Raw genomic sequence first — 54,290 nt, forward strand, 5'->3', positions numbered from 1 at the left:
GCCCGGCGTGACCTCGTACTCCAGGTCCACACCACCAGGCAGCACATCGTCGTACTTGGCCCTGGCGCCCTTGCGACCCAGTGACTTCCCGCTGGCCCCGACCAGACCGATGCTCACCTCGGCACCATTGCGCGAGACCTGCAGCAGATCAGCCGAGTTACCCTCAGCCGCGAACCGCGGCGAGAGCGGGTGCCGATTCACCTTCCCACCACCACCCCCGTCCGGCACGACCTCCGTCGAGATCGGCTGCCACGAACCATCCGCAACCTGCACATTCGCCGGCTCGGTCGTCATCATCGTGGTGAACGTGCCATCCGGATTCGCATACACCGTCGACTTCTCACCCCGGCTCGCGACCGTCGAGCGCACCTCGTCGAAACCCTTCGGCGTCCTCGTCTTCAACGCCACCGGTTCAGGAGCAGCCACCGGAACATCGAACTGGTTCGCCGGCACCGGCGCAGACAGCCTCGCCGGCGCCTTCGACGTCAACGGCGGAACCTTCACGGGAGAAACCGCGACCGGATCCGCAGGCTTAGCCGCCGATGCCACCGGGGCCTCAACCACCACAAGCCCCGCCACCACCAAGGAAAGGCACGCGACCCAGGCAACAAACCCACCCCGGAAACCAAGATCCCAGCGCCGACGCAGACTCATGCCACTACCCCCTGATAAACGGGCGTCCAAGGACGCACCCGTGTGACGTGTCATCAAGCCGAGCATCCGTGCCCCGCGAGACGGATCGAACGCTAGTGGGTGCGACGACACCCGCGCGGGGCTTTCGGCCCATTTGCCCGTTTGGGTTGGATCCGCCCACTTTCGGTGGCGTTGACCGCGCCTGTGCTAACAGGGGCGAGTTCTGCCGCCGGCTGTCGCCGGACGCCTCAGTGGCGCGGCTGCCCGGGGCCGCGGAGACCGCGCTGGTAGTCCTTGGTGACGCGCTTCCAGCGGTCGCGTTCCTCGGCGGCGAGGCGGGCGTCCGAACGGCGCGCCTGGTAGGCGGCCTCCTTGGCGAGTCGGCGCCAGCTGTCGAAGCGGCGCTCACTCAGCTCACCGCTGTCCAGGGCCGCCGCGATCGCGCAGCCGGCGTCGCCCGTGTGGTGGCAGTCGGCGAAGCGACAGCGGTCCGCCAGTGCGGCGACGTCGGAGAACGTCGTGTCGAGTGCGTCGACGTCGGCGACCACACCGACCCCGCGGATGCCGGGGGTGTCGATGAGCATCGCACCGCCGGTGAGCGGGACGAGCTGACGGAACGTCGTGGTGTGCCGGCCGCGACCGTCGTTGCGCTGCCCGCCCGTGTCCATGACCTCGCGGCCGGCGAGCGCGTTGACCAGGCTGGACTTGCCCGCACCCGACGGTCCTACGACGACCAGGGTGACGCCCGGCGCCAGGAGCGCGCGGACGGCATCGAGACCCCGGTCCTCCCACACGCTCACGGTGTGCACGTCGACCGCGAGCGCGACCCCCGCGACGTCCGCCGCCATGCCCTCGGGATCCGGGACGAGGTCCGCCTTGGTGAGCACGACGACCGGCCGCGCGCCCGAGCGCCACGCCAGGGTCAGCATGCGCTCGATCCGGCCGAGGTCGGGGTCGGGGTCCAGGTGCTCGACGATCACGACGACGTCGACGTTCGCTGCGAGCGCCTGGACGTGGCTCGTCGCGCCGGCCGTGTCGCGGACCAGGGCGGTCCGGCGCTCGTGGATCAGCACCGCGTGGTCGTCGACGACGTCGAGCCAGTCCCCCACCGTCGGCGCGAGCCGCTCCTCGCCGGTCGTCGCGACGAGTCCGTCGCGGTCGAGGACGACGCGCACCGCCTCGGTCGGGTCGGCGGCGCCGGGGGTCTGGTGACCGGGCAGCACGAGGACCGCACCCTTGTCGGCGCGCACCACACGAGCTGCCTCGGACGTGACCACGCCTCGACGCTAGGAGCGGACCTCGTCGGCGAGCGACCGATTAACCGACGACCCCGAGAACAACCTGAACGACGTCATGCATCGGATTGGCGTTCACGACGTTGTTCTCGTCGGCCCTGGCTCAGCCGAAGTAGCGCGGAAGCGTTGCCTCGTGGGCCTCGCGGACCTCCTGGAGCGGGAGTGTGAACAGGCCCTCGACCTCGACCGCGGGGCCGTGGACGTGGTCGACCTCGTCAACCGGGGTGCCAGCTCCCGGGGAGCACGACTCCGCCGTCTCGCCCAGGCGCAGGGCCGGGACGCCGCGCGCGGTGCAGAGGTCGACCAGGCGGACCTCCTCCGTGCGAGGGACCGCGACGAGCACACGGGCGGTGGACTCGGAGAACAGGGCCTCGAACGGGGTGATCCCGTCGCGCGCGCAGAGCCCGTCCAGCGAGACCTGCACGCCGACGCCGTAGCGCAGGCTCGACTCGACGAGGGCCTGCGCCAGACCGCCCTCCGACAGGTCGTGCGCGGAGTCGACCAGGTCGTCGCGGCTGGCGTGGGTGAGCACGAACGCCAGCCGCTTCTCGGCCGCGAGGTCGACGGCCGGCGGGAGGCCGCCGAGGTGGCCGTGCACGACGTCGGCCCAGGCCGAGCCGTCCAGCTCGGGCTTCGTCGTGCCCAGCAGGTAGACGGCCTGGCCGGGCTGGGTCCAGCCGGAGGAGGTCGCGTCCGCGACGTCGTCGAGCACGCCGAGCACGCCGACGACCGGGGTGGGGTGGATGGCCGAGTCGATCAGGCCGGGCTCGCCTGTGCCGTTGTAGAGCGACACGTTGCCGCCCGTGACGGGCACCTCGAGCGTCTGGCAGGCGTCCGCCAGACCGCGGATGGCCTCGACGAGCTGCCACATGGAGTCGGGGTGCTCGGGCGAGCCGAAGTTGAGGCAGTCGGTCACGGCCAGCGGGCGGGCGCCCGTCGTCGCGACGTTGCGGTACGCCTCCGCCAGAGCCAGCTGTGCGCCGGTGTACGGGTCCAGCTTGGCGTAGCGGCCGTTCGCGTCGGTGGCCAGCGCGACCCCGAGGCCGGTCGTCTCGTCGACGCGGATGACGCCCGAGTCGTCGGGCTGCGCGAGCGCGGTGTTGCCCTGCACGAAGCGGTCGTACTGGCTGGTCACCCACGCCTTGGACGCGAGGTTCGGGCTGGCGAGCAGCTGGAGAACGGTCGCGCGGAGCTCGTCAGGGGCGGACGGCTTTGCCAGGGCGGCCGTCGTGTCGGCGTTCAGACCGTCCTGCCAGGCCGGGCGGGCGTACGGGCGGTCGTAGACCGGTCCGTCGTGGGCGACCGAACGCGGCTCGACGTCGACGATGCGCTCGCCGTGGTGGTCGATGGTCAGGCGGCCCGTGCCGGTGACCTCGCCGATCACGGCCGTCTCGACGTCCCACTTGGCGGTGATGGCCAGGAACTCGTCGAGCTGGTCGGGCCGGACGACGGCCATCATGCGCTCCTGCGACTCCGACATGAGGATCTCGCCGGCGGTCAGCGTGGGGTCGCGCAGCAGCACGTTCTCGAGGTCGACGTGCATGCCGCCGTCGCCGTTCGAGGCGAGCTCGCTCGTCGCGCAGGAGATGCCGGCAGCGCCGAGGTCCTGGATGCCCTCGACGACGCGCGCCGCGTAGAGCTCGAGGCAGCACTCGATGAGCACCTTCTCCATGAACGGGTCGCCCACCTGCACCGACGGACGCTTCGAGGGCTTGGTGTCGTCGAAGGTCTCGGACGCCAGGATCGACGCGCCGCCGATGCCGTCGCCGCCCGTGCGCGCGCCGAACAGGACGATCTTGTTGCCCGTGCCCGAGGCGTTGGCCAGGTGGATGTCCTCGTGCCGCAGGACGCCCAGGCACAGCGCGTTGACCAGCGGGTTGCCCTGGTAGGAGGCGTCGAAGACGAGCTCCCCGCCGATGTTGGGCAAGCCGAGCGAGTTGCCGTAGCCGCCGACACCGGCCACCACGCCGTGCACCACGCGGGCGGTGTCGGGGTGGTCGACGGCGCCGAACCGCAGCTGGTCCATGACCGCGACCGGCCGGGCGCCCATCGAGATGATGTCGCGCACGATGCCGCCCACGCCAGTGGCCGCACCCTGGTACGGCTCGACGTAGGACGGGTGGTTGTGCGACTCGACCTTGAACGTCACAGCCCAACCGTCGCCGATGTCCACGACGCCCGCGTTCTCACCGATCCCGACGAGCAGGTGCTCCTTCATGGCGTCGGTGGTCTTGTCGCCGAACTGGCGCAGGTGGTTCTTGCTCGACTTGTACGAGCAGTGCTCCGACCACATCACGGAGTACATGGCCAGCTCAGCGGCCGTGGGACGGCGGCCCAGCAGGTCGCGGATGCGCTGGTACTCGTCCGGCTTGAGGCCGAGCTCGGCGAACGGCTGCGCCAGGTCCGGGGTCGCGGCGGCGTTCTCGACGGTGTCGGACACGTGGGCATGGGTCGTGCTGGAGGCCATCTGATCCCTCGATCGGGGGCCGCGCGCGGGGCGGCGGCAGGGGGTCGGCAGACGTCGCACAGCCTACCGGCGCCGGGCCGGGCTCCGACGCGACGACGCCCGGCCTGGACACGGGGTCCGGGCCGGGCGCCATGAGCGTGGGCTCAGCCGATCCGCTTCCAGCTGCAGTTCTGCGTGTAGAACCGCTGGCCGTCGGCGAGCGTGATCGTCGACGTCCCTGAGGGCTCGCCGTAGATCACGGGGTCCTGCGGGCCGAAGTTGAAGCTGCTGAGCTTGATCCACAAGCAGGTGTGCGCGGGGTCGGCCGGGCCGGTCGTCGTGTAGACGCCCGGCTTCAGGTGAACACCGACGACGAAGACACCGTCGACGGGGCTCGACGAGGACAGCGAGCCGATGCCCACGTACTTGGTCCACCTCCCGCAGCCGTCGGTGTAGAAGTACGTGTCCGTGGACAGGATTGTCACCATGCGCTGGCCGTAGCCCGCGTCCCGGCCGAGTATGTCGGTCGCGCTGTCGCGCTCCCAGTAGCAGATGGACCCACCCGACGACACGTACGTGCCGGGCTTGATCTGGCTGCCGACGGCGAACAGACCGTCGGTCGTCAACGCCGGCACGGGTGCCGCGACCTTCGCCGTCGACGCGCTCAGCCGGGTCGTCGTCACGTAGTTCGTCTTCGAGCCGACCACGGAGACCGAGATGGTCTTGCCGTAGTCCTTCGCGGTGAGCTTGTACGTGGACGAGGTGGCCCCGGAGATCGCCGACCCGTTCGCCTGCCACTGGTAGCTGAACGCCGGCGCGGGCGTCCAGGTGCCGAGCGTGATGCCGAGCGTGTATCCGACTCTCAGGGTCCCGGTGACGGTCGGCACGGGCGCCGAGGCGAAGTTCGAGACCACCGTGGCGGTCGCCGCGCTCGTGCGAGCCAGGCTCGTGTAGCCGGTCTTGCGACCGGTGGTGACCACCGTGATCTTGGTGCCGAGGTCGGCAGCGACCAGCGTGTACGTCGAGAGCGTGGCGCCGGAGATCGCCACCCCGTTGCGGTACCAGCGGTACGAGATCGTCGTGCCGGCGGGTGCCCACGTGCCCGGGACGGCCGTCAGCTTCTGCCCGACGCGGACGGTGCCGGTGATGGTCGGGACGGGCGCGGTGGAGAGGTGACCGGCGGCGACCGTGACGCCGGCACTGGTGGCCGACCTTGCGGTGAACCCGGAGCGCGTCCCCTTGACGGTGACCGTCACGACCTTGCTCAGGTCACTGGCCGTGAGCACGTAGGTCGACGACGTCGCACCCGTGATCGCGACGCCGGCCCGGTACCACTGGTACGCGAGGGTCGCGGTCGGCGCCCAGGTGCCCGGGACGGCGGTGAGCCGCACGCCGACCCGGGGCGTGCCGGTGAGGGTCGGAACGGGGACCGTCGTGAACCTGCCGCTGGCCACGGCGGCGTTGGCGGTGGCCGTCCTGGTCGCCGAGGTGTAGCCGTCCCGGGCCCCGGTGACCGAGACGGTGATCGTCTTGGCCAGCTCGGCGCTCGTCGGCGTGAACGTCGATGCCGTGCCGACCACCGTCGTGCCGGACTTCCACGCGTAGGTGAAGGTCGCGGCCGGCAACCACGTCCCGGTGACCGCGGTGAGCTCCGACCCGACGCGCGGCGTGCCGGAGACGGTCGGCGCAGGAGCCGAGATGAACGCGCCGCGGGCGACTGCCGCGGTCGGCAGGCTCGATGTCTCGAGCAGGTTGTAGCCGTCCCGCGTGCCCTGGACCCGGACGGTCACGACGGCGCCGACGTCCGCAGCGCGCGGCACGAAGGTGCTGCCGGTCGCATCGGCGACGGGGTCCGCGCCGACGTACCACTGCAGCGAGGTCGCGGCGTCGGCCGGCGTCCAGGCACCCGCGCTCGCGGTGAGGGTGCTGCCCACCCGCGCGGTGCCGGTGATCCCGGGGGCGGTGGCCTGCAGCGTGCCCGGGACCACGACCTCGGTCGGCTCGGACGTCGAGACCCGCTCGTCGTAGCCGGTGCCGTTGCCGGTCACCGTGACCGTGAGCGTGGCGCCGATCAGCGCCGGCACGACGTCGAGGTCGGCGTCCGTCTCGTCCTCGACGGGGACACCGTCGGCGTCCCACTCGTACGTGAGGGTCAGACCTTCGGGCCAGTCGAGGCCGGCTGTCAGGACCTGCCCCACTGCTGGCGTGCCGACCACGACGGCCTCGGACCCGGGGATCGAGATGGTCGTGGGCGCGGCGTCCACGGCGCTGGCGGGCTGGGCGAGGACGGGAACGCTGAGCACGGCGAACGCCGCGCTGACGGCGACGGAGCGCCGTACAGATCTCCCGACGGAACGTGTGGCGGTCGTGACGGACATCGGGCGAAACCCCCTGGTCGACGGGCGGCCAGGTCGACCGCGCGTCAGCACCCTAAGGGCTTGCTGTGTGCTCCATGAGCGGTTCTCCGCGGCCTTCGGGTGAACTTCCGGAGCCCAGGGACCTTTTGCGCAGATTCGGCCTAGCGCGCCCTCCTGCGCGGCTCCGGGAGGCGCCCGCCCACCCGGTGGGTCGATGTTCAGCGGTCCGGCGCGCGCCTGGCGTTGCTACCGTCGGCGCATGCCGAGGTCACCCCTGGTCGTCGCGCTCGTCGTCCTGGCCGGGCTCGTCGCCTCGTGCACCGGGCCCTCGCTCCAGTCGGGTCCGACGACGACGGTCGTCGCGGCCGCGCCGACGCCCACACCGACCCCCACGCCCGTCCTGCCCGCGCCGTCGGCCGTCACCACGGGCGCGGTGACCCTCACGGTCCAGCCCCTCGACGCGACCGCCGCTGCGACGACCACGCCGGTCGACGACGGTTCGGTCCGGCTGAGCGTGTCGGCGGGCGAGGCGATCCTGACGGCCCCGCCGGGTTCGACCTTCCGAGCGCTCGACGACGGTTCGGCCGTCGTCGAGGACGGTGCGGCAGCGTTCGTCGCCGGTGTCAGCCCCGACGGGCCGGGCGTCCGCCTCGAGCAGGCGGACCCCACCTCGGTCCGGCTCATCGGGACGGCGCCCGGCAGCGTCTGGGTGGCGAGCGTCGCGGTTCAGGACGCGGTGTGGCGGACGGCCGAGGGCGGCAAGTCGCTCGCGGTGACGCCGAGCGCGTGGGCGCGGGCCTGGTCCAAGGCGGCGACCGTCGGCCTCTGGTCGCAGCTGGTCGCCCGTGAGCCCGACGCCGACAGCCCGGGCATGCAGGCGCAGCTCGAGTGCCACCAGCTCGGCGCGGCGGACAAGGAGACCTGGAACCTCGAGCCGTGGCGCCCGGACGTCAGCGCCGTGGACATGATCGCGGCACGCTGCAACCCGACATGACCCCGCAACGTCCGCACTCGTCGGGCCCATAGCCCCCACATCCGCGGACACCGACGAACTCCCCCCGACAACGTCCGCACTCGTGTGGGCGATAGCACCCACGAGTGCGGACGTTGGCGGGTGGTCAGCGGTGGTGCTTCTCCGGGATCGGGGCGTCGCCGGCTGCGCGCTGCGCCTTGTAGTAGGCGCGAGCCTCGTCCTGCCGCTCCGCTTCCGCTCCCGAGGCGATCGGAGCGCGGAGGTGGGCCTGCTCGTAGCCGAACGCATCGACGAGGTCCTGGGCGTGGGGCCGGAGGCGGGCCAGCAGCCGGTCGATGTAGGACGTCACGGTGCGGGCACGGCCGGTCGAGAGCCGACCGTTGAGCAGGTACCAGGTCAGGTGCCGCTCGATGAGCGTCAGCCCGAACAGGTCCCGGACCCACGTGAGGATCTGCCGCGTGCTCGGGTCGGTGACCCGCTCCAGCGCCGCCGTGAACGACTCCCACTGGACCAGCTCCGCGTGTGCGCGCGCTGCCTCGACGAGCTCATGCTGGTGCGCGTTGAACAGGGCGGCGGCCTCCTGGGCCGAAGCCTTCTGCGACGGCCGCAGCGCCTGCGCGATGTCGGCGACCATCGTCTCGACCCGGTCCACCAGCAGCTCGCGCTGTGTTGTCGTCTCGCGCAGCTGACCGGCTGAGCGGCGGGGGTCGCCCACGTCCGAGATGGTCTGGATCGCGCGGACCAGCGGGGTCCGGTAGCGCGCGGCATCGGCGGCCCGCTCGGCCACGACGCGGGCGACCTTGGTGGCGTCGAGGTGCTTGAGCGAGTGGCCGTAGTCCGCCAGCAGCCGCTTTCCGACGAGCTGCAGCAGGACGGTGTTGTCGCCCTCGAACGTGGCGTAGACGTCCATGTCCGCGCGCAGCCCGGTCAACCGGTTCTCCGCGAGGAACCCGGCGCCGCCGCACGCCTCCCGGGACACCTGCAGCGTGGTCAGGGCGTGCCAGGTCGACGTCGGCTTGAGCGCCGCGGCCAGCGTCTCGAGGTCCTCGCGCGACTCCGGTGTGTCGTTGCGGCCCGAGAACACGTCGTCGAACGCGGCCAGCAGGTCCTCGTGCGCGAACCCGGCGGCATAGGTCTCGGCGAGCAGTGGCAGCAGCCGGCGCTGGTGCTCGGCGTAGTCGAGGATCACGACCTCCTCGCCCGGCGCCCCGGACGCGAACTGCCGGCGCTGGTTGCCGTAGGTGATCGCGATGGTCAGGCCGAGACGCGCGGCGACGACCGCCGCACCGTCCAGCGAGACCCGGCCCTGGACCAGGGTGCCGAGCATCGTGAAGAACCGGCGACCGGGGCTGTCGATCGGTGACTCGTAGACGCCGGCAGGCGTGACGTCGCCGTACCGGTTGAGCAGGTTGGTCCGTGGGATCCGCACGTTGTCGAACCAGAGCCGGCCGTTGTCGATGCCGTTCAGGCCGCCCTTGAGCCCGTCGTCCTCGCCGCCGACGCCGGGCAGGAAGGCCATGGTCGACTCGTCGCGGATCGGCACGTAGAACGCGTGCACACCATGGTCGACGCCCTGGGTGACCAGCCGCGCGAACACGACGGCGGCGGTACCGTGCACAGCCGCGTTGCCGAGGTAGTCCTTCCAGGCCGCGCGGAACGGCGTGTGGATGACGAACTCCTCGGAGTCCTCGTCGTACGTCGCCGTGGTGCCGATCGCCGCGACGTCGGAGCCGTGGCCGGTCTCGGTCATCGCGAACACACCCGGCACCGCGACGCTCAGGGCGCCGGGCAGGAAGTCGTCATGGTTGCGCTCGGTGCCCAGGTGGTAGATCGCCGACGCGAACAGGCCCCACTGCACACCGGACTTGATCTGCAGCGACGGGTCGGCGTGCCCGAGCTCCTCGAACCTCGCCAGGAAGCCGCCGTGGTCGCCGGCGCCGCCGAACCGCTCCGGGAACGAGCGGTGCACGTCCCCCTCCGCGGCCAGCAGCCGCAGCTGCCCGAGCACCCGCTCCCGGTGCTCGGGGACGGGCTGGCCCTCGATCCGGTGGAACCGCTCGTCCGCCATCAGCCTGCGGGCGGCCAGGCGGAGCTCCGGGTAGTGCCCGAGCAGCACCTCGCTCAGGTGGGCGATGTCGACGGCGACGTCGGCGTCGAGACGGGGGTCGCCCGCATCGTCGACCGAGGTCACGGGGCGCTGCGTGGTGGTGCTCATGCTTCCTCCGTGTGTGCGGTGCTCATGCTGACGGGCCTGTGTTCCCGAGCGAGCAGGCCGACGGGTCCCGCCCAGAGCCAGGCGGCGATCTGCGCGGTGATCTCCTCGCGGTCGGGCGTGCCGGGCTCGTCGCGGTGGGCCAGCCACCACTCGCCCGCACCGCGGACGAAGCCGACGGCACCGGCCGCCCAGGACTCGGCGAGCGCGGCACCGGGCGCGCCGGGCTCCGAGGGCCGGCGCGCGCGCCCCTCCGACGACGTCAGCCCGCGCGCGAACGGCGCTGCGACCAGGGCGGTCACCGAGTCGAGGAAGTGCCCGAGCGGGCCGCCGGACTCGACCGACCCGTCGCGGGTCACGAACGCGTAGACGTTGGGTGAGGACTCGATCATCTCGAGGTAGACGGCGACCATGGCGCGCAGGCCTTCACGCGGCGTCGGTGCGATGCGCAGGACGCCCTCGAGGGCACCTTGGATCTGCAGGACGACGGCTTCGGCGACGGCGATCTGCAGGCCGGTCTTGTCGGTGAAGTAGCGGTAGACGATCGACTTGGAGGTGCCGGCGTCGGCCGCGATCTCCTCCATCGAGACGTCTGGCCCGCGGTGGTGGACGGTGCGACGGGCAGTACGCACCAGCTCGGCACGACGGGCCTCGCGGTGGTCGGCCCAACGGGTCGAGCGGCCGTCGGTCTCCGGCGGCTGCTCGATGATGGGGGTGAGGGCCGTCGTCGTCGACGTACCCGGGGGGCTCGGGCTCACGAGACCGAAGGTATCAGGTACTGTGGGTTTCGGACACACTGTCAACTCCCCAGCCGGTCAGATCGCTTCATCGTCGAATGCGAGAGGAACGAGCCTCATGGCCCGTCGCACGTCCACGCCCACCCCGTCGCCCCGCGCCGCCTACGTCCTGGGGGGCAACCGCATCCCCTTCGCCCGCGCCGGCGGCCCGTACGCGCACGCGAGCAACCAGGACATGCTCACGGCCACGCTCGACGGGCTGGTGGCGCGGTACGGGCTCCAGGGTGAGCGGATCGGCGAGGTGGCCGCCGGGGCGGTGCTCAAGCACAGCCGCGACTTCAACCTCACGCGCGAGTCGGTGCTCGGCTCGGCGCTCTCCCCCGAGACGCCCGCCTACGACGTGCAGATGGCGTGCGCGACCGGGCTGGAGACCGTCGTGTCGCTGAGCAACAAGATCCGGCTCGGGCAGCTCGAGTCGGCGATCGCGGCCGGTGTGGACACGACGTCCGACGCGCCGATCGCCGTCAGCGACCGGCTGCGTCGGGCATTGCTGGACCTCTCCCACGCGCGGTCCACGTCTCAGAAGCTCGCTGCGCTGGCCCGCATCCGGCCCAAGGACCTGGCGCCGTCGGCGCCCCGGACCGACGAGCCGCGCACCCAGCTGTCGATGGGTGAGCACCAGGCGCTGACCACCGCGCAGTGGGGCATCACGCAGGAGGCGCAGGACGAGCTCGCGCTCGCCAGCCACCAGCGGCTCGCCGCCGCGTACGACGACGGGTTCTTCGACGACCTCGTCACCCCGTTCCGCGGGCTGACGCGCGACGCGAACCTGCGCGCCGACTCGTCCCTGGAGAAGCTGGCGTCGTTGCGGCCCGTGTTCGGTCTGGGACTCGACACCCCCGCGACGATGACCGCCGGCAACTCGACCCCGTTGTCCGACGGGGCGTCGGCGGTGCTGCTCGGGTCCGCCGACTGGGCTTCGTCGCATGGCCTGACTCCGCTCGCCTCGGTCGTCGACGCCGAGGCCGCGGCCGTCGACTTCGTGCACGGCGTGGACGGGCTGCTGATGGCCCCGACCTTCGCCGTGCCGAGGTTGCTGGCCCGCAACGGCCTGACGCTCGCCGACTTCGACCTGGTCGAGATCCACGAGGCGTTCGCCTCGACGGTGCTGACGATCCTGGCGGCCTGGGAGTCCGAGGAGTTCGGGCGTTCCCGATTGGGCCTCGACGGGGCGTTCGGGTCCGTGGACCGCGCGAAGCTGAACGTCCACGGCTCCTCGCTCGCCGCCGGACACCCGTTCGCCGCGACCGGCGGACGCATCGTCGCGAGCGTCAGCAAGGAGCTGCACCGGCGCGGACCGGGGACACGCGCCCTCGTCTCCGTGTGCGCGGCCGGTGGGCTGGGCCTCACCGCGATCCTCGAGGCGGCCTGATGTCCTCCGACGACACCTACCTGAACCTCGTGAACGGCGGGTTCACCGGCAAGGTCGCCAAGCAGTTCGGGCTCCCGCAGCCCGCGCCGCTGAGGCGGTTCGCCCCGGGACAACCGCTGCTCGACGGTCCCGTCCTGGTGCTGGGGGACGACGAGCTCGCGGACCTCCTGGCGACCGACTGGGCCCTCGACGTGCACCGGCGCCCGACACCCGATCTGCGGTACTCGGCGGTGGTCCTCGGGCTGACCGACCTGATCCACCCGTCCGCCTTGAGCGCGCCGGTCATGGAGCTGGCCGGCGTCCTGAAGAAGCTCGCCCGGGGCGGCCGGGTGGTCACCGTCTCCCGAGCGGCGTCGCCCGAGGACGCCCCCTCCGTCGCCGCGGCCCGGCAGGGGGTCGACGGGTTCGTCCGCTCGATCGCCAAGGAGCTGCGCGGCGGTGCGACCGCGAACGGTCTGGTGCTCGCCGCCGACGTGCCGGTCACCGCGCCGTCCGTCGTGGGTGCGCTCCGGTTCTTCCTCTCCACGCGATCGGCGTTCGTGGACGGGCAGCTGCTCGCGATCGACTCGTCGGCGGGCTCCCTGCCGTCGGACTGGGAGCGGCCGCTGGAGGGTCGGGTCGCCGTCGTCACGGGAGCCGCCCGCGGTATCGGGGAGTCGATCGCCGAGACGCTCGCGCGGGACGGCGCCGTCGTCGTGGCCGTCGACGTGCCCGCCGCGGGAGAGCAGCTCGTCGCCGTCGCCAACCGCGTCCGTGGGACAGCGCTGCAGCTCGACGTGACCGCGCCCGACGCAGGTGCACGCCTGCTCGAGCACACGCTGCAGCGGCACGGACGGATCGACATCGTCGTGCACAACGCCGGCATCACCCGGGACAAGCTGCTGGCCAACATGACCCCCGAGAAGTGGGACGCCGTCCTGGCGGTCAACATCGCCTCGCAGCTCGCGATCAACGAGGCGCTGCTGACGTCCGGCGACTTCACCGACGCGCCACGGATCGTCTCGCTCGCGTCCACGTCGGGCATCGCCGGCAACCGCGGACAGGCGAACTACGCGGCCTCGAAGGGCGGTGTCATCGGCATGGTCCGCGCGACGGCACCCCTGCTGGCGGCCTTCGGCGGCACCGCCAACGCGGTCGCGCCCGGGTTCATCGAGACCGAGATGACCGCGCGGATCCCCGTCGTCATGCGCCAGGTGGCTCGGCGCCTGAACTCGCTGCAGCAGGGCGGTCAGCCCGTCGACGTGGCCGAGACCGTCGCCTTCCTCGCGTCGCCCGCCGCCGGTGGGATCGTCGGTCGCGTGCTGCGGGTGTGCGGGCAGAACCTGGTCGGCCAGTGACCGTCGTCGTCCTGCCCGGCGTACCCGGAGCCGGCGGGCTCTACCTCCGCGGGGCAGTCTCGTCGGGAGGACTGGCGATCCGCCGCCGAGTGGACCGCGCTCCCCGGGACCTGCCCGATGTGGCCTACGTGGTCCGGGGCGTCCGTGCCGATCCCGACCGCCTCACGGAGTTCCAGCACCTGCTGGGCGAGTCCGCCAGCGATGCCCTGCCGGCCGGCTTCGTGCACGCGCTCGCGTTCCCCGTCACGATCGCGCTCATGGCACGTCCCGACTTCCCGCTCCCGGTCGCGGGGATGGTCCACCTGTCCAACCAGGTGACGCAGACGCGGCCCCTCACGCTCGGGGAGCCCTTCGACGTCCGGGCGACGGCGGCCGACCTGCGCGCGCACCGCACCGGAACACAGGTCGACCTCGTGACCACCGTCTCGACGGGCGACGACATCGCGTGGCGGGGTGTCTCGACGTACCTCGCACGCGGCCTGTTCCTGCGGGGCCAGGGTCCCGACGACCGGTCGACCTTCGACCCACCGACGCCGACCGGACAGTGGGTGCTCGGCGCCGACACGGGCCGGCGGTACGCCGCCGTCTCCGGAGACCACAACCCGATACACGTCTCGTCGCTGGCCGCCAAGGCGTTCGGCTTCCCCCGCGCGATCGCCCATGGGATGTACACGGCGTCCCGTGCCCTCGCGTCCGTGGGGCCCGCCCGTGGCGACGCGTTCGACTGGTCGGTCAGCTTTGCCAAGCCGGTCCTGCTTCCCTCCACCGTGAACGTGCGGATCGCCCCGTCGGAGACCGGGTTCTCGGTGGCGGCCTGGAGCAGCGTCCCTCACCTGACGGGTTCCGTCACGCCGCTGGCCTGAGCTTGACTGGTGGGGTGCGCGCACCGGGTCCCTCCAGCTGGACGATCAGCGCTCGTGACGGCAGCCCGTTCACGACCGCGCTGTACGTGCGTGAGGCGTTCGGGCTGGGCGTCGCACCCGACATCCCGCGTCTGACTCCTCCGGTCCCCTTCCTCGAGGAGCTCGCCGCCGACCCCGTCGACTGGGACGCGTGGTGGGACGCGATCTGCGCCGCGGGTCCGGAGATCGCCTTCGTCGCGCCGCCGACCGGTCCGGACCTGTTCCTTGCCTACGAGCAGGTGCTCCGCAACGTGTCGGTGTGGGCCAACCGTGAGCGCCGGCATCCGGACCCCCGTTCCCCCGACGCCCTCGACCCGACCCGCATGGTGCGGGCCCTGGAGCAGTCGCTCGGTCGGCGCGCGTCGTTCTCGTTCTTCGTCGACGCGCTGCCGGTCACCGGCGACTGGCACCGCGACGTGTCACCGACGTGGGTGCTGGTCAGCACCGACGTCTGGCTGGACGCCCGCCGCCTGATCCCCCTGCTCGAGGAGCGCGTCCGGCCGCTGATCTGACGGCCGGCGTCCGCGACTTCGTGCGTTCGAACCGAGGTCGTCTGTTGGAACGCACGAACTCGGTTCGAACGCACGAAGTCGGCGCTCCCGGGAGCGGGCTTCAGGCGTTGCGGGTGGCGACGAAGACCGTGGCGCCGAGCACTGCGAACGGGAGTGTGACGAACGCCGAGACGCCGGCGAGCAGCGCGACGACCGCCGTCGTCGCGAACAACCCCGTGGCGAGGACCGCCCGGGCGGTGCCCGGGAGCCGGTGCGCGGACCGGGGGGCCATCCAGCGACCCCAGAGGGTGACCGCCACCACGACGAACGCGACCGCAAGCCCGACGTACGTCACCGTGCTGCTCCCCAGGCGCCAGCCGGCGACCGCCAGCAGCACGACCATGGTCAGCTCGAGCAGGAACGCGAGCACGTCGAGCGCCCCGATCTGCTGCGTCGGCGCAGGCTCGGTCACGCTGCTCGTCCTGCCGCGCGGGGTCAGTCGTCCAGGGCGGGGCCGCAGGCTGCGGCGGCGGTGGCGGCCAGGTGGTCCAGGCCGTGCACCGCGACCAGCGGACGGGTGTCCTCGACGACCACCCAGCAGCCGTCGACGATCTCGTAGCCCGACGCCGGACCGACGGACAGGTACGTCGTCAGCGCCGTGACCAGGCGGTCGACGGCCTCGCTCGTCGTGCCGACGCCGACCGACGCGCGGATCGCCCCGTCGGAGGCGTCGAGGTGCGCGAGGAGCGGGTGCGCGCAGAAGCGGCCGTCGCGGACGCCGATCCCGTGCTCGGCCGAGAGGTACGCAGCGACCAGGCCGGGATTGTGGCCAGGGACGGTGAAGGTCAGGACACCGACGGGCGGCGCGGAGTCGGGCCAGATGCGGGCGATCTCGACGCCGTCGATCGCGGACAGTCCGGCGACGAGGCGCGCGCGCAGCGCCTCCTCGTGGGCGTGCAGCGCGCCGGCGGGCAGGGCGGCGAGCTGGTCACAGGCCTCCGCGAGCGCGATGGCGCCGATGACGTTCGGCGAGCCTGCCTCGTGCCGGGCGGGCGCCGGCTGCCAGACCGTGCGATCGGCGCGCACGTCGCGCACCGCACCTCCCCCTGCGAGGTACGGCGAGCCCGTGTCGAGCCAGTCGCGCCGACCGACGAGGGCGCCCGCCCCGAACGGCGCGTAGGTCTTGTGCCCCGAGAACGCGACGTAGTCGGCGCCCGACGCGGCCAGCGAGAACCCGCGGTGCGGGACCAGCTGGGCACCGTCGACGGCGACCCTGGTGCCCTCGGCGTGCGCGAGGGCGACGACCTCGTCGACGGGCAGCGCCTCACCGGTCACGTTGGAGGCGCCGGTGACGGTCAGGAGGGCGTAGTGCTGGCGTGCGAGCTCGTCGCGAAGCCTGGCCAACGTCTCCGCGACCGTGTCCGCGATGGGCAGGATCGTGGTCTGGTGGCCGTGACCGTCGGCGGAGTGCACCCAGGGCAGCAGGTTGGCGTGGTGCTCGATGTCGAGCACGAGCACGCGGGAGCCGGTCGGGACGACCCCGGCCAGCAGGTTCAGCGAGTCCGTGGTGTTGCGCGTGATGATCGCGACGTCGTCCGGGCGGGCATCGACGAACCGCGCGATCGTCTGGCGCGCGGACTCGTAGAGGGCGGTGGACACCTGCGACAGGTACCCAGCGCCCCGGTGCACGGACGCGTAGAGCGGCAGCACCTCCGTGACGCGGGCCGCGACGGCCTCGAGGGCGGGCGCGGAGGCGGCGTAGTCGAGGTTCGCGTAGACCCGCTGGGTGCCGTCCACGAGGGGCACGGTGGTGTTGCCGCCGACGACGGGGAGCAGCGCGCTCACCGCATCGACGTCCGCACACGAGAGGCGCTCGGTCGTCGTGGTCATGATGGTCCTCCGACACAGAGGGGCACCGCCGTGGTGGAACCCCGCGCTTGCCGAACCCCGGACGGGGAACGGCCAGGTCGTCACCCGGGGCACCCCACCGCGGAGGAGGGTTGCCGGCCAGCGAGCCGGGGCTTGACGCTGGCGCTCATGACCTGAGAAGAGGGTCCCCGGAGCCGTGCGGGGCTGTCAACGCACGAAACAGATCGTCTCGGATAGCAAGACTTCGATTCCACCAGTTGGATTCCCGCGACCGCGCCACTAGCATCACCGACACCATCCAGAGCGGCTGAGAGATCTGGCTCGACGACGCCGCAGCAACCCGCGCGCACCTCGGTGCGCGGTCGTGGGTGCTACCGCCAGGACCGATGGAGGCTGTGGACATGACACACGAGACGAGACCCGCATGAGCTACGCAGGCGACCTGACCCCCCAGCAGGCCTGGGACCTGCTCACGTCCCACGAGAACGCGCTTCTCGTCGACGTGCGCACCGATGCCGAGTGGGCCTACGTCGGCATTCCCGACGCGACCGCGATCGACGGCCGGGCGGCGCTCGTCGAGTGGGTGTCGTACCCGTCGGGCCGACCGAACCCGCAGTTCCTCAAGCAGCTCGGCGAGAGCGGCCTGGAGCCCGGCGACGGTCGGCCGATCGTGTTCCTGTGCCGGTCGGGGGTGCGCTCGGTCGCCGCGGCGAACGCGGCCACCGCCGCCGGCCTCGGCCCGGCCTACAACGTGCTCGAGGGGTTCGAGGGTGACGTCGGCGCCGACGGGCACCGCGGGCACTCCGGCTGGCGTGCCGCCGGCCTGCCCTGGCGGCAGCGGTGAACGCGCGCGTGCCCGGTCCCTTGGACTGGGACGACAAGAAGGTGCCGCGGGGCACCCTCCGTCCCGACACGCTCGCCGTGCGCGGCGGGCTGGTGCGGTCGCAGTTCCAGGAGATGTCCGAGGCGCTCTTCCTGACCCAGGGCTACGTCTACGACAACGGGGCGCAGGCCGAGTCCGCGTTCGCCGGCGAGTACGACCGGTTCCTGTACTCGCGCTACAACAACCCGACGGTGAGCACGTTCGAGGAGCGGTTGCGGCTGCTCGACGGCGCCGAGGCGGCCTTCGCGACCGCCAGCGGGATGTCGGCCGTGTTCACCGCGCTGGCCGCCGTCGCCAAGTCGGGTTCGCGCGTCGTCGCCGCCCGAGCGCTCTTCGGCTCGACCGTCGTCCTCTTCGAGGAGGTCTTCGCCCAGTGGGGCGTGCAGACCGACTACGTCGACGGGCACGTCCTCGCGCAGTGGGAGGCGGCCCTGTCGACCCCCGCGGACGTCGTGTTCTTCGAGACACCGTCCAACCCGATGCAGGACCTCGTCGACATCGAGGCGGTCTCCCGGCTCGCGCACGCCGCAGGCGCCCTGGTCATCGTCGACAACGTGTTCGCGACGCCGGTGCTCTCCCGGCCTCTCGACCTCGGTGCCGACGTCGTCGTCTACTCCGCGACCAAGCACATCGACGGTCAGGGCCGCGTGCTCGGCGGCGCCATCCTGGGCTCGGAGGAGTACATCCACGGCCCGGTGCAGACGATGATCCGGAACACCGGCCCGTCCCTGTCGGCGTTCAACGCCTGGGTCCTGCTCAAGGGCCTCGAGACGCTCTCCGTTCGGGTCCGGCACCAGACGGCGTCGGCCCTTCGCCTGGCCCAGTGGCTCGAGGAGCAGCCGGGCGTCGCCGCGGTCCGCTACCCGTACCTGCCCTCGCACCCGCAGCACGCACTCGCGCTGCAGCAGCAGTCCGGCGGCGGCACCGTCGTGACGTTCGACCTCGCGGTGCCGGACGGCGCGACGCCGGAGGTCGCGAAGAAGGCGACGTTCGGGGTCGTCGACTCCCTGCGGATCATCGACATCTCGAACAACCTCGGCGACGCGAAGTCGATCGTGACGCACCCGGCGACCACGACGCACCGCAAGCTGGGTGCCGAGGGTCGCGCGGCCGTCGGCATCGGCGAGTCGACGCTCCGGTTCTCCGTGGGCCTCGAGGACCCCGACGACCTGATCGACGACCTCACGCAGGCGCTGGACACACTGGCACGCTGATCGGTTTCCCGGCACCCGCCGGGGAGACTGTCGGGATGGACTCCCGACGCGCCGCGGTCTCCCCGGCGATCCGGCTCGGCGTCGGCGTGCTGCTCGGCGTCCTGGTCGGCGTGGTGGTCGGCTGGTCGTCGGTGCTCGCCGCCCTCCTGGCCGGCTGGGCAACCGTGGCGGCCGTGTTCGTCGTGTCGACGTGGGTCGCGTGCGCCCCCATGACTCCCGACGACACCGCACTGCACGCCACCAGCGAGGAGCCGACCCGGTTCGCGTCGCACGCCCTGGTGATCACGGCGGCTCTCGTGACTCTGGTCGGGGTGGTCACCGTGCTCGTCGACTCGTCCATCGGCACCTTGCTGCCGACGGTCGCGATCATGGCGAGCGTGATCGCCTCCTGGGCGGCGATCCACACGGTCTTCGCCCTGCGCTACGCCAGGATGTACCTGACGGACCATGCCGGCGGCATCGACTTCCACCAGGCCGAGGGACCGCGGTACACCGACTTCGCCTACGTCGCGGTGACGGTCGGCATGAGCTTCGCCATCTCCGACACCGACCTCAGCTCGTCGGCCATGCGGCGGACGGCGCTGGTGCACGCCCTGCTGAGCTACCTGTTCGGGACCGTGATCATCGCCCTGCTGGTGAACCTCGTCGCGTCGATCTGAACGACGTCAGAGCGGGACGGTCTCGTTCTCGCCGCCGTCGTACCGCTCGCCGGTCACCTTGGCCTTGACGAGGCTGAGCACCGTGGTGAGCCGGCCTCCCGGGGACTGCCAGTACTCGGCCGTCCGGCCGCGCAGGGCGATCAGCACGACGCCCGGGGTCTCCGGTCCGTCCGGGAACCACGCCTCTGCCGTCGGGCCCCAGAGCTCCTTGATCCTGGCCAGGTCCCGCACGACGTCGGCCTCGCCGGACACCGACACCCACGACGTCGAGCCGGCGAACGCGGCGTTGGCGGGGCTCCCCGACTCGATCTCGTGCACCTTGTGGCTGTCCTCGTCGGCGAAGAACCACAGGTCACCGTCGAAGTCGACGTCCTGCACGCCCATCGGTCGGCTGACCAGTGCACCGTCGCTGCCGACCGTGGTCAGCATGGCGATCCTCGTGTCCTTGATGAGCTTCGCCACGGTGGCGAGGTCGTCGTCGTGCGTCATCGGCAAGCCTCCTGGATGTCGACCGGTCGCCCGGTGAATCCGGCCACGGTAGGCATGCTCCGCGGCCGCCACCACTGGAGCGGACCGGCTAACCGCGCGATGCTGGCGGCATGGCCAACCAGTCGGAGTTCGACGCCATCGCCGTGGACCTCGTCGCCCGTGGCGCGACCCTCGGCCAGATGATGGGCCACCCCATGCTCAAGGTCGGGTCGTCCATGTTCGCGGCGTTCACCGGCGACGAGCACCTGGCGGTCAAGCTGGGCCGTTCCTCGCCGGAGCACGCCGAGGCCCTCGCGCTTCCCGGCGCCACCGTCTGGTCGCCGGGCGGCGGCGGACGCCAGTTCTACGACTGGGTCTCGCTGCCGCCCGACCAGGAGGACCACTGGATGCGGTACGCCGAGGTTGCCCGGCGCAACGTCAGCGCCTGATCAGCGCACCCACTGCTCGCCGGCCTCGACCGCGACCGTCAGCACGTTCTCGGCCGGCGGGACCGGGCACGTGGCGAACTCGGTCAGTCCGCAGGGCAGGTTGGCGGCGCGGTTGAAGTCGAGGGTGGTCGAGCCGTCGTCGCCCAGCGGCCCGAGCGCCAGGGTGCGTGCCGCCGGGTACGTGGTGACGCCGCTCGTCGCGTCGCGGAAAAGGACCGACAGGCCGCGCGCTCCCCCGTCGAACACGACGAGCGACTGGGCGACGCCCGCCAGCTCGAACGTCACGGTGCCGACCCCGCTGTGGTGATGCTCCAGACCCTCCACGACCGCACCGGTGGTCACCGTGCGGGGTGCGTCGTACGCCTCGAACCTGCCGGTGACGGTCCACCGCGCGTCGGGTGCGTAGGCCGGGATCCCCGTGAACGCGGCGAGCTGCGGGGCGCGAGGGTCGTGCACGCGGATGATCACGTGCGCGGTGCGGCGGGCCACCTCGAGGATCAGGTCGCCGGAGCGCACCCGCAGACCCGGGCCGCCCTCGATCGGGTCGAGGGTGGCGACGCCGTCCACGACGTCGCCGTCCGGCAGGACCAGTCCGTCGGCCGCGGCCGCCTCGATGGTCAGGACGCCACCCTGAGCAGCGGTCCAGCGGCCCGGGAACTCGTCGAAGACCGCGGGCGTCGCGGTCAGCCAGTGCAGCGCCGTGATGGCGACCCAACCGTGCGGCTCGGCGAAGTAGGCCTCGCGCTCGGCGTGCCAGGTCTCCCAGTCGGTGGTGAAGGTGTCGGTGAGGACGGTCATGGTGTGTGGTCCCTCTCAGGATGCAGTGACGGAGTCGGACAGGGTGCGGCCGAATGCCTCGGCGGCGGGCAGGCCGAGGTTCTCCCGCAGCGTGGAGCCCTCGTACGACGTGCGGAACGAGCCGCGCTCCTGCAGGAGCGGCACGACCTTGTCGGCGAACTCGTCGAGACCGTGCGGCGTCAGGTGGGGCACGAGGATGAAGCCGTCGGAGGCGTCCTCCTGCACGTAGCGGTCGATCTCGGCGGCGACGTGCTCAGGGGTCCCGACGAAGTTCGAGCGCCCGATGACGAAGATGACGAGCTCCCGGATCGACAGCCCCTTGGACTCGGACAGCTCACGCCACTGACGCGCGATGGCGACCGGGTCCTTGAACATGCTGGCGCGACCGTTGGTGATGGAGGGTGCGTCCACCAGCGGGTCGATGCTGGGCAGCGGGCCGTCGACGTCGTACGCGGACAGGTCGCGGTTCCACAGCTGCTCGACGAACCCGCGCGCCACCGACGGGCGGACCGTCTGCAGCTGGAGCTCGCGCAGCCGCTCCTCGGCCTCCGCCGCGGTGTCGCCGAGCACGAACGACGAGCCCGGCAGGATCAGCAGGTCCTCGGGCCGCCGACCGTAGCGCGCGAGGCGGCCCTTGACGTCCGCGTAGAACGCCTTGCCGTCGTCGAGCGCGCTGTGCCGGGAGAACACCGCGTCCGCCACCTGGGCCGCGAGCTCGCGACCGCCGTCGGAGTCCCCGGCCTGGAGGATCACCGGGTGCCCCTGGGGCGGGCGCGGGTACGTGGGAAGGGCCTCGATGTCGACGAGCGGCCCGGGGGTCCGCACCGTCCCGAGCGACCCCGGACGGACGAAGCTCCCGCCGTCGTCGACGATCGCGTCCGGTGCCCAGGCGTCCCACAGCGCGCGCGCTGTCTCGACGACCTCGCGCGCCCGCTCGTACCGGTCCGCGTAGTCGAGGTAGCCGCCACGGCGGAAGTTGGCACCGTGGAAGGCGTCCGACGACGTCACCACGTTCCACGCGGCCCTGCCCCCGGACAGGTGGTCGAGCGTCGCGAGCTGGCGGGCCAGCTCGTACGGGTCGTTGTACGTGGCGTTGATGGTGCCGGCGAGGCCCACGTGCGTGGTCACCCCGGCCAAGGCAGCCAGGACGGCGTAGGTGTCGGGCCGGCCGACGACGTCCTGGTCGACGAGCTGCCCGCGGTGCTCACGCAGCCGCAGACCCTCCGCCAGGAAGACGAAGTCGAAGAACCCGCGCTCCGCCGTCGCGGCCAGGTGCTGGAACGACGCGAACGCCGACTGCGTCTGCGGCGTGTGGGTCGGGTCGGTCCAGACGGTGTGGTGGTTGACGCCCGGGAAGTGGGCGCCGAGATGGATCTGCTTCTTGGTGGTCATCGTGGCGTCCTTAGCGTGCGGCCGCGTAGCGGCTCGTCGGGCGGGGCAGGCCGAGGGTCTCGCGCAGCGTGGCGCGCACCTCGACGAGGGGCAGCAGCCCCTCCAGCAGTGCGACGTCGCCCGCGACCGGGCGGACCGTGACCCCGTCGACCGAGCCGGCGAGGGCGGTCAGCGCGCCGGCGACCGTCTCGGGTCCACCCACGACGACCCCGTCCCACGTCCAGGGCTCGAACGCGTCGAGGGTGGCCCGTAGGGCGGCGGCCGCCTCGTCGCTGGGCGCGACCAGCACGTCGACGTCGAGCAGCACCGTCGCGTCTGCCGCGACCGACCGGGCGGCCGCTGCCGCCTGCGCCGTCCGGACACGGATGACCTGTGCGCGCCGCGAGGCGACCGCGAGCGCGTTCGGCTCGTCGCCACGGATCACCACGACCGCCCGGCCCTGCGGGGAGCGGGGCGTGATGGACGCGCCCTGCACCGAGAAGAACTCGCCGGTGAACTCGATCGCGTGGACCTTGTCCCGGTCGATGTACCGGTCGGTGATCTCGTCGAGGATGATCGCGTCGTCCTCCCAGCTGTCCCACAGCCGTTCGAGAACCTCGATGGTGTCCTCGGCCTCGCGCCACAGGGCGGGCAGCTCGCGCGGCACGCGCTCGTCGTAGCGGAGGGCCTCCGCGCCGGAGCGCGGGTCGAGGGCGGGCGCGGCCACGTCGATCTGGACGGCACCCCGGCCCAGGCTCACGTGGTCGAGCGTCTGGATCTCCTTGCCCACGTGGAACGGCTCGCGGTAGGTCACCGGGACGACCGGCGCCAGGCCGATCCCGCTGGTCGTCGGGCCGAGCAGCGCTGCGATGCCGACGGCGTCGAGGCTGCCGACGAACCGGCCGGGGCGTTCGAGCGGTGCGGCCGCGGAGTCGTCGACGAAGACGAGGGAGGCCCCGGCACGGTGCGCGGCGCGCGCACGATCGAGCCAGTGACGGGCGGTGAATGCGCCGGCGGCGTCCTGCTCGGGGAGGCGCCACGCGGCGGGGTGCAGACCGGCGGGCGTCAGCTCGACGGCGAGATGGAACTGTGTCATGGCCGCGGACCGTAAGGCAGAACCGCCGGTTGACCAGGGGTTGGCCGGAAAGTCCCGCGATGCGAGACGGCCGCTCAGACGACCTTTCCGAAGAGCAGCGACAGGAAGTCGTTCACGTAGGGCCCGAACGGCGCGATCGGCCGGTAACCCGCGGACAGGTAGAGGGTGACCGCCTCGGGCTGCCGGATGCCGGTCTGCAGCACCACGCTGGTCAGACCGGCGGCGCGGGCGTCGTCCTCGATCGCCGTCAGGAGCGCCCGGGCGGCACCGGCGCCGCGTGCCTCGTCGTCGACCCAGAGCTTCTTCAGCTCCCCCGAGCCGGCGGGGTAACCGTCCTTGGCGGCCCGCAGGGACGCACATCCGACCGGCACACCGTCGAGGTCGGCGACCACCGAGCTGATCGTGCCGACGCCCTGCTGCGGGTCGTCGACCGCGAAGCCGCCCGGCGTGACGGCGACGATCTCCGGGTAGCGGACCTCGATGTCGAGCCACATCGCGTAGCGCAGCGCGACCGCGTCGGGGTGGTCCCACGGCACGCGGCGCAGGGTGAGCACGCCGCCGTTTCGTGGTCCTGGCCGACGAGGCTCGGCATGCAGCTCCTTGGCGAAGCAGCGGGAGGACGTCTCGTCGGCGTACTCGCCGAAGTTGGGGATCGAACGGTAGCCGGCCGACAGGTACAGGCCGATCGCCTGGATCTGCAGGACGCCGGTCTCGAGGATCAGCCGATGGAAGCCTCTGTCGAGCGCAAGATGTTCGAGCTCCGTCAGCACGCGCCGCGACAACCCGCGTCCGCGCGCCTCCGGCACCACGTACATCCGCTTGAGCTCCCCCACGCCGTCGCCGACGTCGCGGATCGCGCCGCAGGCCACGGGCCTGTCGTCGTCGTGCACGAGCACCATCGCGACGATGTCCTCAGCGGTCATCTCGTGACCGATGTCGTCGTCGCCGTACAGCTCGCGCAGCTCGCGCTGCTGGGCGTCGCGAAGCGTCTGCGCCGCGGGATCGTCCCAGGTGACGAGGCTGATCACGCCTGGCTCAGCCGACGAGGGCCGTCAGGACCGAGGTGAAGAAGCGCAGGCCGTCGACGCCCGTGCGGGGGCCCTTGGCGCCGTCCGGACCGAAGCCCGGCTCCACCGCGTGCTCGGGGTGCGGCATGAGGCCGACCACGTTGCCCGCGGCGTTCGAGATACCCGCGATGCCTCGTCGCGACCCGTTCGGGTTCGCCCCCTGGTAGCGGAAGACCACGCGGCCCTCGCCCTCCAGCTCGTCGAGCGTGTGCTCGTCGGCGACGTACTGGCCGTCCTGGTTCTTCAGCGGGATCGTGATGTGCTCGCCGGGCGCGTAGTCGCGCGTCCACGCGGTGTCCACGTTGTCCACGGACAGCACCTGCTCGCGGCAGACGAAGTGCAGGTGGTCGTTCTTGATCATCGAGCCCGGCAGCAGGTGGGCCTCGGTGAGCACCTGGAACCCGTTGCAGATGCCGAGTACCGGCAGTCCCTTGTTGGCGGCGTCGACGATCTCACCCATGACCGGCGCGAACCGGCTGATCGCGCCCGCGCGCAGGTAGTCGCCGTAGGAGAAGCCACCGGGCAGGACGACCGCGTCGACTCCGTGCAGATCGGCGTCACCGTGCCACAGGCTCACGGCCTCGGCGCCGGCGAGGCGGACCGCGCGTGCCGCGTCCCGGTCGTCGAGCGTGCCGGGGAAGGTGACGACGCCGACGCGGGTCATGCCTGAGCGTCCTGCGCGTCTTCGTAGACCGCGACGACATCCTCGATCACCGGGTTGGACAGGACGTGCTCGCCGGCCTCGCGGGCCGCCGCCAGGACCTCCTCGGTCACCGGCCCGTCGACCTCGAGCTCGAACCGCTTGCCCTGGCGGACCGAGGCGAACTGCCCGAACCCGAGCCGCGGCAGGGCGCCGGCGACGGCCTTGCCCTGCGGGTCGAGGATCTCGGGCTTCGGCATGACATCGACGACGACTCGTCCCACGAAAGGGCTCCAGGTGTTCGCGCGGCGGTGGGGGGTCGCGGCGATTCTAGCGAGTCACTGCGCGAGCTCCGTGCCGGTGTCCATGGGGGGCGCGAAGATCCCTTTCACGACCCGGTCGACGGGCGAGACCTGCCCGGTGGCGCCGATCGTCCAGACGTCGACGAGCGCCAGCTCTCCCAACGTCCGCGCGGCCTCGCGCCACGCCACCACCAGCACAGGGAGCAGCGCCACAGCCGAAGCCGAGATCGCGACGGCCACCTGTCCCCAGAGGGAGGCCAGCCCGATCAGCAGCGCCGCACCGAGCACGATGGCTGCGTCCCAGTGCGTCCCGTGGTCGACCATCCGACGAGCCCCCTGCTCGCGTCGGCGTGGGACCACCCGGCGCAGCCGCCGACCTGCCAGGACAGCGATCGCAGCCCCCACGGCCAACGCCACCGGCTGCACCCACCGAGCGCCGCCGATGCTCATCGGAGTCGCGATCGCCGCCACCACCGCCGCCGCGCACGCCAGCCGGCCGAGCATCGGGCGGGCGCGGACGCGGTCCCGCAGGATCCACCCACGCGCGAGATCCGACGGGCCGAACGGTTCGTCGACCCCCGGGACGAGGTGCCTTCCGGCCTCTGTACGCCGCCTCCGCGCCGCGGTCGCAGCGGTCACGGTGGCGAGGAGCAAGAAGTAGGGGCCGAGCAGGTTCCACGCGACTGGATGCCCGATGACCAGTGGCACCACCACCCAGGCAAAGATCATGGGCGAGAAGCGCCACACCATCTGACGGAAGCCGAGCAGCGCACCCTCGATGTCGTCGCGAACCCAGCCGCGGTACCGCGGGGGCAGCCGCCTCCCGAAGATCCGGTACGCGGCGAGCAGGTGCAGCGGCGGACGCTCGCGGTGGCGGGTGCGGAATCCGTTCACGACGAGCCCCGCGCCGGACCGCAGGTCCAGCCTGGTCGCACCTGGTCCGGCAAGATCGGCCAGTACCGCAGTGACCTCCGCCTCCTTGGACAGCCGCCAACGGCGTGGGTACGCGCGCAGATAGCGGTGCGCCGACCGCTCGAACGAGGTGCAGTGCTCGGGTGTCGCCATCGTCACGCACCGCCCAGGGCGAGGCGGCCGGCAGGGGCGAGCAGTCGCTGGGCGCGCGCGGCGAGGCCCGCGATCCGAGCGGTCTCCTCCGTGAGCACGTCGCGGCCCGACGGGGTCAGCCGGTAGTAGCGGCGCAGGCGGCCGTCCACGACGATCTCGCCCGACGCTTCTGCGTACTGCGCGGCGACGAGCCGGTCCAGGATGCCGTACAACGTTCCCGCCCCCAGATGCACACGGTCGTCGGAGATCTCCTTGACGGCCTGGACGACGCCGTAGCCGTGCCGCGGTTCCTGGGCGAGCGCGAGCAGGACCAGGTATGCCTGCTCGCTCATCCGAAATGTCACGGTCGATATATATCGCGCGGCGACCCATCAGGGCAATTCGTCGGGGATGTCACCGGTAGGGGTGATGATGCGCGCATGAGCTCCTCCGGGTCGACGCGTGGATGGCTCGGCTCGTACCTGCTGCTCGCCGTGCTGTGGGGATGCAGCTTCCTGTTCATCGCCACGTCGCTGCAGTCGTTCACGCCCACGCAGGTCGCCTTCGGGCGGATCGTCGTCGGCCTCGCCCTGCTCGTCGTCGTGCTGCTGGTCCGTCGCGAACGCGTCCGGGTGCAGCGGCGCCTGATCGGGGACTTCGTCCTGGTCGGCGCGGTGATGACCGCAATCCCGTTCGTGCTCTTCGGGCTGGCCGAGCAACGGGTGAGCACGGTGCTCGCGGGGTTGGTGAATGCCACCACTCCCCTGTTCACGGCCCTGTTCGTCGCGCTCCTGATCCCCACCGAACGGCCCGACCGGGTGCAGCTCGGCGGGCTGCTGCTGGGGTTCGGCGGCATCGCCGTGCTGCTCGGCGTCTGGGACGCCGGGACGATCGACCTGGCCGGCGGGCTCATGCTCCTGGGCGCGACCTTCTGCTACGGCCTAGGGAACGCGTGGGGGCGGTTCCGCCTGACGAGCACCGGGATGTCGACCGTCGCCACGCCGGCCGTCCAGCTCGTGGTGGGCGCACTGGTGGTGCTGCCGTTCGCCGCCGCGGCGCCGCGGCCCGGTCCGCTCGCGCCTGCACCGGCGCTGGCGCTGCTCGCGCTCGGCCTCGGCGGGACCGGGCTGGCCTACGTGCTGTTCTGGCGGGTCATGTCCGTGGCGGGTGCGACCGTCGCGGCGAGCGTCACCTACGTCATCCCGGTCGTGTCGACCGCGCTCGGCGTGGTCGTGCTGCACGAGGGTCTGACCTGGTACGAGCCGGTCGGCGGCGCCATCGTGCTCGCCGGTGTCGCGCTGACGCAGCTGGGGGCCGCGCGCCGGCGCCGAACGGCGAGCATCGCCCGGGAGACCGTGACGGCGCGTTGACCGCTCGGTACCGTCGCCACGTGAGCACCGCAGAACCGGGGTACGACCCGGAGTTCCTCGGCCCGCCGGTGCCGCTGCCGCGAACGACGCAGACCGTCCGGGAGCTGCCGTCGACGCACTTCACGGTGCTGCTCGACCCGGTGCGCAGGCTGGCGGCTGCGACGGCGGTGAACATCGACGGCGCGAGGCTGCGGGACCTGCCCCGCACCGACGACTGGCACCTCGATCCACGCGTCCCCGCGAGCGAGCAGGCCGGGCCGGAGCTGTACGCGCACAACGACCTCGACCGCGGGCACCTGGTCCGCCGTCGCGACCCCGTCTGGGGGCCGGCGGCCGCGGCCGCCAACGAGCAGACCTTCGCCTACCCCAACGTGGCCCCGCAGGCCTCCGCGTTCAACCAGGGCGAGCAGCTCTGGGCGGGTCTCGAGGACCACATGCTGACCTACGCGAGCACGTACCTGCTGCGGTTGTCGGTGTTCACGGGTCCGGTGCTCGCCGAGGACGACCCGGTCTACCGCGGCGTCGGGATACCACGCAGGTTCTGGAAGGTGGCGGCCTGGGCTGTCGGCGGCACCGACCTGCGCTCCGCCGCGTTCCTGCTCGACCAGTCGTCTCTGATCGCGAACCTGCCGCGCGACGTCCCGCCGCTGCGCCCGTTCCTGACGTTCCAGCTGCCCGTCGCCGACGTCGAGGGGCTCACCGGCCTGGATCTCGGGCCGCTGCCTGCCGCCGACGTCCTGGAGCCCGCAACCGCGGCGCGCGCTTCGCGATGGATCGAGCTGACGACGGAGGACGACATCGTGCTCGGTCAGAGCCCGAGCGCCGACCCGGTGAGCCGCTCGTAGGCCTCGAGGTACCTGTCACGGGTCCGGAGCACGACGTCCTGCGGCAGGCCGGGCGGCGGCGCGTCCGAGCGACGGTCCCAGCCGGACGCCGACGACGTCAGCCAGTCACGGACGTACTGCTTGTCGAAGGACGGCTGCGCGTGGCCCGGCTCCCAGGCGTCCGCCGGCCAGAACCGCGAGGAGTCCGGCGTCAGCACCTCGTCGCCGAGCGTGATCGCACCCGTCACCGGGTCGGTGCCGAACTCGAGCTTGGTGTCAGCGAGGATCACGCCGCGTTCGCGCGCGATGCCCTCGGCCCGCGCGTAGACGGCGAGCGTGAGGTCACGCAGGGTTGCGGCGTCGTCGGCACCGATGGTCTCGACCACCGTCTCGAAGGGCACGTTCTCGTCGTGGTCCCCCAGCGCGGCCTTGGTGGCGGGCGTGAAGATCGGCGACGGCAGCCGCGACCCGTCGACCAGTCCGGGCGGCAACGAGATGCCCGTCACGGAGCCGGACACCTCGTACTCGGCAAGCCCTGAACCGGTCAGGTAGCCGCGCGCGACGCACTCGACAGGGAACATCTCGAGCCGGCGGCAGATCATGGCGCGGCCCGACACCTCGGCCGGGACGTCCGTCGAGACCACGTGGTTGGGCACGAGGTCGGCGAGCTGGTCGAACCACCACAGGCTGAGCGTGGTGAGCACGACGCCCTTGCCGGGGATTCCGGGGCTGAGCACGTGGTCGTAGGCGGACACACGGTCGCTGGCGACGACGAGCACCACGTCCCCGAGCTCCGACGGTGTGGTCGGCACATACAGGTCGCGGACCTTGCCCGAGTACGTGTGGGTCCAGCCGGGGAGCTCAGAAGTCACGGGGACAAGTGTGGCGCACGACGAAGGCTCACCCGAACGGTCGATCACTGCGGCCGCCCTGGATGCCGTTGCTTGGGCATGCGCTCCACGCGGCTCGTTCGCACAGCCGCCGGTCTCGTCGGCGTGCTCGTGCTCGCCGCTGCGTGTGCGCAGCCACCGGTCTCGGCCGCGCCGCCCCCGCTGCCCGGCATGACGCCCGTCCCGGTCGTCGCAGCCGGCCCCGTCGCGACGTCCGCCGGCGGACTCGCGCTGACCGCCGAGCAGATCGCTTCGGCCTTCCTGGCTGCCGCCGACGTCCCCGCCGGGTGGGAGCCCAGGACGCCGCCCGCGCACGACGCACCGGCGACGAGCCTCGGCTTCGCCGCGCCGAACGCCTTGTCCGTCGACCCGGCGCCGTGCGCCGAGATGGGACTGGCCGGCACCCCGTCGGCCCCGGCGGTCGCGTTCGCGCGGGTCGGGTTCTACACCCCGGAGCGGGCCTACGTCACCGAGGAGGTCTCCACGTGGCCTGACGGGAGCGCCGGAGCGGGCATGATCACGGCGGTCCGGTCGTGGATGGCGTCCTGCCCCGCGTACAAGGTCACGTCGCAGGACGGGACCATCTCGAGCTACCACCTGGCGGCGATACAGATCCCCGCCATGGGCGACCAGGTCGTCGGCCTGCGCATCACCGGGCAGCTCACGGGGGCGGGAGGCGAGGACGCCGGGACGTTCACGCTCGACACGGCCGTCGTGGCCGTCGGACACATGGTCCTCACGCTCGCCGCGGGCGGCGAGGGAACGATCGACCCCACGCTCTTCGCCCAGCTGACCACCACCGCGACCTCGAAGGTCCAGGCCGCCGCGGGAGCCTGACCTCAGAGGAGGTCCGCACCGCCCTCGAGCCCCTCGGGGATCGGCAGCCCGACCAGCCGGATGAGCCGCTCGACCGTCTCCTCGACGAACGTGTCCTCGGGCTCGTCGACGTGCTCCTCCGCGAGCAGCCGCCGCACGTGCTTGGCCTCGACGTCCACCGCACCCACCAGCAGCGCCCAGTCTGCGAACGCCTCGGCCTCGGCGGCGAGGTCGACGGGGTCGGACTCGGCGGGGTCGTCGAAGAAGTCGCGCGGCTGGAACCCCAGGTAGAAGCGTCCGAGGCCCGGCGGCGCCGGCGCGTACTCGACGCTGGCGATGTCTCCGTCGCGCACCTCGATCTGCAGGCTCGGCGTGACCGCGGCGTCGCCGCCCCAGGCCCCGTCCCCGTACACGAATCCGCCCATGCAGCGATACTGCCCCACATGACCGCCACACCCGTGCTCGTCGTGCTCGGCGGGTTGCCCGGAACGGGCAAGACGACGCTCGCCCGACTTCTGGCCCGCGACCTCGGCGCAGCCCACCTGCGGATCGACACCCTCGAGCAGGCGGTCGTGCAGTCGTCGCTCCGCGTGCCCGCCGCGGCCGAGGTGGGCTACACGGCGGCGGCCGGCGTGGCCCGTGACAACCTGCGCCTCGGCCTCTCGGTCGTCGCGGACTGCGTCAACCCGGTGGCGGAGAGCCAGGCGGGATGGCACGCGGTCGCGGCGGCGACACGTGCCCGGCTCGTCGAGATCCAGCTCCTGTGCTCCGATCCGGCAGAGCACCGTCGGCGGGTCGAGGACCGCGTCGCCGACATCCCCGGACACGTCCAGCCCACCTGGGCCGACGTCTCCACGACCGAGCTCGCCCCGTGGCCGGGGGCCGTCCGGCTGGACTCCGCCCACCGCGCTCCGGCCGACCTGGCGCTCGACGCGCGCAGCGTGATCGACGCCGGCGCCTGAGAGCTAGACGAGCGGGCCGTCCGCGGCGGAGGCCGCGATGTCGTTGCGGTGGTGCGAGTACGGCAGCTCGATCTGCTCGACCCCGGCGTAGGCCGCGGCACGGGCGGCCGCGAGGTTCGACCCGACGCCGACGACCGAGAGGACCCGCCCACCGGCAGCCACGAGGTGCGCACCGTCGATCGCGTCGTCGTCGTCGGCCGCGGAGTTCTGCCGAAGGGCGGTGCCAGCGTGCAGGACGTGCACCCCGGGCACGGCCTCGGCGTCCTCGATCCCGGTGATCGGGTCGCCGGACCGGACCGTCCCCGGGTACCCGCCCGAGGCGACGACGATCGTCACGGCCGCGGCGTCGAGCCACTCCAGCGGCGGCAGCGCACCGAGCGTGCCGGTCGCCGCGGCGTACAGCACCCCCGCGAGCGGCGTGGCCATCCGCGGCAGCACGACCTGCGTCTCAGGGTCGCCGAAGCGGGCGTTGAACTCGACCACTCGAACGCCCTTGCTGGTCATGGCCAGCCCCACGTAGAGCACCCCGGCGAACGGGGTCCCGCGACGGGCCATCTCGGCGATGGTGGGCCGCGCCACCCGGTTCATCACGTCCTCGACGAGGTTGTGCGGCGCCCACGGCAGCGGCGAGTACGCGCCCATGCCGCCGGTGTTGGGACCCTCGTCGCCGTCGCGGACACGCTTGAAGTCCTGCGCGGGCACGAGCGGCACCGCGTCGACACCGTCGGACAGGACGAACAGCGAGATCTCGGGCCCGTCGAGATACTCCTCGATCACCACCGTGCCACCCGGCTTGGCCAGGCAGTCGGCCGCGTGCGCGAGCGCCTCGGCGCGGTCGTTCGTGACGACGACGCCCTTGCCCGCGGCGAGCCCGTCGTCCTTGACCACGTACGGCGGCCCGAACGTGTCCAGGCCGGCCGCGGCCGCGTCGACGGTCGTCGCGACCCGCGGCTCGGCGGTCGGGACGCCGGCGGCGGCCATGACCTCCTTGGCGAACGCCTTGGATCCCTCGAGCTGCGCGGCGGCGGCCGACGGACCGAAGGCGGCGATCCCTGCGGCGCGCACCGCGTCCGCGACGCCCGCGACCAGTGGAGCCTCGGGCCCGACGACGACCAGGTCCGCACCCACGCGACCGGCGAGCTCGGCGACCGCCGCGCCGTCCAGCTGGTCGACCGCGTGCAGCCGGGCCAGCAGGCCGATGCCGGGGTTGCCCGGCGCGGCATGGAGCTCGGTCACCGCAGGATCGAGGGAGAGCGCACGCACGAGGGCGTGCTCACGGGCGCCGGTGCCGACGACGAGGATCTTCACGGGGCGTGAGCCTACCTATCCGACGTACAAGAGCCGATGGCGGACCACCGAATGGGCGATACTCGGCGCCATGCCCCGAACGACTTCGGACGCCGTCCCGCACGGGCGGCTGCGAGCGCTCGAGCAGCCGGTCCTCGAGGCCGGCGCGTGCACGTTGCGGCCGTGGCGCGCCACTGACCGGGCGCAGGTGGTCGCGGCGTTCGCGGATCCGGACATCCAGCGCTGGCACGCACGCTCGATGACGCAGGACGAGGCGACCGCGTGGATCGCGCACTGGCCCGGGCGGTGGACCGAGGAGACCGGCGCCGGGTGGGCGCTGACGCTCCACGACGAACCGGTCGGCCAGATCAGCCTGCGGCACCTCAACCACGCGGACGGCATCACGGACGTGTCGTACTGGGTGGTCCCCGCCGCCCGCGGCAGGGGTGTCGCGAGCTCCGCACTGACCGCTCTGTCCGGCTGGGCGTTCGGCGTGCTCGGTGTGCACCGGATCTTCGTCGACCACTCGACGCGGAACCCCGCGTCCTGCGCGGTCGCGACGCGCGCCGGCTACCAGCTCGAGGGCACCAAGCGCGAGGACGCCCTGCACGCCGACGGCTGGCACGACATGCACACGCACTCGCGACTGGCGACGGACGGCACGGCACGGCCGCACTGATCGCCCACCGGGCGGCCACGACCTGGCCGCGCTCGGGTCTCGACGCCCGAACCGCTCAGCTGAGCAGCTCGTGCCGGATGATCGTCGCCTCACGGCCGGGGCCGACGCCGATCGACGAGATCCGTGCGCCCGAGATCTCCTCGAGCCGCAGCAGGTAGCGCTGCGCGTTGACGGGCAGGTCGTCGAACTCGCGGGCCTGCGAGATGTCCTGCGTCCAGCCGTCGAGGTACTCGTAGATGGGGGTGGCGTGGTGGAAGTCCGACTGGTCGTCGGGCATCTCGTCGAAACGCCGGCCGTTGACGTCGTAGGCGACGGCGACGGGGATCTTGTCCTTGCCGGTGAGCACGTCGAGCTTGGTCACGACGAGGTCCGTCAGGCCGTTGATGCGGCTGGCGTAGCGGACCACGACGGCGTCGTACCAGCCGCAGCGGCGTGGGCGGCCGGTCGTGGTGCCGAACTCGCCGCCCGTCTGACGCAGCCACTCGCCGTCGTCGTCCAGCAGCTCGGTGGGGAACGGGCCCTCTCCCACGCGCGTCGTGTAGGCCTTGGCGACGGCGACGACGCGGTCGATCCTCGTCGGCCCCACGCCCGAGCCCGTGCAGGCACCGCCGGCGGTCGCCGACGAGGACGTCACGAACGGGTAGGTGCCGTGGTCGACGTCGAGCATGGTCGCCTGGCCGGCCTCGAAGACCAGGGTCTTGCCGGCGTCCAGGGCGTTGTTGAGCAGCAGCGGCGTGTCCGCGACCAGCGGCTTGAGGCGGTCCGCGTGGCGCAGCAGGTCCTCGACGGTCTCCTCGACGGTGATCGCGCGCCGGTTGTAGACCTTCACCAGCAGGTGGTTCTTCTGGTCGAGGGCACCCTCGACCTTCTCGTGCAGGATCTTCTCGTCGAACAGGTCCTGGATGCGGATGCCGACGCGGTTGATCTTGTCCGAGTACGCCGGGCCGATCCCGCGGCCGGTCGTGCCGATGCGGCGCTTGCCCAGGAACCGCTCGGTGACCTTGTCGAGCGTCCGGTTGTACGGGGCGATGACGTGCGCGGCCGACGAGACCTTGAGCGCGCTCGTGTCGACGCCGCGCGCCTCGAGGGCGTCGATCTCCTCGAACAGCACCTCGATGTCCACGACGACGCCGTTGCCGATCACCGGGACGACGCCCGGCGAGAGGATGCCCGACGGAAGCAGGTGCAGGGCGTACTTCTCACCGTCGATCACGACGGTGTGCCCGGCGTTGTTGCCGCCGTTGAACTTCACCACGTAGTCGGTGCGCGAACCGAGCTGGTCGGTCGCCTTGCCCTTGCCCTCGTCGCCCCACTGGGCACCGAGCACCACGACGGCCGGCATCTGAATCAACTCCCACCTGCCTGTGCAGCGGGTGGCACGGCGGAGGCCGGCGTCTGGTGGAACGCGGCGCTTGCACGAGGCCCGGGCACCGGGCGGCAGGGACCCAGTACCTCCGAGAGGGTACCGGATCGTCAAGAACCGGTCATGCCAGGTCCACTACCTGACGGCGTCCGGTCCCGATCCGCCCAGCCGACCGCTCGCGCGGCTCGACGTTGTCGATATGCACGCGATTCACCACTGTGGCGTGCGCATCGGCAAGTTCGGCGCGCTTCTCGACGGCGCGCCGCGTCAAGGCGCGGCGGCAGGCGGTGCAGGCGTCGGCGGTCGACGTCAGCGCAGGGCCGCGACCTCGTCGGCCGACGTGCCGCAGTCCACGAGGAACTGCAGGCAGCGCGCCGACTCGTCCGACTCCTCGATGGCCTCGGCCGCCTCCGACAGCGCCAGCAGCGCGCGCAGGAACCCCTGGTTGGGCACGTGGTCGGCGGGAACGGGCCCGCGACCCTTCCAGCCCGCGCGCCGCAAGGCGTCGAGGCCACGGTGGTAACCCGTTCGGGCGTAGGCGTAGGCAGCGATCGGGTCACCCTCGTCGGCGAGCGAGCTCTCGGCGAGGATCGCCCACACGAGCGACGACGCCGGGGCGGCCGGGACGGCCTCGCGCGGGGTGGAACCCGAGGTCAGCGCGTCGCGGGCGTCTGCGTCCGCCCCGTCGGCGGGCAGGAGGGTGGGCGCGGGTCCGTCCAGCAGGTTCTCGTGGCTCATGCGGCCAGTCTTCCATTCCGGGTGCACGTCGCGGGGACCGCGATTACAGTCGTTCCGCCGACCTGGACCACTGTTCGGCAAGACGTACGGCGCGTACCCCCTCTACGCGCTGCGCCCCCGACGACGGGTGGACCCGATGATCGAGATCTCGACATCCTCAACGACGACGACCCTCACCATCGCCGGTGACCTGGACCTGGGCGAACGCGACCAGTTCCCGGAGATCGCCGCGCGCGTGGTCGGCCTGCGTCACCAGCTCCTCATCGTGGACATGTGCGAGGTCAGCTTCATGGACTCGACCGGCGCCGCGTTCCTCATCTCGCTCGCAGACTCCAGCCGCAAGCGCGGCGGGGCGACCGTCCTGCGCGGCGCGGACCAGCGCGACCTGTTCGTCATCGAGATCTGCGGCGCCCTGGACCTGTTCCGGATCGACTCGGACCACCACTGCGAGAACGGCTCGGCCGACTCGGGCTTCCGCCGCCCGGACGAGGCAGCGGCACCCCGCTAGGACGTCGAGTCCGGCAGCGACGACGGCCGCACCTTGGCCCACACCAGCTTGCCGCCGCGCGACTGCCGCCAGCCCCAGTCGGCCAGGCGCTCCACGATCTGCATGCCGAACCCGCCCACGCGTCCGGGGTGCCCGTCGGTGGTCACCGGCGGCGTCGGGTTCGCGTCCTCGACCTCGATGCGCAGGCCGTCTCCCGTGTCGTACAGCTGCAGGGACACGTGGCCGTACCCGTGCAGCACGGCATTGGCGACGAGCTCCGAGACGACCAGCTCGGCGTTCGCGGCGTCCGGGATCCCCCACGCGTGGCAGGTGCGCACGACCGCGTGCCGGGCTCGGCCGATCGACGCGGCCTCGCTCGGCAGCGACCATCGCCTGCGGCGCGGGCTGCGCACCTGCGACGAGCTGTCCTGCGGCGACGGCACGCGCACCACGACGACCGCGACGTCGTCCTCGGGGTGGTCGGCCAGCCGCGACAACAGCTCCTCGCCGACGCCGGCGGCGTCCAGCGCGGTGATCCCGGCGGCCACCGAGGAGAGCGCGGCGAGCCCCTCGCGAAGCCCGCGGTCCCGCCGCTCGATGAGCCCGTCCGTGTAGTAGAGCAGCACGTCGCCCGGCAGCAGGCGGGCCGCGCCCGTGGTGCGTGGCTTGGCCCCGAAGCCGATCAGTGACCCCCCGCCCTCGTCCAGCGCGGTCACGACGCCCCCGCGGACCAGGAGCGCCGGCAGGTGCCCCGCCCGCGAATAGTGCATCTCCCAAGCACCCTCGGAACGCGTCAGCGTGGACAGGACGAGCCCGGCCGGTCGAGGGACGCGCATGCCGGCCACCAGCTGGTCGACCCGTTCGAGCACCGGGCCCGGGGTCGTGATGTCGAACATGTAGGACCGGACCACCGACCGCAGCTGGCCCATCGCAGCCGCCGCCTCGACGTCGTGGCCCACCACGTCGCCGATGACCACGCCGACCACGTCGGTGGACACCTGCAGGACGTCGTACCAGTCGCCCCCGACCTGCGCGTTCTCCGAGTTCGGTGCGTAGTAGGTCCACACGTCGAGCCCGTCGACCTCCGCCTGCTCGGGCAGCATCGCCCGCTGCAGCGTCTCCGCCAGCCGGTGCTCACGCTCGTACAGCCGGGCGTTGTCGACGACCAGGCCGACGCGCCGCGCGGTGAGGTCCAGGACGGTGCGAGCCGACGGCTCGAGTCCTCGAACTCCCCCGGCGACGAAGACGGCGAGCACCCCGAGCACCCGACGGCGCCCGGGCAGCGCGAACACGACGACCTGCCCGTCCTGCGGCAGCGTGGGGCGCTCGTCGTCCGCCGCGTGCGCCCGGAGCTGCTCGGCGACGTGCTCCGCGAGCCAGCCGGACGCGCTGCCGGGCGCGTAGGGGCCCGCGAGGTCCAGGTCGAAGGGGCGGTCGTTCTGGCCGTCGAGGAGCAGCTGGACCGCGTCGCGGGCGCGCGGACGCAGCACGTTGCGGTGCCGCGCCCCGCGCCCCGACAGCACGTGTCCGGACACGATGCCGTCGGCCGGGCGCAGGCCACCGTCGTCGAGGTAGAACTGCGCCCAGCCGGCCACCGCACGGCACAGCATCGCCGCGATCTCGCGCAGCGCGTGCGGGTCGTCGACGTCCATGAGGAGGTCGGACACCTGCGCGATCAGTCCGAGGCTGCGGCGCTCGCGGCGCTCCGCCTCGACCAGGGCTGCCTGCTCCGCATCGTGCGTGAGCTGTTCGGTGAGGTCCTGCAGCGCGACGACCCAGTGCGTGACGACGTCGCCCGAGCGCACCGGCGACAGCACCGCCCTGCAGGTGAGCCGCGACCCGTCCGCCCGTCTCAGGGTGAGGGTCTTCGAGACCTCCCGGCCCGTGGCCATCGCGTCCTCGATCTCGCCGACGTCCTGCGGACCGAGCGCCGAGTCGCCGAGGACGTCCTCCTGGCGACGGCGCGCCTCGGCGACCCCGTACCCGGTGACCTTCTCGTAGGCGGCGTTGACCCACACGACCGGCATGCCCTCCGCGGCGGCGTCCAGCAGCGCGATGGGGACGGCTGTGGCCCGCAGTGCCCGGTCGCGCAGCTCGACGAGGGCGCGATCGGGTATCTCTGGCCCAGGGGGATTGACCACTACCACCTCCGATCGTCTAGCGTTCCGACCAGGTCAGTCGTGAGGATGCAGCGGTCTGTCCGGTTGTCCGACACCGAAGGAGCGCCGTGCGCGACGGTAACAGCACGATCCCCGACGGGCCCGCGGGGGCTCAGGGCGCAGGGATCACCGGTGAGCCGGGCGCAGTTCACGTCATCGTCGGTACCGAGTCGACACGCATCGTGCTCTCCGGCGAGGTCGACGCCGACCTCGGTGCCGAGCTGCAGGAGGCCACCGCCGAGGCCGAGCAGGTCGGCCTCCCGATCGAGGTCGACGCCCATCACGTGACGTTCATGGACTCGTCGGGCGTCGCGTTCCTCGCCCGGCTGTCCATCCGGTCGCAGCACCGCGTCCGCATGATCCGCGTACCCCCGCACGTGAAGTTCCTGCTGGACGTCACGCGGATCGGCGAGCTCCTCGACGTCGTCGAGACGGACGACGGGGCCGAATTCCAGCCCGTCAAGGAATGACGAAAGGGCCTCCCGGGGAATCCCGAGAGGCCCTTTCGACGAGGATCAGGCGCTGAGCGACTGCCCGGCCGAGCGGAGCTGACGGCTCGCCTCGGCGATGCGGGCGGCCATGCCGGCCTCGGCCAGCTTGCCCCAGGCGCGCGGGTCGTAGGCCTTCTTGTTGCCCACCTCGCCGTCGACCTTGAGCACGCCGTCGTAGTTGCGGAAGAAGTGGTCCGCGACCGGCCGGCTGTACGCGTACTGCGTGTCCGTGTCGATGTTCATCTTGATGACGCCGTTGTCGACAGCCTCGGAGATCTCGGCCTCGGTGGAGCCGGAGCCGCCGTGGAACACCAGGTCGAACGGGTTCTCGACGCCGATCGCGTCGCCGACGGCCTTCTGGATCTCGGCGAGGATCGAGGGCCGCAGCTTGACCGCGCCGGGCTTGTAGACGCCGTGCACGTTGCCGAACGTCAGGGCGGTCAGGTAGCGGCCCTTCTCGCCGGCGCCGAGCGCCTTGACCGTCGCCAGGCCGTCCTCGACGGTCGTGTACAGCTTGTCGTTGATCTCGGCGGTGTGGCCGTCCTCCTCGCCACCGACCACGCCGACCTCGATCTCGAGGATCGTGCGGGCCTGGCGCGAGAGCTCGAGCAGCTCCTCGGCGATGACCAGGTTCTCGTCCAGCGGCACGGACGAGCCGTCCCACATGTGCGACTGGAACGTCGGGAGCTTGCCGGCCTTGACCTGCTCGATCTCGAGGGCCAGCAGCGGGCGGACCCAGGAGTCGAGGTTCTGCTTGGCGCAGTGGTCGGTGTGCAGCGCCACGGTGATCGGGTAGCCCTTGGCCACCTCGGCCGCGTAGGCCGCGAGCGCCAGCGAGCCGGAGACGCGGTCCTTCACGGTCGAGCCGGCCGCGTACTCGGCGCCGCCGACGGAAACCTGGATGATGCCGTCCGAGCCGGCCTCCGCGAAGCCCTGCAGGGCGGCGGTGACGGACTGCGAGGACGTGACGTTCACGGCCGGGTAGGCGAACTTGCCTGCCTTGGCCCGGTCGATCATCTCGGCGTAGACCTCGGGGGTGGCGATGGCCATGTGCAGCATCTCCTGCGCGCTAGAGGGGGGGTATCGCACCGATTCTGGCACGATTCGCGGTTCGGCCGGTGGGGCCATTGGTCCCGTGGACATCTCGGGTGGTCGTCGGCGGGGCCCCCGCGCCGAAGCATCGCGACGGTCGCCCTGGTCAGACCGGCGATGGTCCCGCGTGCTGGGCGATCCAGGCATGCATGGCGATGGCCGCGGCGGCGCCCGCGTTGATCGAGCGCGTGGAGCCGAACTGGGCGATGTGCAGGACGTCGACGGCGGCGGCCCGAGCCTCGTCGGAAAGGCCGACCGACTCCTGCCCGAACAGGAGCACGCACGCGCGCGGCAGGGGGTAGCCCTCCAGCGGCACGGAGCCGGGCAGGTTGTCGACGCCGAGGACGGGGATGCCCGCCGACGACGCCCACGCGAGCAGCTCGTCGACCGTCGGGTGGTGCCGCACGTGCTGGTAGCGGTCCGTGACCATGGCCCCGCGACGGTTCCACCGGCGGTTGCCGACGATGTGCACCTCGGCGGCCAGGAACGCGTTGGCCGTGCGGACCACCGAGCCGATGTTGAGGTCGTGCGCCCAGTTCTCGATGGCGACGTGGAACGGGTGCCGGCGGGTGTCCAGGTCGGCGACGATCGCCTCCAGCGACCAGTACCGGTACCGGTCGACGACGTTGCGCCGGTCGCCGTGCGTCAGCAGCTCCGGGTCGTAGCGCTCGTCCGAGGGCCACTCGCCCTGCCACGGCCCGACGCCGACCTCGTCTTCCACGGCGTCACCGTAGTGGCACGGACCGCCCACTCATCGGAAACCCCCAGGATTCGCCCCGTACCCTGGAGCACATGCTGACGAACGCCTTCGCCGCCGCCCTGCCCATCCTGGGGTCGGCGCACGCGTCCATCACCGACTTCCTGAACGCCGAGACGCTGATCGAGAAGTTCGGGCCGTGGGTGCTCCTCGGCATCATGGTCGTGATCTTCGTCGAGGTCGGACTGCTGTTCCCGATCCTGCCGGGCGACTCGCTGCTGTTCACGGCGGGTGCGGTCGTCGCGGTCGCCGGCAACCCCGACGCCGACCTCTACAACCCGCACCTGAAGATCGGCATCGCGCCCTTGGTGGCGCTGCTGATCGTCGCCGCCTACGCCGGCACGCAGACCGGGTACCTCATCGGGCGGACGGCCGGCCCCAAGGTGTTCGCCCGGGAGGACTCCCGGTTCTTCAAGCAGAAGTACATCGACCAGACCTATGCCTACTTCGACAGGTACGGCGGCCGGACGCTCGTGGTGGCGCAGTTCATCCCGTTCGTGCGCACGTACGCGTCCGTCGCGGCAGGCGTCGGGAAGATGAAGTACCGCCACTTCGCGCTCTGGAACCTGCTCGGCGTGGTGCTCTGGGCGGGCGGCGTGACGCTCCTGGGCTACCTGTTGGGCAACATCAGCTTCATCGCGAAGAACATCGAGGCGCTCCTCGTCCTGGTGGTCTTCTTCTCGGTGCTGCCGATCCTGGTCGAGGTGTGGCGCAAGCGTCGGCGGGCCAAGAAGGGCCTCGGGGTCGCCGAGGTTCGCGACGAGCGGTACGACCAGCAGGCCGAGCGGGACGAGGTCGACAAGAAGGCCTTCGGCGCATGACGCACCACGGCCCGCGCGAGATCCGCTCGTGGCTGTCGGACATGGACGGCGTGCTCGTGCACGAGGGCGCCGCGATCCCCGGCGCCGCCGAGTTCGTGCGCGCGCTGCGCGACGGGGAGCGACCGTTCCTGGTCCTGACCAACAACTCGATCTTCACGCCCCGGGACCTGCGCGCGCGGCTCGTCGGCTCCGGCATCGACCTGCCCGAGGACGCGATCTGGACCTCCGCACTGGCCACGGCGCAGTTCCTGACGGACCAGATGCCCGGCGGGTCCGCGTACGTGATCGGCGAGTCCGGGCTGACGACGGCCCTGTACGAGGCCGGCTACACGCTCACGTCGTCGGACCCGAACTTCGTGGTGCTCGGTGAGACGCGCACGTACTCGTTCGAGGCGATCACCCAGGCCGTCCGGCTGATCCAGGGCGGCGCGCGGTTCATCGCCACCAACCCCGACGTCACCGGTCCGAGCCGTGACGGCGACCTGCCGGCCACCGGTGCGGTCGCGGCCATGATCTCCGCGGCCACCGGGCGGCAGCCCTACTTCGTCGGCAAGCCCAACCCCATGATGATCCGCAGCGCGCTGAACCGGATCGACGCCCACTCCGAGACGACCGTCATGGTCGGCGACCGGATGGACACCGACGTGGTCGCCGGGATCGAGGCCGGCCTGCGCACCTTCCTGGTGCTCTCGGGCTCCACCCAACGGACCGACGTCGAGCGTTTCCCGTTCCGGCCCAGCGAGATCGTCGACTCGGTCCAGGACCTCGTCGGCCGGATCTGAACGACGCGTCAGAAGCTGACGGTCGGCGCCTGGCGCACCTGCGGGTCCTCGGCCTCGAAGTACTCGGCGCGCTCGAAGTTGAACATGTTCGCGACGATGTTCGACGGGAACGACTCGACCTTCGTGTTCAGCGTCCGCACGTTCGCGTTGTAGAACCGGCGGCCCGCGGCGATGCGGTCCTCGGTGTTGGTCAGCTCGGTCTGGAGCTGCTGGAAGTTCTCGCTGGCCCGCAGGACGGGGTAGGCCTCGGCGACGGCGAACAACCGGCCGAGCGCCTGGGTCAGCTGGTTCTCCTGCTGCGCCTGCTGGGCGGGGCTGGCGCCGGGGGCGGCGGCGGCGGAGCGGGCCCGCGCGACCTCGTCGAACACCGCCCGCTCGTGGGCCGCGTAGCCCTTCACGGACTCGACGAGGTTCGGGATGAGGTCGTGGCGCCGGTTGAGCTCGACGTCGATCTGACGCCAGGCCTCCTGCACCAGGTTCCGCACGCGGACCAGCCCGTTGTACATCGCGACGAACCAGATCAGCGCGATGACGGCGACGAGGATGACGACGACGAGCACGATGATCAGGACGCTGGCTACATTCACGTGGTTCCTCCGTGGACGGTCCGGTAGGGAAAGCGTATCGGTCAGAGGGGCGACATCTGCGGGTCGAACCCGTGGTCGAGCCACACGTGCCGCGGGATCGACCGGACGATCGAGCTCAGCAGGGCGAGCCGCGACGCCAGCCGGTCGAGGTCGGTGGAACCGGTCGCCCAGGTCAGGATCCAGGTGCCCTCGATCCGCCACGACGAGCCGAGAGCGTCGTCGCGGAGCATCCGTTCCATCAGGCGCGGGTGCACGATCGCGTGGGCCACCCGCGGGTCCGACGACGCCACGCGGAAGGCCCTGTTGAAGTCGTCCGACTCGAACTGGATGTCCTGCGCGCCCACCAGCTTGGCGAGCTTGGCGCCGAACCCGTCGGGCGTGAGCTCGACCGTCGGCAGAGCGGCGGGCAGCACCATGGCGACGACGTGCGCGGTGTGCGTCGTCGAATCGCGACCGCTGCCGGTGGTCCAGCGGTACGTGAACGAGAGCGCCGAGAGTCGCTCGAACCGGCCGGCCAGCACCTCGGTGGCCTTCTTCGCGTGGCCGACGCCGAACGGCTGCATGCGGGAGAAGTCGACGAGAGACCGGTCGCTCGTCGCGTAGGTCCAGCCGTTGGCCGACGCCCAGACCCGGAGCCGCTCGATCCGTTTGCGCGACGCCCACCACCCGAGCGCGGCGAACGCGACGAGGCCGCTGGCGAAGAGGACGAAGAGGGCCTCGACGCCCACGGGGGTCAGTCCAGGCCGAGGTCGGAGAGGCTGAACAGGTAGTGGTAGGGCACCCCGAGGGCCTCGATCTTGGCCTGCGCGCCGGTCGCCCGGTCGACGATGACGGCAACGCCTCGGACGTCCGCACCGACCTCGCGCGCGGCCTCGACGGCAGCGATCGGCGACCCGCCCGTGGTCGACGTGTCCTCGAGGATCACCACGCGTCGCCCGACGATGTCCGGGCCCTCGATGCGCCGCTGCATGCCGTGCGCCTTGGCCTCCTTGCGCACGACGAAGGCGTCCAGGTCCTGCCCGCGCGACGCAGCGGCGTGCAGCATGGCGGTCGCGACGGGGTCTGCGCCGAGCGTGAGACCGCCGACCGCGTCGACCTCGGCGGTGCCCAGACCGACCTCCTCGAGCCGGTCGAGCAGCAGGTGCCCGATCAGCGGCGCGGCCCGGTGGTGCAGCGTCACGCGGCGCAGGTCGACGTAGTAGTCGGCCTCGCGGCCCGACGAGAGCGTGACCTTCCCGTGCACGACGGCGAGGTCCTTGATCAGTTCGAGCAGCTGCTCGCGAGGCGTCTGAGTCACGGCGGTCAGGCTACCGGTCGGCTCAGCGGCCTTCGATCGCCTTGCGATAGCGGCCGAACCTGCGGATCACGAATCGGGGGCTCATCCGAGCGGCCGCCGACGCCGCCCGGTAGCGGACGCTGGGCGTCGAGATCACGACCCCGCGGCGGACGTCGGAAAGCCCCTTGGCGACGACGTCCTCGGCGTTCAGCCACGCGATCTCCGGGTAGGCGGACACGTCGATGGCGCCACGCTCGTGGAACTCGGTGTGCACGAAACCGGGGCACAGGGCGGTGGCGGTGACCCCCGTGCCCTCGAGCTCGACCGCCAGACCTTCGGTGAACGAACGCACCCAGGCCTTGTGGGCGGAGTACGTGCCGGACGCCAGCAGCGCGGCCACGGAGGCGATGTTGAGGATCGCGCCCCGCCCGCGCGCCGTCATCGCGCCGGCCGCAGCATGCGACAGCACGAGCACGGCGGACACCATCACCGCGAGCGCGGCCTCCTCGCGGGCGAGGTCACCGCCCACGAACCGCTGGTTGAGCCCGAGGCCCGCGTTGTTGACCAGCAGGCCGACCGGTTGCTCGTCGGACCGGAGCCGCTCGGCCACCCGCTCGACGTCGGCCCGCACCGTCAGGTCCGCCACGAGCACCTCGGCGCGCACGCCCGCGGCGGCCTCCAGCTGACCGGCCAGACGCCTGAGGCGTTCCTCGTCGCGGGCCACCAGGACGACGTCGTGCTTGGCCGTGGCCAGCTGCCAGGCGAACTCCAGGCCGAGGCCCGCAGACGCGCCGGTGATCAGAGCGGTTCCCATGGCCCCACCCTACGGACGCCTCTGACATCGCGCCCACACGCGCCACCTGCGTCCGAGGACTCGAACGGCCCGCCTTCCTCGGTCGTTGGTCCGACGCTGTGGACGGCGCGCGGCGGTCTGTCGGCGCGGGAACGTAGGGTGTGCGCGTGACGGACGGATGGACGGATGGCGGCGACTGGCTGCTCGACGACGAGCCACCGTTCGACCCGTTCTACGACGCGCCACCACCCGACGATTCCTCCGGGCCGGACGGGTCGCGGCCTCCTGGCTCCGCGGCCCCCGGTCGCGACCGGCCCGCTCCTCCCCCGCGTCCGGACATCCCGCGCGCCGTCGCCGAGGTCCTGTCGCCGGACGCGGCGGTTGCTGCGGCGGCGGCCGTCCTGCAGGACGTGTGGGGGTACGACGACTTCCGCGGCGAGCAGGCCGAGATCGTCGCGACCGTGATCCGGGGCGGCGACGCGCTCGTGCTGATGCCCACGGGCGGCGGCAAGTCGCTGTGCTACCAGGTGCCGTCCTTGGTGCGCGAGGGCACGGGCGTCGTCATCTCGCCGCTGATCGCGCTCATGCAGGACCAGGTGGACGCGCTGTCCGCGCTCGGCGTGCGCGCCGGGTTCCTGAACTCGACGCAGCAGTCGCATCAGCGGCGCACGGTCGAGGACGCCTACCTGGCCGGCGAGCTGGACCTGCTCTACCTGGCCCCCGAGCGGCTGCGCGTCCGCGAGACCGTCGAGCTGCTGGACCGCGGCACGGTCGCCCTGTTCGCCATCGACGAGGCACACTGCGTGTCCCAGTGGGGGCACGACTTCCGGCCCGACTACCTGCAGCTGTCGATGCTGCACGAGCGCTGGCCGGAGGTCCCGCGGATCGCCCTGACCGCCACGGCGACCGACCAGACGCACGCGGAGATCGCCCAGCGGCTGCAGCTCGGGGAGGCCCGGCACTTCGTCGCGAGCTTCGACCGTCCCAACATCCAGTACCGGATCGCGCCCAAGGACAAGCCGCGCGACCAGCTGCTCAACCTCCTGCGCACCGAGCACGAGGGCGACGCGGGCATCGTCTACTGCCTGTCGCGGAACTCCGTCGAGCAGACCGCCCAGTTCCTCGTCGAGCGCGGCGTGACCGCCCTGCCCTACCACGCGGGCCTCGACCGGCAGGTCCGGGCCCGCAACCAGTCGCGGTTCCTGCGCGAGGACGGCGTCGTGATGGTCGCGACGATCGCCTTCGGCATGGGGATCGACAAGCCGGACGTGCGGTTCGTCGCGCACCTCGACCTGCCCAAGTCGGTCGAGGGGTACTACCAGGAGACCGGCCGCGCGGGGCGGGACGGGCTGCCGTCGACCGCCTGGCTCGCGTACGGCCTGGCGGACGTGGTCCAGCAGCGCCGCATGATCGACACGTCCGAGGGCGACGCCGCGCACAAGCGCCGGCTCACGGCGCACCTGGACGCGATGCTCGCGCTCTGCGAGACCGTGTCGTGTCGTCGGGTGCAGCTGCTCAACTACTTCGGGCAGTCGTCGCAACCGTGCGGCAACTGCGACACCTGCCTGACCCCGCCGGCGTCGTGGGACGGCACGGTCGCCGCGCAGAAGCTCCTCTCGACGGTGGTTCGCCTCGAGCAGCGCGGCCAGCGGTACGGCGCGGGTCACCTGATCGACATCCTGCGCGGCAAGGAGACGCCGCGGATCACCCAGCTCGGCCACGCCTCCCTGAGCACCTACGGGCTGGGAGCAGACGTCTCGGAGGCCGACTGGCGCGGCGTCGTCCGGCAGCTGCTCGCCATGGAGCTCCTTGGCGTCGACTCCGACGGCTACGGCACCATCCGGCTCTCGCCCGACAGCGGTTCGGTGCTGCGCGGGGAGCGGGAGGTGCGGCTTCGTCGTGAGACCGAGAAGGTCGTCCGTTCACGCGGCACGCGCGGGAAGCCCGCGGCCACCGCGGACCTGTCGGACGAGGGGGTCGCGGTGTTCGAGGCCCTGCGGGCGTGGCGCGCAGGCGTCGCGAAGGAGCAGGGCGTGCCCGCCTATGTGGTGTTCCACGACGCGACGCTGCGCGAGGTGGTCGCCCAGCGGCCCACGTCGTTGGAGGCGCTGGGTGGCATCAGCGGGATCGGCGCGGCCAAGCTGGAACGGCACGGCCCCGGGGTGCTCGCGGTGCTCGCCGAGGTGGCGGCGCCGTAGGTCACGAGGTTTCCGGCGCGACCCTCACCAGGTTGCCGAGCGGTCGCCCGGGGGATGCGGCTGCGGTAGGCCGAGCTGCCGCGGGTCAGCGCTGGTCGTCGTCGTGTCGCACCCGGACAGGGAGGCGCTTCGGCCTGTGGACCAGGGTCCCAGCCGCGAGGACGAGCGCACCGATCACGCCGGACACGAGCAAGACGTCGGCAGGACTCATGACCCGACCATAACCCCGGACATCGAGCGCCCCTAGGCTCGGGCCCAGATTCACAGGTCACGGGCAGCCGAGCGCGCCCGACCTACCGCTCGAACGCCCGACGCTGCAGCTCATTGACCTCGGCCTCCAACGACGGCTCGGGTCCGTCGACGAGGAGACCGGGCGCGACGACCTGGATCGGCAGCGCCGCCACCGGGCCCGGTGAGCCGCCCCACGACGCCCGCCACGCGCTCGTCTGCTCCGACGACGTCGCGTAGGCGATGCGACCGAGGCCCACCCATGCATGGGCGGCCGAGCACATGGGGCAGTGCTCGCCGGAGGTGTAGACGGTGGCCACCGCGCGCTCGTCGGGCGTCAGGTTGGCCGCTGCCCAGCGGGCGATCTCGAACTCCGGGTGGCGGGTCTGGTCACCGTCCTTGGTGCGGTTGCGGTCCTCGAAGCGGACTGCGCCGGACGCGTCCACGAGGACGCTCCCGTACGGCTCGTCACCGTCGAGCAACGCCTCGCGGGCGAGGACCACGGCACGGGCCAGGTGGGTGCGGTCGGTGTCGTCGAGTGGCATGGGGCAGTTCTACCGGCCGGTGCCGTCGACCGCGAGCGGCTCGATCGCGGCGATCTCGTCGGCGGTCAGCGGCGGGGCGGACAGGGCGGCGACGTTGTCCTCGAGCTGACGGGTCGAGCTGGCGCCGATCAGCGCCGAGGTGATCCGGTCGTCGCGCAGCACCCAGGTCAGGGCGAGCTGCGCGAGGGTCTGGCCGCGGTCCGCGGCGATCTCGCTCAACGCCCGTGCGCGGGACAGGTAGGTCTCGGAGAGCTGCGTCGGCTTGAGGAACTGCCCGAGCGCCGCGCGGGAGTCGGCAGGTACGTCGCCGGACAGGTAGCGGTCGGTGAGCATCCCCTGCGCGAGCGGAGAGAAGACGATCGTCCCGATGCCGAGGTCCCCGACGACGTCCAGGAGGTTCTCGCTCTGGTCGTCGGCCACCTGCTCGACGTGCCGGTTGAACATCGAGTACGACGGCTGGTGGATCAGCAGCGGCGTGCCCAGGTCACGCAGGATCGCGTGCGCCGCCCGGGTGTCCGCCGGCGAGTAGTTCGAGATGCCCGCGTAGAGCGCGCGACCGCTGGTCACGGCGGTGTGCAGGGCGCCCATCGTCTCGTCGAGCGGCACGTCCTCGTCCCGACGGTGCGAGTAGAAGATGTCGACGTAGCCGAGGCCGAGGCGCGCGAGCGACTGGTCCAGCGACGAGAGGAGGTACTTGCGGGAGCCGCCGTCGCCGTAGGGGCCCGGCCACATGCCGTAGCCGGCCTTCGAGGAGATGACCAGCTCGTCGCGGAACGGACCGAGGTCCTGCGCGAGCAGGCGCCCGAAGTTCTCCTCGGCGGATCCGGCCGGCGGGCCGTAGTTGTTGGCCAGGTCGAAGTGCGTGACGCCGAGGTCGAACGCCCGGCGGACCACCGCGCGCTGCGTCTCGAGCGGCGTCGTGTCGCCGAAGTTGTGCCACAGGCCGAGCGACAGCCCGGGCAGCTGAAGCCCGCTGCGGCCGGCCCGTCGGTAGGTCATCGCGTCGTAGCGGTCGTCGGCGGCCAGGTACATGCCGGGTCCTCTCGGAGAAGGGCGAACAGAACACGCTAACGCCTGCGTGCGAGGATCTGCCCCGTGCTGCACATCGCCTTCTTCGAGCCACGGATCCCCGGGAACACGGGGGCCGCGATCCGGCTGGCCGCCGGGACCGGCGCCACGCTCCACCTGGTCGAGCCGCTCGGCTTCGACCTCTCGGAGGCGAAGCTGCGGCGGGCGGGGCTGGACTACCACGACCTCGCGCACGTCGTCGTCCACCCTCGTCTGGCAGCGCTGTGGGAGGCCTTGCCGACGAACGACGTCTACGCCTTCACGACGCAGGCCACGCGGTTCCACACGGACGTGCAGTACACGTCGCACGACGTGCTGCTGTTCGGCCCCGAGCCCACCGGGCTTCCCGACGAGGTCCTGGCCGACCCGAGGATCACCGACCAGCTCCGCATCCCCATGCTGCCGGGACGACGGTCGATGAACCTGTCCAACGCCGCGTCGGTCGGCGTCTACGAGGCGTGGCGTCAGCTCGGGTTTGCGGGCGGCGCCTGAAGGAGGAGCCGACGGTCCTTCGCCTCGCGGAGCCCCGCTTGGGCGTTGCGGAACAGCTCGTCCGCGTTCGCCGAACCGGCCGCCGAGCAGACCACGGCCGAGTGCAGCGTCGGCCACCCGGCCGGGGTGATGCCCGTCGGAGGCTCCGCGGCGAGCGTCACGATCTCGCGTCGCAAGCTCTCGGCGAGCGCCACAGCATGCTGCTGCGACTGGGCAGCCGGGATGGTCGCGATGACCGCGAACTCGTCGCCGGCGGTCCGCGCGACCTCCGCGCCCGTCGGCACGCCGCTGCGCAGCCGGGCCGCGAGCGCGGTGAGCACGACGTCCCCGAACTGCTGGCCGTGCGCGGCGTTCAGCCGAGCGAATCCCGCGACGTCGAGCATCAGGACGACGACGCGCGCCTGCGTGCCGAGCGCCGATGCGCACCGACGTGCGAGCGCGTGCATGAGCATCGACCGGTGCGGGAGGCCGGTGAGGGCGTCGTGCAGCGAGCGGACCGCCAAGAGCGTCGAGAGCGAGCGCACCAGGTCGGCCGTCGTCACGATGCGCCAGATGTCGTCGGCGACGAGCACGTCGTCGTACCGACGATCGTCGTAGCGCTGCATCGCCCGGACCGCGACCTCCGACACGGGCGCCGCGGGCGCGACCACCATGGGCGCCCAGTCGGTGATCTCGGACGTCGCCCGGCGCGAGTAGACAGCCCTACCGAACCCGAGCCGCCCGGTCATGGCGGCCGTGAACCGCGGCCGCGTGAGCAGCCCGATCCGCCCGGGGTCGTCGACGTCGCGCACCGCGACACTGACCACGTGCGCCGACCGGAACACGACCTCGAGCTGGGCGACCGGCAGTCTCGAGTCCACGACCTCGACCGCGTGCGCGAGGTCGGCCATGGTCGTCGCAGCGGACGACCGGTAGCCGCCGACCGCGGCGGACAGTCGATGGGTCAGGGCAGTCAACTCGGCTTCCACCCGAGGAGTATCGACGCAGGTCAGCGGCCGTTTTAGCCTGCGCGGCACGCGTTCGCCCAGCATTCATCGACCGTTCACGGCGGACGCCCGCCGGTGGCGTGCCACCCGTCGTGACAGGGTCACAATTTGCACACACAAGCGGTGGAGGTGGCTCCAAGGAGGCAGTATCGAAGAGTGTTCACCACCCGCCCCGTCCTGACGGGGACCCTGGGCATGGTCGCCTCGACGCACTGGCTGGCGTCTGCCGTCGGGATGCGGGTGCTCGAAGCCGGCGGGAACGCGTTCGACGCGGCCGTCGCGGCGGGGTTGACCCTGAACGTCGTCGAGCCGCACATGAACGGCCTGGGCGGCGACGCCCCGATCCTCGGCCGTCGCGCCTCGGACGGGCACACGTTCGTCATCTGCGGGCAGGGCACGGCACCAGCTCTGGCGACGATCGACAGGTACCACGACCTCGGCCTCGACCTCGTCCCCGGGACCGGGCACCTGGCGGCCGTCGTGCCCGGTGCGTTCGGCGCCTGGCTCGACCTGCTGGCCCGGTACGGCACGCTCCCGCTGGCCGACGTGCTCGGACCCGCGATCGGCTACGCCCGCGACGGCTACCCCATCGTCGCCGAGGCCACCGACACGATCAGCGCCGTCGCCGACCTGTTCGCCGACCACTGGCACTCGTCGGCGGCCGTCTACCTCCCGGTCCCGAGCCCGGGCGCCCGGTTCACGAACCCCGATCTGGCCGCCACGCTCACCCGACTCGCCGACCAGGCGGGCACGCGCGAGGAGCAGATCGAGGCCGCCCGTCACGCTTTCTACGAGGGCTTCGTCGCCGAGGCCGTCGACGCTTTCGTGTCCGGCACCGCCGTGCTCGACTCGTCGGGCCACGAGCACACCGGCTTCCTGCGCGGTTCCGACCTCGCGGGCTGGCGGGCCACGGAGGAGGCGACCGCGAGTGTGCGGTTCGCCGGCCGCACCATCCACAAGACCGCCGCCTGGGGCCAGGGGCCCGTGCTCCTGCAGCAGCTGGCGATGCTCGAGTCCCTCGGGATCACCCCCGACGCCGACCCCGTCGACCTCGTGCACACCGTGGTCGAGGTGGCCAAGCTCGCCTTCGCCGACCGCGAGGCCTGGTACGGCGACGTCCCGGACGTTCCGCTCACCACGCTCCTGTCGGCGTCCTATGCCGCCGAGCGTGCCCGCCTCGTCGGTGAGACCGCCGCCGAGGGTCTGCTGCCGGGCTCCCCCGACGGCCGCACCCCCCAGCTCGCAGCCAGCCTCTGGGGAGAGTCGCACGTGGTCCGCTCGACGGTCGGCGTGGGCGAACCGGTGATGGCCGGCCGCCCGCCGAGCGGCGACACCTGCCACCTCGACGTCGTCGACCGCTGGGGCAACCGCGTCTCGGCCACCCCGTCCGGCGGCTGGCTCCAGTCGAGCCCGGTCGTCCCCGGCCTCGGCTTCTCGCTGCCCACCCGCGCGCAGATGTTCTGGCTCGAGCCTGGGCTGCCTGGTTCGCTCGTCCCCGGCCGCCGCCCCCGCACCACCCTCAGTCCCGGCATGGTTGTCGACGACGACGGCACGGGTCTCGCGTTCGGCACCCCCGGCGGTGATCAGCAGGACCAGTGGACCGTCCCGTTCCTCCTGCGGCACCTCCTCGGAGGCCTCGACCTGCAGGCCGCGATCGACGCGCCCACCTGGCACTCCACCCACGTCCCCAGCTCGTTCTACCCGCGCAACCACACGCCGCTGGGCGTCGTCGTCGAGTCGCGCCTCGGCACCCGCGCCCTGACCGGCCTGGCCGAGCGCGGGCACGCCGTCCACGACACCGGCCCCTGGGCGATCGGGCGCCTGAGCGCCGCGGGTGTCCGCGCCGACGGCATGCTCGTCGCGGCCGCCAACCCGCGCGGCATGCAGGGCTACGCCGTCGGCCGGTAGCCGTCCGCCCACCGATCCGGGCCGGCTGCGCGCCGAGGTAGCGCCGCTAGGTTCGCGCGATCACCGGCCCTCCCGACGAATGCGGTCGTGGTCCGAGGCAGCGCCACTAAGCACGCGTGCGCAGGAGCTGCGTCGACCGCCGCCGTGCCCCGAGGTAGCGCCACTAGACACGCGTGCGCACGGGAGTGACCCCTTCGACGTCCCAGGAGGGCACTCGTGTCCCAGGTGCCGCTAGGTTCGCGCGATCACGACCTCGCCCCGACGACCGCAGCCGTGCTCCCGAGGCGGACCACGAGGCACGCGTGCGCAGAGGCCGCGTCGACCGCCGCCCGCCCGAGGTAGCGCCACTAGGTGCGTGTGCGCACTCGAATGACCCGTTTCGACGTCCCAGGAGTGCGCTCCTGTCACAGGTGCCGCTAGGTTCGCGCGATCACGACCTCGCCCGACGACCGCGGCCGTGCTCCCGAGGCGCAGCGCTACTGGGCACGCGTGCGGAAACGCCGCATCGACCGCCGCCGCGCCCGGAGGTAGCGCCACTAGGTGGGCGTGCGCACTCGAATCACCCGTTTCGACGTCCCGGGAGTGAACTCCTGTCACAGGTGGCGCTAGGTTCGCGCGATCACCAGGTCTCGACGACCGCGCTGTGGAGAACCGGCCCCGCCGCCTGTCCGGTTTCGGTAGGTTCTGCGCATGCTCAGGGGGAGAAGGACCCGTCGGTCGATGGCGTCCGTGGCGCTGCTGGGCGCTCTGCTGCTCACCGCAGGTTGCACCAGCGACGCGACGAAGGAGCCCGACCCCACGACGACGACCGCGCCAGCTCGTACCCCGACACCCACGTCGACCCCGACCCCGACACCCCAAGCGGTCGACGCAACGATCAAGCCCCAGCGCCCATCGGCGATCAGCGGACCTCCCAGTGTCGAGGGAGCAGTGGCCGTCGTCGACTACTTCTTGCACTTGCTGCCGTACGTGAACGCGACTGGCGATCTCGCTGACTGGACGGCCCTCAGTCATCCCGCGTGCCAGTTCTGCGCGAGCGTGTCGGAAGACGTGCAGTCGCAGACCAGTGCCGGACGTCACGACGTCGGCGGGTCGATCACCACCACCGGCGGAACCGGCACAGATGTCACCCCTGGCGGCTTCTACACAGTCGAATTCGCGTTGGTTCAAGCACCATCAGAGACGGTCGACGCATCCGGGGCGGCCAGTGAGAGCTTTGACGAGTCGAAGTCGGCCGTGTCCGTCGCGGTGGTCTGGGATGGCACGTCCTGGGCGATTCGCGGCGTCGAAACGCATAACACGCCATGACAATCCGTTCAGTCTCGATCGTCGCGATCGCGTGCGCCGCCCTGGTATTCGCGGCCGCGTCGGCACATGCCGACGAGATCGGCGGCTACGCCCAGGACAACGTCGTCAATCTCTCGCGTGCCGCGGGCGCACAGGCGTTCCGTGCGCAGGAGGCGGGGACGCGTCCTGAGGAACGACTTGTCGAATTCCGGCGCGGGGTGGCGTGTCAGCCGCCGGCGCCGACGGGGTTGCAGGATCAGGCGTCGACGCTGACGGACACCGTGCTGAACGGTCCGTGCGTGACGGGTGCGACGGTGCCGTTGAACGACTGCGGGGGTGCGGTGCCGGTGCCACCGTTGTGGCGGCACACGCGCGCGGTCGTGACCGACCCGTACGGGCCGTACACGTTCGCGGCGCCCGGTGGGTGCCCCCGGGACATGCTGCCGGTGCTGGGCCAGGCGGACTTCCGGGTGCTGCCGATCGCGCCCTCGAGCGTCCAGGTGCAACCGGACCGGGGGTGGGTGCTGGTGAACATGGCCACGATCGTGCTCACGGACAAGGCCGACCAGACGTTCCGCACGACGCTGCTCGGGTACGGCCTCGACGTGGTCGCGACACCGACGACGTTCACGTGGGACTTCGGGGACGGCAGCGCGCACCTGCGCACGACCAGCCCCGGGCACGCCTACCCCCACCAGGACCTCACCCACGTCTACACCACGCTGGGCA

At 72.0% G+C, this 54,290-nt stretch carries 55 protein-coding genes, 1 pseudogene and 2 riboswitches; of the genes and pseudogenes, 23 read left to right on the forward strand and 33 right to left on the reverse strand.

Annotated elements, in window-relative coordinates; genetic code table 11:
* From I847_RS24115 to I847_RS26855, 4 genes are all read right to left on the reverse strand, one after another.
* A partial coding sequence (locus I847_RS24115) for a hypothetical protein (protein ID WP_196804590.1) occupies positions 1 to 654 on the reverse strand: 654 nt, incomplete at its 3' end.
* Positions 655 to 881: 227 nt separating this feature from the next.
* Complete coding sequence (gene rsgA, locus I847_RS0115595) at positions 882 to 1,910, reverse strand: ribosome small subunit-dependent GTPase A (protein WP_155856178.1); 1,029 nt, start codon at positions 1,908 to 1,910, stop codon at positions 882 to 884.
* A 121-nt stretch (positions 1,911 to 2,031) separates the two neighbouring features.
* The gene (purL, locus tag I847_RS24120; protein WP_034610603.1) at positions 2,032 to 4,395 is read right to left on the reverse strand and encodes a phosphoribosylformylglycinamidine synthase subunit PurL; all 2,364 of its coding nucleotides are present in this window, start codon (positions 4,393 to 4,395) and stop codon (positions 2,032 to 2,034) included.
* Between the two features lie 143 nt (positions 4,396 to 4,538).
* Positions 4,539 to 6,752 carry a hypothetical protein gene (locus I847_RS26855; protein WP_034610606.1) on the reverse strand — a complete coding sequence of 738 codons (2,214 nt, stop codon included), beginning with the start codon at positions 6,750 to 6,752 and terminating at the stop codon, positions 4,539 to 4,541.
* 238 nt (positions 6,753 to 6,990) lie between these two features.
* Here I847_RS26855 and I847_RS25815 point away from each other — a divergent pair, with 238 nt between their 5' ends.
* Positions 6,991 to 7,725, forward strand: coding sequence for a DUF2599 domain-containing protein (locus I847_RS25815; RefSeq protein ID WP_051274974.1), 735 nt, complete (start codon positions 6,991 to 6,993; stop codon positions 7,723 to 7,725).
* Between the two features lie 124 nt (positions 7,726 to 7,849).
* On the opposite strand, the gene I847_RS0115615 is transcribed toward I847_RS25815, so the two are convergent.
* Both I847_RS0115615 and I847_RS0115620 read right to left on the reverse strand, forming a co-directional pair.
* The gene (locus I847_RS0115615; protein ID WP_028050433.1) at positions 7,850 to 9,919 is read right to left on the reverse strand and encodes an acyl-CoA dehydrogenase; all 2,070 of its coding nucleotides are present in this window, start codon (positions 9,917 to 9,919) and stop codon (positions 7,850 to 7,852) included.
* Positions 9,916 to 10,674, reverse strand: coding sequence for a TetR/AcrR family transcriptional regulator (locus tag I847_RS0115620; RefSeq protein ID WP_081681022.1), 759 nt, complete (start codon positions 10,672 to 10,674; stop codon positions 9,916 to 9,918). Before I847_RS0115620 ends, I847_RS0115615 begins: the two co-directional genes overlap by 4 nt.
* Positions 10,675 to 10,771: 97 nt before the next feature.
* On the opposite strand from I847_RS0115620, the gene I847_RS0115625 reads away from it, so the two are divergent.
* The 4 genes from I847_RS0115625 to I847_RS0115640 are packed head-to-tail and all read left to right on the forward strand — an operon-like array spanning position 10,772 to position 14,836.
* On the forward strand, positions 10,772 to 12,085 hold the full coding sequence (locus tag I847_RS0115625; RefSeq protein ID WP_028050435.1) for an acetyl-CoA C-acetyltransferase: 1,314 nt from the start codon (positions 10,772 to 10,774) through the stop codon (positions 12,083 to 12,085).
* Positions 12,085 to 13,422 carry a 3-oxoacyl-ACP reductase gene (locus I847_RS0115630; protein WP_034610608.1) on the forward strand — a complete coding sequence of 446 codons (1,338 nt, stop codon included), beginning with the start codon at positions 12,085 to 12,087 and terminating at the stop codon, positions 13,420 to 13,422. The genes I847_RS0115625 and I847_RS0115630 overlap by 1 nt, the downstream gene beginning before the upstream one ends.
* Positions 13,419 to 14,285: a MaoC/PaaZ C-terminal domain-containing protein gene (locus I847_RS0115635; protein WP_034610610.1), complete on the forward strand. Its 867-nt coding sequence runs from the start codon at positions 13,419 to 13,421 to the stop codon at positions 14,283 to 14,285. Before I847_RS0115630 ends, I847_RS0115635 begins: the two co-directional genes overlap by 4 nt.
* 14 nt (positions 14,286 to 14,299) lie before the next feature.
* Positions 14,300 to 14,836 (forward strand): hypothetical protein, encoded by a 537-nt coding sequence (locus I847_RS0115640; protein WP_028050438.1) that lies wholly within the window; start codon positions 14,300 to 14,302, stop codon positions 14,834 to 14,836.
* A gap of 100 nt (positions 14,837 to 14,936) precedes the next feature.
* On the opposite strand, the gene I847_RS25820 is transcribed toward I847_RS0115640, so the two are convergent.
* Positions 14,937 to 15,287, reverse strand: coding sequence for a YrdB family protein (locus I847_RS25820; RefSeq protein ID WP_051274975.1), 351 nt, complete (start codon positions 15,285 to 15,287; stop codon positions 14,937 to 14,939).
* 23 nt (positions 15,288 to 15,310) lie between these two features.
* A complete protein-coding gene (locus I847_RS0115650; RefSeq protein ID WP_028050439.1) occupies positions 15,311 to 16,705 on the reverse strand; it encodes an aminotransferase class V-fold PLP-dependent enzyme in 1,395 nt (464 codons plus the stop codon).
* Between the two features lie 38 nt (positions 16,706 to 16,743).
* Positions 16,744 to 16,858: riboswitch (SAM riboswitch) on the reverse strand.
* Positions 16,859 to 16,975: 117 nt separating this feature from the next.
* Positions 16,976 to 17,077: riboswitch (SAM riboswitch) on the forward strand.
* A gap of 31 nt (positions 17,078 to 17,108) precedes the next feature.
* On the opposite strand from I847_RS0115650, the gene I847_RS0115655 reads away from it, so the two are divergent.
* From I847_RS0115655 to I847_RS0115665, 3 genes are read left to right on the forward strand one after another with little or no spacing between them, the layout of a single operon-like run.
* The gene (locus tag I847_RS0115655) at positions 17,109 to 17,528 is read left to right on the forward strand and encodes a rhodanese-like domain-containing protein (RefSeq protein WP_028050440.1); all 420 of its coding nucleotides are present in this window, start codon (positions 17,109 to 17,111) and stop codon (positions 17,526 to 17,528) included.
* Positions 17,529 to 17,536: 8 nt separating this feature from the next.
* Positions 17,537 to 18,781, forward strand: a complete 1,245-nt coding sequence (locus I847_RS0115660) for an O-succinylhomoserine sulfhydrylase (protein ID WP_034610630.1) — start codon at positions 17,537 to 17,539, stop codon at positions 18,779 to 18,781.
* Positions 18,782 to 18,816: 35 nt separating this feature from the next.
* Positions 18,817 to 19,440 (forward strand): DUF1345 domain-containing protein, encoded by a 624-nt coding sequence (locus I847_RS0115665; protein ID WP_028050442.1) that lies wholly within the window; start codon positions 18,817 to 18,819, stop codon positions 19,438 to 19,440.
* Positions 19,441 to 19,446: 6 nt separating this feature from the next.
* On the opposite strand, the gene I847_RS0115670 is transcribed toward I847_RS0115665, so the two are convergent.
* The gene (locus I847_RS0115670; RefSeq protein WP_028050443.1) at positions 19,447 to 19,929 is read right to left on the reverse strand and encodes a pyridoxamine 5'-phosphate oxidase family protein; all 483 of its coding nucleotides are present in this window, start codon (positions 19,927 to 19,929) and stop codon (positions 19,447 to 19,449) included.
* 110 nt (positions 19,930 to 20,039) lie between these two features.
* Between I847_RS0115670 and I847_RS0115675 the strand changes: the two genes are divergently transcribed.
* Entirely contained in the window at positions 20,040 to 20,357 is a 318-nt protein-coding gene (locus tag I847_RS0115675; protein ID WP_028050444.1) for a hypothetical protein, read from the forward strand.
* Here I847_RS0115675 and I847_RS0115680 read toward each other — a convergent pair whose 3' ends face one another.
* The 8 genes from I847_RS0115680 to I847_RS0115715 form a co-directional block, all read right to left on the reverse strand.
* Positions 20,358 to 21,155, reverse strand: a complete 798-nt coding sequence (locus I847_RS0115680) for a DUF1684 domain-containing protein (protein WP_028050445.1) — start codon at positions 21,153 to 21,155, stop codon at positions 20,358 to 20,360.
* A 15-nt stretch (positions 21,156 to 21,170) separates the two neighbouring features.
* A complete protein-coding gene (locus I847_RS0115685; protein ID WP_028050446.1) occupies positions 21,171 to 22,547 on the reverse strand; it encodes an NtaA/DmoA family FMN-dependent monooxygenase in 1,377 nt (458 codons plus the stop codon).
* Positions 22,548 to 22,557: 10 nt separating this feature from the next.
* Positions 22,558 to 23,622, reverse strand: a complete 1,065-nt coding sequence (locus tag I847_RS0115690; RefSeq protein WP_028050447.1) for an LLM class flavin-dependent oxidoreductase — start codon at positions 23,620 to 23,622, stop codon at positions 22,558 to 22,560.
* 74 nt (positions 23,623 to 23,696) lie between these two features.
* Positions 23,697 to 24,650, reverse strand: coding sequence for a GNAT family N-acetyltransferase (locus tag I847_RS25825; protein ID WP_028050448.1), 954 nt, complete (start codon positions 24,648 to 24,650; stop codon positions 23,697 to 23,699).
* A 7-nt stretch (positions 24,651 to 24,657) separates the two neighbouring features.
* Positions 24,658 to 25,353 (reverse strand): phosphoribosylformylglycinamidine synthase subunit PurQ, encoded by a 696-nt coding sequence (gene purQ, locus I847_RS0115700; RefSeq protein WP_028050449.1) that lies wholly within the window; start codon positions 25,351 to 25,353, stop codon positions 24,658 to 24,660.
* Positions 25,350 to 25,613, reverse strand: a complete 264-nt coding sequence (gene purS, locus I847_RS0115705) for a phosphoribosylformylglycinamidine synthase subunit PurS (RefSeq protein WP_028050450.1) — start codon at positions 25,611 to 25,613, stop codon at positions 25,350 to 25,352. The genes purQ and purS overlap by 4 nt, the downstream gene beginning before the upstream one ends.
* A gap of 54 nt (positions 25,614 to 25,667) precedes the next feature.
* A complete protein-coding gene (locus tag I847_RS24150; protein ID WP_034610614.1) occupies positions 25,668 to 26,696 on the reverse strand; it encodes a hypothetical protein in 1,029 nt (342 codons plus the stop codon).
* Positions 26,697 to 26,698: 2 nt separating this feature from the next.
* The gene (locus I847_RS0115715; protein WP_028050451.1) at positions 26,699 to 27,028 is read right to left on the reverse strand and encodes a PadR family transcriptional regulator; all 330 of its coding nucleotides are present in this window, start codon (positions 27,026 to 27,028) and stop codon (positions 26,699 to 26,701) included.
* A gap of 87 nt (positions 27,029 to 27,115) precedes the next feature.
* Here I847_RS0115715 and I847_RS24155 point away from each other — a divergent pair, with 87 nt between their 5' ends.
* Positions 27,116 to 28,045 (forward strand): DMT family transporter, encoded by a 930-nt coding sequence (locus tag I847_RS24155; protein WP_034610617.1) that lies wholly within the window; start codon positions 27,116 to 27,118, stop codon positions 28,043 to 28,045.
* Positions 28,046 to 28,065: 20 nt separating this feature from the next.
* Positions 28,066 to 28,890, forward strand: a complete 825-nt coding sequence (locus I847_RS24160) for a DNA/RNA non-specific endonuclease (protein WP_196804591.1) — start codon at positions 28,066 to 28,068, stop codon at positions 28,888 to 28,890.
* Here the strand turns inward: I847_RS24160 and I847_RS0115730 are convergent.
* Complete coding sequence (locus I847_RS0115730; protein WP_034610619.1) at positions 28,854 to 29,741, reverse strand: phosphoribosylaminoimidazolesuccinocarboxamide synthase; 888 nt, start codon at positions 29,739 to 29,741, stop codon at positions 28,854 to 28,856. The genes I847_RS24160 and I847_RS0115730 overlap by 37 nt on opposite strands.
* A gap of 78 nt (positions 29,742 to 29,819) precedes the next feature.
* On the opposite strand from I847_RS0115730, the gene I847_RS0115735 reads away from it, so the two are divergent.
* Positions 29,820 to 30,596, forward strand: a complete 777-nt coding sequence (locus I847_RS0115735) for a hypothetical protein (protein ID WP_028050453.1) — start codon at positions 29,820 to 29,822, stop codon at positions 30,594 to 30,596.
* A 2-nt stretch (positions 30,597 to 30,598) separates the two neighbouring features.
* Here I847_RS0115735 and I847_RS0115740 read toward each other — a convergent pair whose 3' ends face one another.
* Positions 30,599 to 31,000, reverse strand: coding sequence for a hypothetical protein (locus I847_RS0115740; protein WP_155856181.1), 402 nt, complete (start codon positions 30,998 to 31,000; stop codon positions 30,599 to 30,601).
* A gap of 18 nt (positions 31,001 to 31,018) precedes the next feature.
* Here I847_RS0115740 and I847_RS0115745 point away from each other — a divergent pair, with 18 nt between their 5' ends.
* On the forward strand, positions 31,019 to 31,537 hold the full coding sequence (locus I847_RS0115745; protein WP_155856182.1) for an AAA family ATPase: 519 nt from the start codon (positions 31,019 to 31,021) through the stop codon (positions 31,535 to 31,537).
* 3 nt (positions 31,538 to 31,540) lie between these two features.
* Here I847_RS0115745 and purD read toward each other — a convergent pair whose 3' ends face one another.
* Complete coding sequence (purD, locus tag I847_RS0115750; RefSeq protein ID WP_028050456.1) at positions 31,541 to 32,845, reverse strand: phosphoribosylamine--glycine ligase; 1,305 nt, start codon at positions 32,843 to 32,845, stop codon at positions 31,541 to 31,543.
* 70 nt (positions 32,846 to 32,915) lie between these two features.
* Here purD and I847_RS0115755 point away from each other — a divergent pair, with 70 nt between their 5' ends.
* A complete protein-coding gene (locus I847_RS0115755) occupies positions 32,916 to 33,503 on the forward strand; it encodes a GNAT family N-acetyltransferase (RefSeq protein WP_028050457.1) in 588 nt (195 codons plus the stop codon).
* Positions 33,504 to 33,558: 55 nt separating this feature from the next.
* Here I847_RS0115755 and I847_RS0115760 read toward each other — a convergent pair whose 3' ends face one another.
* Together I847_RS0115760 and I847_RS0115765 are read right to left on the reverse strand one after the other, a co-directional pair.
* Positions 33,559 to 34,845, reverse strand: a complete 1,287-nt coding sequence (locus I847_RS0115760) for an adenylosuccinate synthase (protein ID WP_028050458.1) — start codon at positions 34,843 to 34,845, stop codon at positions 33,559 to 33,561.
* 330 nt (positions 34,846 to 35,175) lie between these two features.
* On the reverse strand, positions 35,176 to 35,604 hold the full coding sequence (locus I847_RS0115765) for a DUF3151 domain-containing protein (RefSeq protein ID WP_028050459.1): 429 nt from the start codon (positions 35,602 to 35,604) through the stop codon (positions 35,176 to 35,178).
* Positions 35,605 to 35,740: 136 nt separating this feature from the next.
* Here I847_RS0115765 and I847_RS0115770 point away from each other — a divergent pair, with 136 nt between their 5' ends.
* Positions 35,741 to 36,112 carry an STAS domain-containing protein gene (locus I847_RS0115770; protein WP_028050460.1) on the forward strand — a complete coding sequence of 124 codons (372 nt, stop codon included), beginning with the start codon at positions 35,741 to 35,743 and terminating at the stop codon, positions 36,110 to 36,112.
* Here I847_RS0115770 and I847_RS0115775 read toward each other — a convergent pair.
* The gene (locus I847_RS0115775) at positions 36,109 to 38,232 is read right to left on the reverse strand and encodes a SpoIIE family protein phosphatase (protein ID WP_231384244.1); all 2,124 of its coding nucleotides are present in this window, start codon (positions 38,230 to 38,232) and stop codon (positions 36,109 to 36,111) included. The genes I847_RS0115770 and I847_RS0115775 overlap by 4 nt on opposite strands.
* An 86-nt stretch (positions 38,233 to 38,318) precedes the next feature.
* On the opposite strand from I847_RS0115775, the gene I847_RS0115780 reads away from it, so the two are divergent.
* Positions 38,319 to 38,720, forward strand: coding sequence for an STAS domain-containing protein (locus I847_RS0115780; RefSeq protein WP_028050462.1), 402 nt, complete (start codon positions 38,319 to 38,321; stop codon positions 38,718 to 38,720).
* Positions 38,721 to 38,765: 45 nt separating this feature from the next.
* Here the strand turns inward: I847_RS0115780 and fbaA are convergent, their stop codons facing one another.
* Positions 38,766 to 39,800 carry a class II fructose-bisphosphate aldolase gene (gene fbaA / locus I847_RS0115785; RefSeq protein ID WP_255346398.1) on the reverse strand — a complete coding sequence of 345 codons (1,035 nt, stop codon included), beginning with the start codon at positions 39,798 to 39,800 and terminating at the stop codon, positions 38,766 to 38,768.
* 139 nt (positions 39,801 to 39,939) lie between these two features.
* Complete coding sequence (locus I847_RS0115790) at positions 39,940 to 40,584, reverse strand: TrmH family RNA methyltransferase (protein ID WP_196804592.1); 645 nt, start codon at positions 40,582 to 40,584, stop codon at positions 39,940 to 39,942.
* 41 nt (positions 40,585 to 40,625) lie between these two features.
* Here I847_RS0115790 and I847_RS0115795 point away from each other — a divergent pair, with 41 nt between their 5' ends.
* Positions 40,626 to 41,411, forward strand: a complete 786-nt coding sequence (locus I847_RS0115795; protein ID WP_028050465.1) for a VTT domain-containing protein — start codon at positions 40,626 to 40,628, stop codon at positions 41,409 to 41,411.
* Positions 41,408 to 42,193, forward strand: coding sequence for an HAD-IIA family hydrolase (locus tag I847_RS0115800; RefSeq protein WP_028050466.1), 786 nt, complete (start codon positions 41,408 to 41,410; stop codon positions 42,191 to 42,193). The genes I847_RS0115795 and I847_RS0115800 overlap by 4 nt, the downstream gene beginning before the upstream one ends.
* Positions 42,194 to 42,201: 8 nt before the next feature.
* On the opposite strand, the gene I847_RS0115805 is transcribed toward I847_RS0115800, so the two are convergent.
* The 4 genes from I847_RS0115805 to I847_RS0115820 are packed head-to-tail and all read right to left on the reverse strand — an operon-like array spanning position 42,202 to position 44,870.
* Positions 42,202 to 42,780, reverse strand: a complete 579-nt coding sequence (locus I847_RS0115805; RefSeq protein ID WP_034610622.1) for a LemA family protein — start codon at positions 42,778 to 42,780, stop codon at positions 42,202 to 42,204.
* 41 nt (positions 42,781 to 42,821) lie between these two features.
* Positions 42,822 to 43,508 carry a DUF3137 domain-containing protein gene (locus tag I847_RS0115810; protein ID WP_028050468.1) on the reverse strand — a complete coding sequence of 229 codons (687 nt, stop codon included), beginning with the start codon at positions 43,506 to 43,508 and terminating at the stop codon, positions 42,822 to 42,824.
* Between the two features lie 5 nt (positions 43,509 to 43,513).
* Positions 43,514 to 44,077, reverse strand: a complete 564-nt coding sequence (pyrE, locus tag I847_RS0115815) for an orotate phosphoribosyltransferase (protein WP_034610625.1) — start codon at positions 44,075 to 44,077, stop codon at positions 43,514 to 43,516.
* Between the two features lie 22 nt (positions 44,078 to 44,099).
* Positions 44,100 to 44,870 carry an SDR family oxidoreductase gene (locus I847_RS0115820; protein ID WP_028050470.1) on the reverse strand — a complete coding sequence of 257 codons (771 nt, stop codon included), beginning with the start codon at positions 44,868 to 44,870 and terminating at the stop codon, positions 44,100 to 44,102.
* A gap of 146 nt (positions 44,871 to 45,016) precedes the next feature.
* On the opposite strand from I847_RS0115820, the gene recQ reads away from it, so the two are divergent.
* Positions 45,017 to 47,047 carry a DNA helicase RecQ gene (recQ, locus tag I847_RS0115825; protein ID WP_081681035.1) on the forward strand — a complete coding sequence of 677 codons (2,031 nt, stop codon included), beginning with the start codon at positions 45,017 to 45,019 and terminating at the stop codon, positions 47,045 to 47,047.
* Between the two features lie 85 nt (positions 47,048 to 47,132).
* Here the strand turns inward: recQ and I847_RS27575 are convergent, their stop codons facing one another.
* From I847_RS27575 to I847_RS0115840, 3 genes are all read right to left on the reverse strand, one after another.
* Positions 47,133 to 47,258 carry a hypothetical protein gene (locus I847_RS27575; RefSeq protein ID WP_255346399.1) on the reverse strand — a complete coding sequence of 42 codons (126 nt, stop codon included), beginning with the start codon at positions 47,256 to 47,258 and terminating at the stop codon, positions 47,133 to 47,135.
* 82 nt (positions 47,259 to 47,340) lie between these two features.
* On the reverse strand, positions 47,341 to 47,820 hold the full coding sequence (locus I847_RS0115835) for a nucleoside deaminase (RefSeq protein WP_028050472.1): 480 nt from the start codon (positions 47,818 to 47,820) through the stop codon (positions 47,341 to 47,343).
* A 9-nt stretch (positions 47,821 to 47,829) separates the two neighbouring features.
* Complete coding sequence (locus tag I847_RS0115840; protein ID WP_028050473.1) at positions 47,830 to 48,852, reverse strand: aldo/keto reductase; 1,023 nt, start codon at positions 48,850 to 48,852, stop codon at positions 47,830 to 47,832.
* A gap of 63 nt (positions 48,853 to 48,915) precedes the next feature.
* On the opposite strand from I847_RS0115840, the gene I847_RS0115845 reads away from it, so the two are divergent.
* A complete protein-coding gene (locus I847_RS0115845) occupies positions 48,916 to 49,380 on the forward strand; it encodes a tRNA (cytidine(34)-2'-O)-methyltransferase (protein WP_028050474.1) in 465 nt (154 codons plus the stop codon).
* Here the strand turns inward: I847_RS0115845 and I847_RS0115850 are convergent.
* Positions 49,353 to 50,348 carry a GGDEF domain-containing protein gene (locus tag I847_RS0115850; RefSeq protein ID WP_028050475.1) on the reverse strand — a complete coding sequence of 332 codons (996 nt, stop codon included), beginning with the start codon at positions 50,346 to 50,348 and terminating at the stop codon, positions 49,353 to 49,355. The genes I847_RS0115845 and I847_RS0115850 overlap by 28 nt on opposite strands.
* Before the next feature lie 213 nt (positions 50,349 to 50,561).
* Here I847_RS0115850 and I847_RS0115855 point away from each other — a divergent pair, with 213 nt between their 5' ends.
* The 3 genes and pseudogenes from I847_RS0115855 to I847_RS25830 all read left to right on the forward strand — a co-directional run.
* Positions 50,562 to 52,274 (forward strand): gamma-glutamyltransferase family protein, encoded by a 1,713-nt coding sequence (locus I847_RS0115855; protein WP_196804594.1) that lies wholly within the window; start codon positions 50,562 to 50,564, stop codon positions 52,272 to 52,274.
* A gap of 720 nt (positions 52,275 to 52,994) precedes the next feature.
* Positions 52,995 to 53,582, forward strand: a complete 588-nt coding sequence (locus tag I847_RS27580) for a DUF6318 family protein (protein ID WP_255346400.1) — start codon at positions 52,995 to 52,997, stop codon at positions 53,580 to 53,582.
* A pseudogene (locus tag I847_RS25830) lies at positions 53,579 to 54,290 on the forward strand (hypothetical protein); the annotation flags it as partial. The gene I847_RS27580 and the pseudogene I847_RS25830, both read left to right, overlap by 4 nt.

The organism is Cellulomonas sp. URHD0024, assembly GCF_000426185.1.
In the GTDB taxonomy this organism is placed as follows: Bacteria; Actinomycetota; Actinomycetes; order Actinomycetales; family Cellulomonadaceae; genus Cellulomonas.

What these genes read in the sequence shown, in the direction of transcription:
- I847_RS0115680 (WP_028050445.1), bottom strand. Translation starts at nt 21,155, where the DNA reads ATGACCGTCCTCACCGACACCTTCACCACCGACTGGGAGACCTGGCAC.
- I847_RS0115745 (WP_155856182.1), top strand. Translation starts at nt 31,019, where the DNA reads ATGACCGCCACACCCGTGCTCGTCGTGCTCGGCGGGTTGCCCGGAACG.
- I847_RS0115800 (WP_028050466.1), top strand. Translation starts at nt 41,408, where the DNA reads ATGACGCACCACGGCCCGCGCGAGATCCGCTCGTGGCTGTCGGACATG.
- I847_RS0115670 (WP_028050443.1), bottom strand. Translation starts at nt 19,929, where the DNA reads ATGACGCACGACGACGACCTCGCCACCGTGGCGAAGCTCATCAAGGAC.
- I847_RS0115615 (WP_028050433.1), bottom strand. Translation starts at nt 9,919, where the DNA reads ATGAGCACCACCACGCAGCGCCCCGTGACCTCGGTCGACGATGCGGGC.
- I847_RS27580 (WP_255346400.1), top strand. Translation starts at nt 52,995, where the DNA reads ATGGCGTCCGTGGCGCTGCTGGGCGCTCTGCTGCTCACCGCAGGTTGC.
- I847_RS0115690 (WP_028050447.1), bottom strand. Translation starts at nt 23,622, where the DNA reads ATGACACAGTTCCATCTCGCCGTCGAGCTGACGCCCGCCGGTCTGCAC.
- I847_RS0115765 (WP_028050459.1), bottom strand. Translation starts at nt 35,604, where the DNA reads ATGAGCCACGAGAACCTGCTGGACGGACCCGCGCCCACCCTCCTGCCC.
- purQ (WP_028050449.1), bottom strand. Translation starts at nt 25,353, where the DNA reads ATGACCCGCGTCGGCGTCGTCACCTTCCCCGGCACGCTCGACGACCGG.
- I847_RS0115855 (WP_196804594.1), top strand. Translation starts at nt 50,562, where the DNA reads ATGGTCGCCTCGACGCACTGGCTGGCGTCTGCCGTCGGGATGCGGGTG.
- I847_RS0115655 (WP_028050440.1), top strand. Translation starts at nt 17,109, where the DNA reads ATGAGCTACGCAGGCGACCTGACCCCCCAGCAGGCCTGGGACCTGCTC.
- purL (WP_034610603.1), bottom strand. Translation starts at nt 4,395, where the DNA reads ATGGCCTCCAGCACGACCCATGCCCACGTGTCCGACACCGTCGAGAAC.
- I847_RS24150 (WP_034610614.1), bottom strand. Translation starts at nt 26,696, where the DNA reads ATGGCGACACCCGAGCACTGCACCTCGTTCGAGCGGTCGGCGCACCGC.
- I847_RS0115795 (WP_028050465.1), top strand. Translation starts at nt 40,626, where the DNA reads ATGCTGACGAACGCCTTCGCCGCCGCCCTGCCCATCCTGGGGTCGGCG.
- I847_RS0115755 (WP_028050457.1), top strand. Translation starts at nt 32,916, where the DNA reads ATGCCCCGAACGACTTCGGACGCCGTCCCGCACGGGCGGCTGCGAGCG.
- I847_RS27575 (WP_255346399.1), bottom strand. Translation starts at nt 47,258, where the DNA reads ATGAGTCCTGCCGACGTCTTGCTCGTGTCCGGCGTGATCGGTGCGCTC.
- I847_RS0115770 (WP_028050460.1), top strand. Translation starts at nt 35,741, where the DNA reads ATGATCGAGATCTCGACATCCTCAACGACGACGACCCTCACCATCGCC.
- I847_RS0115650 (WP_028050439.1), bottom strand. Translation starts at nt 16,705, where the DNA reads ATGACCACGACGACCGAGCGCCTCTCGTGTGCGGACGTCGATGCGGTG.
- I847_RS0115715 (WP_028050451.1), bottom strand. Translation starts at nt 27,028, where the DNA reads ATGAGCGAGCAGGCATACCTGGTCCTGCTCGCGCTCGCCCAGGAACCG.
- I847_RS24155 (WP_034610617.1), top strand. Translation starts at nt 27,116, where the DNA reads ATGAGCTCCTCCGGGTCGACGCGTGGATGGCTCGGCTCGTACCTGCTG.
- I847_RS0115665 (WP_028050442.1), top strand. Translation starts at nt 18,817, where the DNA reads ATGGACTCCCGACGCGCCGCGGTCTCCCCGGCGATCCGGCTCGGCGTC.
- I847_RS0115740 (WP_155856181.1), bottom strand. Translation starts at nt 31,000, where the DNA reads ATGGGCGGATTCGTGTACGGGGACGGGGCCTGGGGCGGCGACGCCGCG.
- I847_RS0115760 (WP_028050458.1), bottom strand. Translation starts at nt 34,845, where the DNA reads ATGCCGGCCGTCGTGGTGCTCGGTGCCCAGTGGGGCGACGAGGGCAAG.
- I847_RS0115735 (WP_028050453.1), top strand. Translation starts at nt 29,820, where the DNA reads ATGCGCTCCACGCGGCTCGTTCGCACAGCCGCCGGTCTCGTCGGCGTG.
- fbaA (WP_255346398.1), bottom strand. Translation starts at nt 39,800, where the DNA reads ATGCTGCACATGGCCATCGCCACCCCCGAGGTCTACGCCGAGATGATC.
- I847_RS0115675 (WP_028050444.1), top strand. Translation starts at nt 20,040, where the DNA reads ATGGCCAACCAGTCGGAGTTCGACGCCATCGCCGTGGACCTCGTCGCC.
- I847_RS0115840 (WP_028050473.1), bottom strand. Translation starts at nt 48,852, where the DNA reads ATGTACCTGGCCGCCGACGACCGCTACGACGCGATGACCTACCGACGG.
- I847_RS0115685 (WP_028050446.1), bottom strand. Translation starts at nt 22,547, where the DNA reads ATGACCACCAAGAAGCAGATCCATCTCGGCGCCCACTTCCCGGGCGTC.
- I847_RS25815 (WP_051274974.1), top strand. Translation starts at nt 6,991, where the DNA reads ATGCCGAGGTCACCCCTGGTCGTCGCGCTCGTCGTCCTGGCCGGGCTC.
- I847_RS0115625 (WP_028050435.1), top strand. Translation starts at nt 10,772, where the DNA reads ATGGCCCGTCGCACGTCCACGCCCACCCCGTCGCCCCGCGCCGCCTAC.
- I847_RS26855 (WP_034610606.1), bottom strand. Translation starts at nt 6,752, where the DNA reads ATGTCCGTCACGACCGCCACACGTTCCGTCGGGAGATCTGTACGGCGC.
- I847_RS0115630 (WP_034610608.1), top strand. Translation starts at nt 12,085, where the DNA reads ATGTCCTCCGACGACACCTACCTGAACCTCGTGAACGGCGGGTTCACC.
- I847_RS0115820 (WP_028050470.1), bottom strand. Translation starts at nt 44,870, where the DNA reads ATGGGAACCGCTCTGATCACCGGCGCGTCTGCGGGCCTCGGCCTGGAG.
- I847_RS0115835 (WP_028050472.1), bottom strand. Translation starts at nt 47,820, where the DNA reads ATGCCACTCGACGACACCGACCGCACCCACCTGGCCCGTGCCGTGGTC.